The sequence below is a fragment of the Escherichia sp. E2748 genome (assembly GCF_005781125.1).
Lineage (GTDB): Bacteria > Pseudomonadota > Gammaproteobacteria > Enterobacterales > Enterobacteriaceae > Escherichia.
Genome location: NZ_VATP01000015.1, coordinates 1 through 57,671 on the forward strand (window position 1 = coordinate 1; position 57,671 = coordinate 57,671).

The 57,671-nt window shown below is 52.4% G+C and carries 55 protein-coding genes and 1 pseudogene; 25 read left to right on the forward strand and 31 right to left on the reverse strand.

Annotation, left to right across the window (positions count from 1 at the left end; translation table 11 throughout):
* Positions 1-178: 178 nt before the first annotated feature.
* The 4 genes from hemG to pepQ are packed head-to-tail and all read right to left on the reverse strand — an operon-like array spanning position 179 to position 4,171.
* Positions 179-724 carry a menaquinone-dependent protoporphyrinogen IX dehydrogenase gene (hemG, locus tag FEK42_RS13215; RefSeq protein WP_130209490.1) on the reverse strand — a complete coding sequence of 182 codons (546 nt, stop codon included), beginning with the start codon at positions 722-724 and terminating at the stop codon, positions 179-181.
* An 11-nt stretch (positions 725-735) separates the two neighbouring features.
* Positions 736-2,187: a Trk system potassium transporter TrkH gene (gene trkH / locus FEK42_RS13220; RefSeq protein WP_000545680.1), complete on the reverse strand. Its 1,452-nt coding sequence runs from the start codon at positions 2,185-2,187 to the stop codon at positions 736-738.
* A gap of 38 nt (positions 2,188-2,225) precedes the next feature.
* Positions 2,226-2,840, reverse strand: coding sequence for an IMPACT family protein (locus FEK42_RS13225; protein ID WP_135493196.1), 615 nt, complete (start codon positions 2,838-2,840; stop codon positions 2,226-2,228).
* Positions 2,840-4,171 (reverse strand): Xaa-Pro dipeptidase, encoded by a 1,332-nt coding sequence (gene pepQ / locus FEK42_RS13230; RefSeq protein WP_130261222.1) that lies wholly within the window; start codon positions 4,169-4,171, stop codon positions 2,840-2,842. Before pepQ ends, FEK42_RS13225 begins: the two co-directional genes overlap by 1 nt.
* 189 nt (positions 4,172-4,360) lie before the next feature.
* On the opposite strand from pepQ, the gene fadB reads away from it, so the two are divergent.
* Both fadB and fadA read left to right on the forward strand, forming a co-directional pair.
* Positions 4,361-6,550 carry a fatty acid oxidation complex subunit alpha FadB gene (fadB, locus tag FEK42_RS13235; RefSeq protein ID WP_135493195.1) on the forward strand — a complete coding sequence of 730 codons (2,190 nt, stop codon included), beginning with the start codon at positions 4,361-4,363 and terminating at the stop codon, positions 6,548-6,550.
* A 9-nt stretch (positions 6,551-6,559) separates the two neighbouring features.
* A complete protein-coding gene (fadA, locus tag FEK42_RS13240) occupies positions 6,560-7,723 on the forward strand; it encodes an acetyl-CoA C-acyltransferase FadA (protein ID WP_135493194.1) in 1,164 nt (387 codons plus the stop codon).
* A 275-nt stretch (positions 7,724-7,998) separates the two neighbouring features.
* On the opposite strand, the gene fre is transcribed toward fadA, so the two are convergent.
* Both fre and ubiD read right to left on the reverse strand, forming a co-directional pair.
* Complete coding sequence (gene fre, locus FEK42_RS13245) at positions 7,999-8,700, reverse strand: NAD(P)H-flavin reductase (RefSeq protein ID WP_130209480.1); 702 nt, start codon at positions 8,698-8,700, stop codon at positions 7,999-8,001.
* 45 nt (positions 8,701-8,745) lie between these two features.
* Positions 8,746-10,239 carry a 4-hydroxy-3-polyprenylbenzoate decarboxylase gene (gene ubiD, locus FEK42_RS13250; protein WP_138211856.1) on the reverse strand — a complete coding sequence of 498 codons (1,494 nt, stop codon included), beginning with the start codon at positions 10,237-10,239 and terminating at the stop codon, positions 8,746-8,748.
* 166 nt (positions 10,240-10,405) lie between these two features.
* Here ubiD and rfaH point away from each other — a divergent pair, with 166 nt between their 5' ends.
* Complete coding sequence (gene rfaH / locus FEK42_RS13255) at positions 10,406-10,894, forward strand: transcription/translation regulatory transformer protein RfaH (RefSeq protein WP_135493193.1); 489 nt, start codon at positions 10,406-10,408, stop codon at positions 10,892-10,894.
* On the opposite strand, the gene tatD is transcribed toward rfaH, so the two are convergent.
* From tatD to rmuC, 8 genes are all read right to left on the reverse strand, one after another.
* Complete coding sequence (gene tatD, locus FEK42_RS13260; protein WP_135493192.1) at positions 10,891-11,673, reverse strand: 3'-5' ssDNA/RNA exonuclease TatD; 783 nt, start codon at positions 11,671-11,673, stop codon at positions 10,891-10,893. The genes rfaH and tatD overlap by 4 nt on opposite strands.
* A gap of 41 nt (positions 11,674-11,714) precedes the next feature.
* The gene (gene tatC, locus FEK42_RS13265) at positions 11,715-12,491 is read right to left on the reverse strand and encodes a Sec-independent protein translocase subunit TatC (RefSeq protein WP_000109937.1); all 777 of its coding nucleotides are present in this window, start codon (positions 12,489-12,491) and stop codon (positions 11,715-11,717) included.
* A 2-nt stretch (positions 12,492-12,493) separates the two neighbouring features.
* Positions 12,494-13,009, reverse strand: a complete 516-nt coding sequence (gene tatB / locus FEK42_RS13270) for a Sec-independent protein translocase protein TatB (protein WP_130209474.1) — start codon at positions 13,007-13,009, stop codon at positions 12,494-12,496.
* Between the two features lie 3 nt (positions 13,010-13,012).
* The gene (gene tatA, locus FEK42_RS13275) at positions 13,013-13,282 is read right to left on the reverse strand and encodes a Sec-independent protein translocase subunit TatA (protein ID WP_130209472.1); all 270 of its coding nucleotides are present in this window, start codon (positions 13,280-13,282) and stop codon (positions 13,013-13,015) included.
* Between the two features lie 78 nt (positions 13,283-13,360).
* Positions 13,361-15,001, reverse strand: a complete 1,641-nt coding sequence (ubiB, locus tag FEK42_RS13280) for a ubiquinone biosynthesis regulatory protein kinase UbiB (RefSeq protein WP_130209470.1) — start codon at positions 14,999-15,001, stop codon at positions 13,361-13,363.
* Positions 15,001-15,606 (reverse strand): ubiquinone biosynthesis protein UbiJ, encoded by a 606-nt coding sequence (ubiJ, locus tag FEK42_RS13285; protein WP_130261219.1) that lies wholly within the window; start codon positions 15,604-15,606, stop codon positions 15,001-15,003. Before ubiJ ends, ubiB begins: the two co-directional genes overlap by 1 nt.
* A 13-nt stretch (positions 15,607-15,619) precedes the next feature.
* The gene (gene ubiE / locus FEK42_RS13290; RefSeq protein WP_135493191.1) at positions 15,620-16,375 is read right to left on the reverse strand and encodes a bifunctional demethylmenaquinone methyltransferase/2-methoxy-6-polyprenyl-1,4-benzoquinol methylase UbiE; all 756 of its coding nucleotides are present in this window, start codon (positions 16,373-16,375) and stop codon (positions 15,620-15,622) included.
* Positions 16,376-16,469: 94 nt separating this feature from the next.
* A complete protein-coding gene (gene rmuC / locus FEK42_RS13295; protein WP_130219483.1) occupies positions 16,470-17,897 on the reverse strand; it encodes a DNA recombination protein RmuC in 1,428 nt (475 codons plus the stop codon).
* A 215-nt stretch (positions 17,898-18,112) separates the two neighbouring features.
* Between rmuC and FEK42_RS13300 the strand changes: the two genes are divergently transcribed.
* From FEK42_RS13300 to FEK42_RS13325, 6 genes are read left to right on the forward strand one after another with little or no spacing between them, the layout of a single operon-like run.
* Positions 18,113-18,880 carry an IclR family transcriptional regulator gene (locus tag FEK42_RS13300; protein ID WP_131162263.1) on the forward strand — a complete coding sequence of 256 codons (768 nt, stop codon included), beginning with the start codon at positions 18,113-18,115 and terminating at the stop codon, positions 18,878-18,880.
* Between the two features lie 23 nt (positions 18,881-18,903).
* Entirely contained in the window at positions 18,904-19,908 is a 1,005-nt protein-coding gene (locus FEK42_RS13305; protein ID WP_135493190.1) for a 2-dehydro-3-deoxygalactonokinase, read from the forward strand.
* A complete protein-coding gene (locus FEK42_RS13310) occupies positions 19,898-20,527 on the forward strand; it encodes a 2-dehydro-3-deoxy-6-phosphogalactonate aldolase (RefSeq protein WP_135493189.1) in 630 nt (209 codons plus the stop codon). Before FEK42_RS13305 ends, FEK42_RS13310 begins: the two co-directional genes overlap by 11 nt.
* A gap of 24 nt (positions 20,528-20,551) precedes the next feature.
* Positions 20,552-21,526, forward strand: coding sequence for a tripartite tricarboxylate transporter substrate binding protein (locus tag FEK42_RS13315; RefSeq protein WP_135493188.1), 975 nt, complete (start codon positions 20,552-20,554; stop codon positions 21,524-21,526).
* Positions 21,527-21,542: 16 nt separating this feature from the next.
* Complete coding sequence (locus tag FEK42_RS13320; protein ID WP_130209456.1) at positions 21,543-22,049, forward strand: tripartite tricarboxylate transporter TctB family protein; 507 nt, start codon at positions 21,543-21,545, stop codon at positions 22,047-22,049.
* A gap of 12 nt (positions 22,050-22,061) precedes the next feature.
* A complete protein-coding gene (locus FEK42_RS13325) occupies positions 22,062-23,552 on the forward strand; it encodes a tripartite tricarboxylate transporter permease (RefSeq protein WP_130223361.1) in 1,491 nt (496 codons plus the stop codon).
* 212 nt (positions 23,553-23,764) lie between these two features.
* Here the strand turns inward: FEK42_RS13325 and udp are convergent, their stop codons facing one another.
* Positions 23,765-24,529 carry a uridine phosphorylase gene (udp, locus tag FEK42_RS13330; RefSeq protein WP_130209452.1) on the reverse strand — a complete coding sequence of 255 codons (765 nt, stop codon included), beginning with the start codon at positions 24,527-24,529 and terminating at the stop codon, positions 23,765-23,767.
* A gap of 261 nt (positions 24,530-24,790) precedes the next feature.
* On the opposite strand from udp, the gene FEK42_RS13335 reads away from it, so the two are divergent.
* Positions 24,791-25,606, forward strand: coding sequence for a dienelactone hydrolase family protein (locus FEK42_RS13335; RefSeq protein WP_130209450.1), 816 nt, complete (start codon positions 24,791-24,793; stop codon positions 25,604-25,606).
* A gap of 38 nt (positions 25,607-25,644) precedes the next feature.
* Here the strand turns inward: FEK42_RS13335 and metE are convergent, their stop codons facing one another.
* Positions 25,645-27,906 (reverse strand): 5-methyltetrahydropteroyltriglutamate--homocysteine S-methyltransferase, encoded by a 2,262-nt coding sequence (metE, locus tag FEK42_RS13340; RefSeq protein WP_138211857.1) that lies wholly within the window; start codon positions 27,904-27,906, stop codon positions 25,645-25,647.
* A gap of 117 nt (positions 27,907-28,023) precedes the next feature.
* Between metE and metR the strand changes: the two genes are divergently transcribed.
* Positions 28,024-28,977 carry an HTH-type transcriptional regulator MetR gene (gene metR, locus FEK42_RS13345; RefSeq protein ID WP_000573618.1) on the forward strand — a complete coding sequence of 318 codons (954 nt, stop codon included), beginning with the start codon at positions 28,024-28,026 and terminating at the stop codon, positions 28,975-28,977.
* Here metR and bioP read toward each other — a convergent pair.
* From bioP to pldB, 3 genes are all read right to left on the reverse strand, one after another.
* Positions 28,865-29,764: a biotin transporter gene (gene bioP / locus FEK42_RS13350; RefSeq protein ID WP_001196237.1), complete on the reverse strand. Its 900-nt coding sequence runs from the start codon at positions 29,762-29,764 to the stop codon at positions 28,865-28,867. The genes metR and bioP overlap by 113 nt on opposite strands.
* A 75-nt stretch (positions 29,765-29,839) precedes the next feature.
* On the reverse strand, positions 29,840-30,640 hold the full coding sequence (gene yigL / locus FEK42_RS13355) for a sugar/pyridoxal phosphate phosphatase YigL (protein WP_130209446.1): 801 nt from the start codon (positions 30,638-30,640) through the stop codon (positions 29,840-29,842).
* A gap of 7 nt (positions 30,641-30,647) precedes the next feature.
* The gene (gene pldB, locus FEK42_RS13360) at positions 30,648-31,670 is read right to left on the reverse strand and encodes a lysophospholipase L2 (protein WP_130209444.1); all 1,023 of its coding nucleotides are present in this window, start codon (positions 31,668-31,670) and stop codon (positions 30,648-30,650) included.
* 110 nt (positions 31,671-31,780) lie between these two features.
* Between pldB and rhtB the strand changes: the two genes are divergently transcribed.
* Positions 31,781-32,401, forward strand: a complete 621-nt coding sequence (gene rhtB, locus FEK42_RS13365; protein WP_130209442.1) for a homoserine/homoserine lactone efflux protein — start codon at positions 31,781-31,783, stop codon at positions 32,399-32,401.
* 61 nt (positions 32,402-32,462) lie between these two features.
* On the opposite strand, the gene rhtC is transcribed toward rhtB, so the two are convergent.
* From rhtC to pldA, 3 genes are all read right to left on the reverse strand, one after another.
* Positions 32,463-33,083 (reverse strand): threonine export protein RhtC, encoded by a 621-nt coding sequence (gene rhtC, locus FEK42_RS13370; protein WP_000928845.1) that lies wholly within the window; start codon positions 33,081-33,083, stop codon positions 32,463-32,465.
* A 63-nt stretch (positions 33,084-33,146) separates the two neighbouring features.
* Positions 33,147-34,976, reverse strand: a complete 1,830-nt coding sequence (gene recQ / locus FEK42_RS13375) for an ATP-dependent DNA helicase RecQ (protein WP_130209494.1) — start codon at positions 34,974-34,976, stop codon at positions 33,147-33,149.
* A gap of 131 nt (positions 34,977-35,107) precedes the next feature.
* Complete coding sequence (gene pldA / locus FEK42_RS13380) at positions 35,108-35,977, reverse strand: phospholipase A (protein WP_130223375.1); 870 nt, start codon at positions 35,975-35,977, stop codon at positions 35,108-35,110.
* A 165-nt stretch (positions 35,978-36,142) separates the two neighbouring features.
* Between pldA and yigI the strand changes: the two genes are divergently transcribed.
* The 4 genes from yigI (at position 36,143) to FEK42_RS13400 (ending at position 38,586) form a co-directional block, all read left to right on the forward strand.
* Positions 36,143-36,610: an acyl-CoA thioesterase YigI gene (gene yigI / locus FEK42_RS13385; protein WP_001277142.1), complete on the forward strand. Its 468-nt coding sequence runs from the start codon at positions 36,143-36,145 to the stop codon at positions 36,608-36,610.
* Between the two features lie 217 nt (positions 36,611-36,827).
* Positions 36,828-37,718: an EamA family transporter RarD gene (gene rarD / locus FEK42_RS13390; RefSeq protein ID WP_000339104.1), complete on the forward strand. Its 891-nt coding sequence runs from the start codon at positions 36,828-36,830 to the stop codon at positions 37,716-37,718.
* Positions 37,719-37,812: 94 nt separating this feature from the next.
* On the forward strand, positions 37,813-38,193 hold the full coding sequence (gene yigG, locus FEK42_RS13395) for a protein YigG (protein ID WP_276606394.1): 381 nt from the start codon (positions 37,813-37,815) through the stop codon (positions 38,191-38,193).
* 12 nt (positions 38,194-38,205) lie between these two features.
* Positions 38,206-38,586, forward strand: coding sequence for a DUF2628 domain-containing protein (locus FEK42_RS13400; RefSeq protein ID WP_000032581.1), 381 nt, complete (start codon positions 38,206-38,208; stop codon positions 38,584-38,586).
* 40 nt (positions 38,587-38,626) lie between these two features.
* Here FEK42_RS13400 and corA read toward each other — a convergent pair whose 3' ends face one another.
* A complete protein-coding gene (corA, locus tag FEK42_RS13405; protein ID WP_130209436.1) occupies positions 38,627-39,577 on the reverse strand; it encodes a magnesium/cobalt transporter CorA in 951 nt (316 codons plus the stop codon).
* Positions 39,578-39,727: 150 nt separating this feature from the next.
* A complete protein-coding gene (gene ysgD, locus FEK42_RS23035; RefSeq protein ID WP_212723238.1) occupies positions 39,728-39,784 on the reverse strand; it encodes a YsgD/CorL family protein in 57 nt (18 codons plus the stop codon).
* Between the two features lie 161 nt (positions 39,785-39,945).
* Between ysgD and FEK42_RS13410 the strand changes: the two genes are divergently transcribed.
* Both FEK42_RS13410 and FEK42_RS13415 read left to right on the forward strand, forming a co-directional pair.
* Positions 39,946-40,710 (forward strand): phosphodiester glycosidase family protein, encoded by a 765-nt coding sequence (locus tag FEK42_RS13410; RefSeq protein WP_130209434.1) that lies wholly within the window; start codon positions 39,946-39,948, stop codon positions 40,708-40,710.
* 82 nt (positions 40,711-40,792) lie between these two features.
* Positions 40,793-41,695: an S-adenosyl-l-methionine hydroxide adenosyltransferase family protein gene (locus FEK42_RS13415; RefSeq protein ID WP_135493186.1), complete on the forward strand. Its 903-nt coding sequence runs from the start codon at positions 40,793-40,795 to the stop codon at positions 41,693-41,695.
* 106 nt (positions 41,696-41,801) lie between these two features.
* Here FEK42_RS13415 and uvrD read toward each other — a convergent pair whose 3' ends face one another.
* The 6 genes from uvrD to FEK42_RS13445 form a co-directional block, all read right to left on the reverse strand.
* A complete protein-coding gene (gene uvrD / locus FEK42_RS13420; RefSeq protein WP_000383407.1) occupies positions 41,802-43,964 on the reverse strand; it encodes a DNA helicase II in 2,163 nt (720 codons plus the stop codon).
* An 83-nt stretch (positions 43,965-44,047) separates the two neighbouring features.
* Positions 44,048-44,764, reverse strand: a complete 717-nt coding sequence (gene yigB, locus FEK42_RS13425; RefSeq protein ID WP_130209430.1) for a 5-amino-6-(5-phospho-D-ribitylamino)uracil phosphatase YigB — start codon at positions 44,762-44,764, stop codon at positions 44,048-44,050.
* Complete coding sequence (gene xerC / locus FEK42_RS13430) at positions 44,764-45,660, reverse strand: tyrosine recombinase XerC (protein WP_130209428.1); 897 nt, start codon at positions 45,658-45,660, stop codon at positions 44,764-44,766. Before xerC ends, yigB begins: the two co-directional genes overlap by 1 nt.
* Positions 45,657-46,364, reverse strand: coding sequence for a DUF484 domain-containing protein (locus tag FEK42_RS13435; RefSeq protein ID WP_033870662.1), 708 nt, complete (start codon positions 46,362-46,364; stop codon positions 45,657-45,659). The genes xerC and FEK42_RS13435 overlap by 4 nt, the downstream gene beginning before the upstream one ends.
* A complete protein-coding gene (dapF, locus tag FEK42_RS13440) occupies positions 46,361-47,185 on the reverse strand; it encodes a diaminopimelate epimerase (protein ID WP_001160654.1) in 825 nt (274 codons plus the stop codon). Before dapF ends, FEK42_RS13435 begins: the two co-directional genes overlap by 4 nt.
* Positions 47,186-47,221: 36 nt before the next feature.
* Entirely contained in the window at positions 47,222-47,425 is a 204-nt protein-coding gene (locus tag FEK42_RS13445) for a lipoprotein (protein ID WP_021581201.1), read from the reverse strand.
* 158 nt (positions 47,426-47,583) lie between these two features.
* On the opposite strand from FEK42_RS13445, the pseudogene FEK42_RS13450 reads away from it, so the two are divergent.
* Both FEK42_RS13450 and cyaY read left to right on the forward strand, forming a co-directional pair.
* A pseudogene (locus FEK42_RS13450) lies at positions 47,584-47,762 on the forward strand (DKNYY family protein); the annotation flags it as partial.
* A 125-nt stretch (positions 47,763-47,887) separates the two neighbouring features.
* Complete coding sequence (gene cyaY / locus FEK42_RS13455; RefSeq protein WP_135493185.1) at positions 47,888-48,208, forward strand: iron donor protein CyaY; 321 nt, start codon at positions 47,888-47,890, stop codon at positions 48,206-48,208.
* Positions 48,209-48,247: 39 nt separating this feature from the next.
* Here the strand turns inward: cyaY and cyaA are convergent, their stop codons facing one another.
* A complete protein-coding gene (gene cyaA / locus FEK42_RS13460; RefSeq protein ID WP_131162276.1) occupies positions 48,248-50,794 on the reverse strand; it encodes a class I adenylate cyclase in 2,547 nt (848 codons plus the stop codon).
* 373 nt (positions 50,795-51,167) lie between these two features.
* On the opposite strand from cyaA, the gene hemC reads away from it, so the two are divergent.
* The 5 genes from hemC (at position 51,168) to aslA (ending at position 57,586) form a co-directional block, all read left to right on the forward strand.
* Positions 51,168-52,109, forward strand: a complete 942-nt coding sequence (gene hemC / locus FEK42_RS13465) for a hydroxymethylbilane synthase (RefSeq protein WP_130237980.1) — start codon at positions 51,168-51,170, stop codon at positions 52,107-52,109.
* Positions 52,106-52,846 carry a uroporphyrinogen-III synthase gene (hemD, locus tag FEK42_RS13470; protein WP_130261206.1) on the forward strand — a complete coding sequence of 247 codons (741 nt, stop codon included), beginning with the start codon at positions 52,106-52,108 and terminating at the stop codon, positions 52,844-52,846. The genes hemC and hemD overlap by 4 nt, the downstream gene beginning before the upstream one ends.
* A gap of 21 nt (positions 52,847-52,867) precedes the next feature.
* On the forward strand, positions 52,868-54,049 hold the full coding sequence (gene hemX, locus FEK42_RS13475; protein ID WP_135493184.1) for a uroporphyrinogen-III C-methyltransferase: 1,182 nt from the start codon (positions 52,868-52,870) through the stop codon (positions 54,047-54,049).
* A gap of 2 nt (positions 54,050-54,051) precedes the next feature.
* Positions 54,052-55,248, forward strand: coding sequence for a protoheme IX biogenesis protein HemY (gene hemY / locus FEK42_RS13480; protein ID WP_130261205.1), 1,197 nt, complete (start codon positions 54,052-54,054; stop codon positions 55,246-55,248).
* Between the two features lie 682 nt (positions 55,249-55,930).
* Positions 55,931-57,586, forward strand: a complete 1,656-nt coding sequence (gene aslA, locus FEK42_RS13485; RefSeq protein WP_135493183.1) for an arylsulfatase AslA — start codon at positions 55,931-55,933, stop codon at positions 57,584-57,586.
* Positions 57,587-57,671: the final 85 nt, after the last annotated feature.

Sequence of the window (57,671 nt, forward strand, 5' to 3'; positions counted from 1 at the left end):
ACAGAGTCAAGCATTTTTTTTGCTTTTCTCTGCCGGAATTCTCAGGAGAATCCCGCTGACCCGGCGGCGTGTTTGCCGTTGTTCCGTGTCAGTGGTGGCGCATTATAGGGAGTTATTCTGAGCTGACAAGAGGAAATTTAAAATAATTTTCCGAATGCGCGTTTTTTATTCTTTATGCTTATTTCGACGCCGATCTGTTGGTTAATTGAGCGATTTCTCGGGCAAAATTCGCGACCTGCTCCCAATCGGTATAGACAACCTCTTTGCGCGTATCTGTTTCTCCGCCTGACATCTTCATAATCAGCTTGATCATAAAGCGGTCGTACCAACGATAGCGTGGATAACGCAGCGCCCCGGCAATAACGGCACAGCGATCGGGGCGCCATTGTGAACTCATCAGAAACTTTCGTGCGTAGCTGTTGGTCTGCACAGTCCGCTTCTCCGGCTTGCGTGCCACCAGGTTGACGGAGTAAAAGGCGCTCGGCATTGAGTTCAGTCGGGTGGCATGCTTTTTGACAAATGCCTGGAACGCAGAATGGTAATGACCGTAGCGAATAGAAGCGCCAATCACCACGCGATCGTAGTTTTCCCATTGTGGTTCTTCAATGCGGTGCACATTAGCGACATCCGCCTGGATCCCCAGTTCTTTCAGTTCCGAAGCCAGGTAGGAGGCAATCTCGCGCGTTTGTCCGTCCCTTGTTGAGAAAAGAATTAATGTTTTCACGTATTACTCCATCATTCACGCCAGAAAGTCGGGGTAAAGAGCACCAGCAATGTAAAGACCTCAAGACGACCAAACAGCATGTTGGCAATCAGGATCCATTTAGCCACCGGGTTCATGCTGGTAAAGTTATCAGCAACCACGCCAAGCCCTGGCCCCAGGTTATTCAATGTCGCAACAACCGAGGCAAAGGCAGAAAAGTCATCCACGCCCGTGGCGATTATCGCCAGCATACTGACAATAAACACCAATGCATAGGCGGAGAAAAATCCCCAAACGGCTTCGAGGATACGTTCCGGCAGTGCGCGATTCCCCAGCTTAATGCTATAGACGGCGTTCGGATGCACCAGTCGTTTCAGCTCACGGTTTCCCTGTTTGAACAGCAGCAGGATGCGGATCACTTTCAGGCCACCGCCCGTTGACCCGGCGCAACCGCCGATAAAAGCTGAACATAAAAGCAGTACCGGCAAAAAGAGCGGCCAGCGGGCAATGCTATCAGTCGTAAACCCGGCGGTTGTCGCCATCGACACCACCTGGAAAAATGCCTGGTTAATTGTCATCAGCGCCGAACTGTAGACATTATGAAACCACAGCACGAGGGTACAAATAACCACCAGCGTAAACTGTACGCCGATAAACATGCGAAATTCCGGATCGCGCCAGTAGACCTTCAGACTACGCCCACTTAACAGTGAAAAGTGCAGACCGTAGTTACAGCCGGAGATCAGCAGGAAGATAGCAATGATAGTGTTAATAGTCGGGCTATCGAAATATCCGACGCTGGCATCATGAGTCGAGAAGCCGCCAATAGCGATTGTCGCAAAGCTATGACCGATGGCATCAAAGGCATCCATTCCAGCAAACCACAGCGCCAGTGCACAGGCGACGGTCAGCAAGACATAAATCAACCACAGGGTTTTCGCCGTTTCCGCAATTCGCGGACGCATTTTGTTATCTTTCAGCGGGCCGGGCATTTCCGCGCGATAGAGCTGCATACCACCAACGCCGAGGATAGGCAGTATCGCAACCGCCAACACGATGATCCCCATCCCGCCAAACCATTGCAGCATCTGGCGATAAAAGAGGATTGCGTGAGGGAGCGAATCCAGCCCCACCAGCGTAGTGGCCCCCGTGGTGGTCAGGCCGGAGAAAGATTCAAAAAACGCATCGGTGATCGTGAGGTTCGGGCTTTCCGAGAAGATAAAAGGGAGCGCACCGACGCTACCCAGCACGGTCCAGAACAGCACCACTATCAGAAACCCTTCACGGGATTTCAGTTCGCCCTTCTCTTTACGGTTTGGCCACCACAACATGGAGCCAATAGCGAGGGCGACAAAAAAGGTCTGGGTAAATGCGCGGCCCGCCCCATCCCGGTAGATGAGTGCTACCAGCCCAGGGATAATCATTGTCCCTGAGAATAAGATGACCAGTAGTCCAACGATTCGGGTAATGGCGCGAAAATGCATCTCTGCCGCTTCCTTAGTTCTGCAAAACGAAGTGGGGATTATTCTTCAATCGCTAACAATTGCAATGAACCACGGCTAAAATCCGCCAGCTTTGCGGAAAATTCAGCCAATTTCGCTGCTGGAAGCGCCACCCGCAGCAGAACGAATGCCTGATAATCACTGTTGATAATTTTGCCGTCACACTGCCCCAGCAACGCTTCAATGCCGGTTAACTGACTATATTCACATTGCAAAGTATATTCGGTTAATGGCGTCTTGCGTTGGGTCGTTAGCTGGCGCAGCGCCTGATTCACGCCGCCGCCATACGCTTTCACTAACCCACCGGTGCCAAGCAATATGCCGCCGTAGTAGCGCACCACCACAGCAGTAATTTCCCCGACGCCGCTGCCCATTAGTTGGGCGAGCATCGGTTTACCTGCCGTGCCCGCCGGTTCCCCGTCGTCAGAGAAACCCAGCTGTTGAGAATCATCCGGCGCCCCCGCCACCCACGCCACACAATGGTGGCGGGCATCGGGGTGTTCTGCCCGCACCGATTCAACAAACGCTTTCGCCGCCTCAACGCCATCGGTATGCGCCAACAGCGTTATGAAGCGGCTCTTTTTGATCTCTTCAACGACCGTGACCGGTGCCGCAGGAATTAACCAGCTTTCCATCACGCCAGTTTCAGATCCCGGGTCATGTTTTCCACGTTATTTTCGTGGATCACCACGTTGTCTTCGATACGAATGCCGCCGAACGGTTTCAGTGCTTCAATTTTCTGCCAGTTGAAGTGTTTGCTGAACTGCCCTTCACGCCACGGTGCCAGCAGCGATTCGATGAAGTAGATACCCGGCTCAATGGTTAACACCATGCCCGGCTGGAGAATACGGGTGCAGCGCAGGTACGGATATTTTGCCGGTGCCGCGAGGTGCGTACCGCTATCATCCTGCATAAAACCTGCTACGTCATGCACCTGCAGGCCCAGCGGATGGCCGATACCGTGCGGCATAAACGGTCCGGTGAGATCGTTTTCGACCATCGCTTCTTCACTCATATCGGTGATGATTTGATGTTTACGCAGCAGTTTGGCAATGCGCTGATGGAACTGGATGTGGTAATCCACATAGCTGACGCCTGCTTTCATGGTGGCGATCAGCGCCAGTTGTTCATCATTAACGTCTTTCACCAGCTGTGCGTAGTCGTTGTCGCTTTTTGCCGACCAGGTTCGGGTCAGGTCAGCCGCATAGCCGTTATATTCTGCCCCGGCATCCAGCAGGAAGCTACGCATCTCTTCCGGTGCCTGATGGTCCAGTTTGGTGTAATGCAGCACCGAAGCGTGTTCGTTGAGCGCCACAATGTTGCTGTAAGGTACGTCGGTATCACGATGACCGGTCGCGGTCAGATAGGCAATGTTGATATCGAACTCGCTCATGCCAGAACGGAACGCTTCTTCTGCCGCGCGATGACCGTTGACCGCCATTTTCTGCGCTTCACGCATACAGGCCAGTTCGTACTCGGTTTTGAAGGAGCGGTAGTAATGCAGGTAGTCGATCACCCCTTTCGGGTTGATATTGCTGGCCTCAATGCCCAGTTGCAGCGCACGTTCCGGCACCGGACCGATATAACCAATATTGCCGCGCGCAGCAGGCAGCAGGCTACCAATGCCATCGGCTTTCGGCAGCGCGATCACGTCCACATCTTCAGTCCAGAAGGCGGTCGGCAGCGGTTCGACGTTGTGCCAGTAATCAACCGGCAGATAAAACCACAGTTTCGGCTTGTTCACGCCATCCACCAGCAACCAGCAGTTTGGCACCTGGGTTACCGGCACCCACGCTTTGAATTGCGGGTTCACTTTAAACGGATAGGGATGATCGTCGAGAAAAACATTGAACAGCTCGCCGGAGTGAATAAGTAATGCATCCAGCTTGAAGCGCGCCAGCGCATCGCGAGTCCGTTCCTGTAAGGTAGCTATATGATTTTTATAGAGCGAGGCCAGTGATTCCATTTTTTACCCTTCTGTTTTTTTGACCTTAAGTCTCCGCATCTTAGCACATCGTTCATCCAGAGCGTGATTTCTGCCGAGCGTGATCAGATCGGCATTTCTTTAATCTTTTGTTTGCATATTTTTAACACAAAATACACACTTCGATGCATCTGGTACGACCAGATCACCTTGCGGATTCAGGAGACTGACATGCTTTACAAAGGCGACACCCTGTACCTTGACTGGCTGGAAGATGGCATTGCCGAACTGGTATTTGATGCCCCAGGTTCAGTTAATAAACTCGACACTGCGACCGTCGCCAGCCTCGGCGAGGCCATCGGCGTGCTGGAACAGCAATCAGATCTAAAAGGGCTGCTGCTGCGTTCGAACAAAGCAGCCTTTATCGTCGGTGCTGATATCACCGAATTTTTGTCCCTGTTCCTCGTTCCTGAAGAACAGTTAAGCCAGTGGCTGCATTTTGCCAATAGCGTGTTTAATCGCCTGGAAGATCTGCCGGTGCCGACCATTGCCGCCGTCAACGGCTATGCGCTGGGCGGTGGCTGCGAATGTGTACTGGCGACCGATTATCGTCTGGCGACGCCGGATCTGCGCATCGGTCTGCCGGAAACCAAACTGGGCATCATGCCGGGCTTTGGCGGTTCTGTACGTATGCCACGTATGCTGGGCGCTGACAGTGCGCTGGAAATCATTGCCGCCGGTAAAGATGTCGGCGCGGATCAGGCGCTGAAAATCGGTCTGGTGGATGGCGTAGTCAAAGCAGAAAAACTGATTGAAGGGGCGATGGCGATTTTACGCCAGGCCATTAACGGCGACCTCGACTGGAAAGCGAAACGTCAGCCGAAGCTGGAACCGCTAAAACTGAGCAAGATTGAAGCCACCATGAGCTTCACCATCGCTAAAGGGATGGTCGCGCAAACGGCGGGGAAACATTATCCGGCGCCCATCACCGCAGTAAAAACTATTGAAGCTGCGGCCCGTTTTGGTCGTGAAGAAGCATTAAATCTGGAAAACAAAAGTTTTGTCCCGCTGGCGCATACCAACGAAGCCCGCGCACTGGTCGGCATTTTCCTTAACGATCAATATGTAAAAGGCAAAGCGAAGAAACTCACCAAAGACGTTGAAACACCGAAACAGGCCGCTGTGCTGGGCGCAGGCATTATGGGCGGCGGCATCGCTTACCAGTCTGCGTGGAAAGGCGTGCCGGTTGTCATGAAAGATATTAACGACAAGTCGTTAGCCCTCGGCATGACTGAAGCCGCGAAACTGCTGAACAAGCAGCTTGAGCGCGGCAAGATCGATGGTCTGAAACTGGCTGGCGTGATCTCCACGATCCACCCAACGCTCGACTACGCCGGGTTTGACCGCGTGGATATTGTGGTAGAAGCGGTTGTCGAAAACCCGAAAGTGAAAAAAGCCGTACTGGCAGAAACCGAACAAAAAGTACGCCCGGATACCGTGCTGGCGTCTAACACTTCAACCATTCCTATCAGCGAACTGGCCAAAGCGCTGGAACGCCCGGAAAACTTCTGCGGAATGCACTTCTTTAACCCGGTACACCGGATGCCGTTGGTAGAAATTATTCGCGGCGAGAAAAGCTCCGACGAAACCATCGCGAAAGTCGTCGCATGGGCGAGCAAGATGGGCAAAACGCCGATTGTGGTTAACGACTGCCCCGGCTTCTTTGTTAACCGCGTGTTGTTCCCCTACTTCGCCGGTTTCAGCCAGTTGCTGCGCGACGGCGCGGACTTCCGCAAGATCGACAAAGTGATGGAAAAACAGTTTGGCTGGCCGATGGGTCCGGCATATCTGCTGGATGTTGTGGGGATTGATACCGCCCATCACGCCCAGGTGGTGATGGCTGCAGGTTTCCCGCAGCGGATGCAGAAAGATTATCGCGATGCCATCGACGCGCTGTTTGATGCCAACCGCTTTGGTCAGAAGAACGGCCTCGGTTTCTGGCGTTATAAAGAAGACAGCAAAGGTAAGCCGAAGAAAGAAGAAGACGCCGTCGTTGACGATCTGTTGGCAGAAGTCAGCCAGCCGAAGCGTGATTTTAGCGAGGAAGAGATTATCGCCCGCATGATGATCCCGATGGTCAACGAAGTGGTGCGCTGTCTGGAAGAGGGCATTATCGCCACTCCGGCAGAAGCGGATATGGCGCTGGTCTACGGCCTGGGCTTCCCTCCGTTCCACGGTGGCGCGTTCCGCTGGCTGGACACCCTTGGTAGCGCAAAATACCTCGATATGGCACAGCAATATCAGCACCTCGGCCCGCTGTATGAAGTGCCGGAAGGTCTGCGTAATAAAGCGCGTCATAACGAACCGTACTATCCTCCGGTTGAGCCAGCCCGTCCGGTTGGCGACCTGAAAACGGCTTAAGGAGTCACAATGGAACAGGTTGTCATTGTCGATGCAATTCGCACCCCGATGGGCCGTTCGAAGGGCGGTGCTTTTCGTAACGTGCGTGCGGAAGATCTCTCCGCTCATTTAATGCGTAGCCTGCTGGCGCGTAACCCAGCGCTGGAAGCGGCGGCCCTCGACGATATTTACTGGGGCTGTGTGCAGCAGACGCTGGAGCAGGGTTTTAATATCGCCCGTAACGCGGCGCTGTTGGCTGAAGTACCACACTCTGTCCCGGCGGTTACCGTCAACCGTCTGTGTGGTTCATCCATGCAGGCACTGCATGATGCAGCACGAATGATCATGACTGGCGATGCACAGGCATGTCTGGTTGGCGGCGTGGAGCATATGGGCCATGTGCCGATGAGTCACGGCGTCGATTTTCACCCCGGCCTGAGCCGCAATGTCGCCAAAGCGGCGGGCATGATGGGCTTAACGGCAGAAATGCTGGCGCGTATGCACGGTATCAGCCGTGAAATGCAGGATGCCTTTGCCGCGCGGTCACACGCCCGCGCCTGGGCCGCCACGCAGTCGGGCGCATTTAAAAATGAAATCATCCCGACCGGTGGTCACGATGCCGACGGCGTACTGAAGCAGTTTAATTATGACGAAGTGATTCGCCCGGAAACCACCGTGGAAGCCCTCGCCACGCTGCGTCCGGCGTTTGATCCCGTCAGCGGTACGGTAACGGCGGGTACATCTTCTGCGCTTTCCGATGGTGCAGCTGCCATGTTGGTGATGAGTGAAAGCCGCGCCCGTGAATTAGGTATTAAGCCGCGCGCCCGCGTGCGTTCGATGGCGGTCGTCGGTTGTGACCCGTCGATTATGGGTTACGGCCCGGTTCCGGCCTCAAAACTGGCGCTGAAAAAAGCGGGGCTTTCTGCCAGCGATATCGGTGTGTTTGAGATGAACGAAGCCTTTGCCGCGCAGATCCTGCCGTGCATTAAAGATCTGGGGCTGATGGAGCAGATCGACGAGAAGATCAACCTCAACGGTGGCGCGATCGCGCTGGGTCATCCGCTGGGCTGTTCAGGTGCTCGTATCAGTACCACGCTGCTGAATCTGATGGAGCGCAAAGATGCCCAGTTTGGTCTGGCGACGATGTGTATCGGTCTGGGTCAGGGTATTGCGACGGTGTTTGAGCGGGTTTAACCACTTGCCGGATGCGGCATAAACGCCTTATCCGGCCTACGGTTCAGGACTATTTGTAGGCACGATAAGACGCGCCAGCGTCGCATCGGGCATTGTTTGCCGGATGCGGCATAAACGCCTTATCCGGCCTACGGTTCAGGACTATTTGTAGGCACGATAAGACGCGTCAGCGTCGCATCGGGCATTGTTTTCCGGATGCGACATAGATCCAAATGCCACTGTATAAAGTTTTAGTTGCCGTTCTTCCCGCCTGTCAGGGGCGGGTTTTTTATGGCTTAGATAAACGCAAACGCATCGCCAAACAGACGATCTTCCCGTGCATTACGCTCATTGCAGAACAGGTCACGGGCGATTTTCGCCATCTCAAAGCGGCCAGCGATATAGATATCATGCTCCGCCAGCGTACCGTGATCCTGCAATACCGCCGTTAACACGGTGCCAGTACGTCCACGCCAGCCCGCTTCCGGTTGTTCAACTACCGGCACCACACGCAAACCAGGATGCTTCAGAGAAAGCGCCTCAAGCTCGGACAGATCATAAAGATGTTGCTCTTCACGCCCGCCCCAGTAAATGGTGATATCGCGATTGGGGTTACGTGCCAGCGCTGTCAGCAAAATCGAGCGCGCATAAGAGAACCCCGTGCCGCCCGCAATCAGAATCATCGGACGTTCTTCATCATCGCGCAGCCACGCTTCACCGTGGGGAATATCCACCACGATTTGATGATCTTTAAGGATGCGATCCATAACGGCTTTGGCGTAGAGATTGATCTCCGAAGCGCCAATGTGCAGCTCAATGAAACCTTGTTCATTCGGCGTCGAAGCCATTGAAAACGGGCGTTTGTCACGCTCGTCCATCACCACCATCAAATACTGACCAGCACGAAAAGAAAAGGCCGCGTCTGGCACAATGCGGACACGATATACGGTATCCGTGATAGCTTCTACCGAGGTCACTTTACAGCTTAAGGTTGTCATGCGCTTTCTCTGTCGGATCGATAAATAGGGCAAAACAAACGCGCATCAGGCGCTTTTACCGTTGTTAAAAATAGCCAGTTCATCCCAGATGGCATCAATACGTGCGACAACGTCCGGATCTTTTTTGATGGGACGTCCCCATTCACGCTGGGTTTCCCCTGGCCATTTATTCGTGGCATCCAGCCCCATTTTTGAACCCAGCCCGGAGACGGGCGAGGCAAAATCCAGATAATCAATGGGCGTATTTTCTACCAACACCGTATCCCGCGCAGGGTCCATACGGGTGGTAATTGCCCAAATCACATCGTTCCAGTCGCGTGCGTTAACATCATCATCGCAGACGATCACGAACTTAGTGTACATAAACTGGCGTAAGAATGACCAGACCCCCATCATGACGCGCTTCGCATGTCCGGCGTACTGTTTTGTGATTGTCACTACCGCCAGACGATAAGAACAGCCTTCCGGCGGCAGGTAAAAATCGACAATTTCCGGGAACTGTTTTTGCAGAATCGGCACGAACACTTCGTTCAACGCCACGCCCAGTACCGCGGGTTCATCTGGCGGACGCCCGGTATAGGTGGAATGGTAAATCGCATCTTCACGCTGGGTAATATGCGTCACGGTAAATACCGGGAAACTATCGACTTCGTTATAGTAACCGGTGTGGTCGCCATACGGCCCTTCCGGCGCCGTTTCGCCTTGTTCGATATACCCTTCCAGCACAATCTCCGCACTGGCGGGCACTTCAAGGTCATTGGAGATACACTTCACCACTTCGGTCTTGGTGCCGCGCAGCAATCCGGCAAAGGCGTATTCCGACAATGTATCCGGGACTGGCGTCACTGCACCGAGAATCGTAGCGGGATCGGCACCCAGCGCCACAGAAACCGGGAAACGTTCGCCCGGATGCGCCGCGCACCACTCCTGATAATCCAGTGCGCCGCCACGATGCGACAGCCAGCGCATAATCAGTTTGTTTTTACCAATCAGCTGCTGGCGATAAATACCCAGATTCTGCCGCTCTTTATGCGGGCCGCGCGTTACGGTCAGCCCCCAGGTAATTAGCGGCGCGACGTCTTCCGGCCAGCAGGTCATAATGGGAATGCGGTTAAGATCGACGTCATCACCAGAGACGATTTTTTGTTGGCAAGGCGCACCACGCAATCGCTTTGTCGGCATGTTTAACACCTGCTTAAACTGCGGCAGTTTATCAAACAGGTCGCGGAAACCTTTTGGCGGCTCCGGCTCTTTCAGAAACGCCAATAATTTACCGACTTCACGCAGCGCCGAAACATCTTCCTGGCCCATGCCCATCGCCACGCGCTTTGGCGTACCAAACAGGTTGCACAGCACCGGCATCGAATAACCTTTGGGGTTTTCAAACAACAACGCAGGTCCACCGGCACGCAGAGTGCGGTCAGCAATTTCAGTGATTTCCAGATGCGGATCCACCGGGAGCGTGATACGTTTTAGCTCACCCTGCTGTTCAAGCAGCGTCAGGAAGTCGCGTAAATCGTTATATTTCATGGCGTCCATTGTAGCCTCTTAATCTTCGCCCATTATACGGCGTTCATCTTCGCGATGCTGTAAATTTGTTAAATTAGCGTGAACTCTGACGGCATAACGCAAACCGGGGAATATAATTAACTTAGCGTAAAGCTTTTGCTATCCTTGCGCCCCGATTAAACGGATAAGAGTCATTATGCAATCCTGGTATTTACTGTACTGCAAGCGCGGGCAACTTCAACGTGCCCAGGAACACCTCGAAAGACAGGCGGTGAATTGCCTGGCGCCGATGATCACCCTGGAAAAAATCGTGCGAGGCAAACGTACCGCAGTCAGTGAACCATTGTTCCCCAACTACCTGTTTGTGGAATTTGATCCGGAAGTGATTCATACCACAACCATCAGTGCTACCCGCGGCGTCAGCCACTTTGTGCGCTTTGGCGCATCGCCAGCGACAGTCCCATCTGCGGTTATTCATCAACTGTCGGTGTATAAACCGGAAGACATTGTTGATCCTGCGACGCCCTATCCTGGTGATAAGGTGATTATCACCGAAGGCGCTTTCGAAGGTTTTCAGGCTATTTTCACCGAACCCGACGGCGAGGCTCGCTCTATGCTATTGCTTAATCTTATCAATAAAGAGATTAAGCACAGTGTGAAGAACACCGAGTTCCGCAAACTCTAGAACGCAATCCCAAATAACTTTTTGACATTGGCATCCGTGGTGGCAGCCAGCCATGCGGCATCTTCCCCACGCCAGTGTGCAATACGTTGCAAAATATGGGGCAGATAGGCTGGCTCATTACGCCGTGACGATGGCTTCGGCGTGAGATCGCGCGGAAGCAAATACGGTGCGTCTGTCTCAACCAGCAATTGCTCCGCCGGAATAAATGGCAACAGTTCTCGCAGCTCCAGTCCGCGTCGTTCATCGCAAACCCAACCGGTCATGCCGATATAAATCCCTCGCGCCACGCACGCCTGCATCTCTTCGCGTGTGCCGGTAAAACAGTGCAACACCACACCAGGTAGCTTATCCAGCCACGGTTCCAGCAACGTCATAAACCGCTCGTGGGCATCACGACAGTGCATAAATACCGGCATGTTTAACTCTGCGGCAATGCGTAGCTGGGCAACAAAAGCGCGTTCCTGCTCTTCTGGTGTGGAAAAGTTGCGGTTAAAGTCGAGGCCACACTCACCAATCGCCACCACTTCTGGCTGCGAGGCCAGCGCCACAATCATTTCTTCTGTTGCGTCTTGCCACTGGCTACTGTCATGAGGATGCACGCCCGCCGTTGACCAACAGGACGAATACTGACGCGCCAGCTTTTGCGCCTGCTGGCTTTCGCGCAGGTTAGTGCCGGTGATGAGTAGCCCATTAACTCCCGCAGCAAAAGCGCGCGCTACGACATCATCACGGTCTTTCGCAAATTGCGAACTGGTCAGATTAACGCCGATATCAAACATCCTGCACTCCATATGACAACCGCCCTGACGGGCGGTTGAGTTTATTCTTCAGTTTTTTCGCTTTCTGCTTCAGCGTCGTTTTCTTCTTCCCGGTTTCGGCCTTTACCAACGTAAAAGCGCGAGAAGAAGACGCCAATTTCAAACAGGCAGTACATCGGGATCGCCAGCAGCGTTTGCGAGAAGACATCCGGCGGCGTCAGCAGCATCCCGACGACGAATGCGCCAACCAGCACATACGGACGTTTTTTGCGTAAGTCTTCTGGCGAGGTAATCCCCATCCAGCACAGCAGCACAATCGCCACAGGCACTTCAAAGGAGATACCAAACGCCATAAACAGCGCCATCACGAAGCTCAAATAGCTGGCAATGTCGGTGGATACCTGCACCCCTTCAGGCGCGGTATTGGCAAGGAAACCAAACGCCAGCGGGAAGACCACGAAATAAGCGAACGCCATGCCGATATAAAACAGCAGAGAGCTGGAAACCAGCAGCGGCACCACCAGGCGACGTTCGTGCTTATAGAGTGCAGGAGCGATAAATGCCCACACCTGATAGAGAATCACCGGCGCTGACAGAATCAGCGACACCATAAAGGTCAGCTTGATTGGCGTAAAGAACGGCGAGGCCACATCGGTGGCGATCATCGTTGAACCTTGCGGCAACTGCTTGATCAATGGCGCGGATACCAGGTGATAAATGTCATTGGCGAAATAGACCAGACACAGAAATATCACGATCACCGCGATAATGCAGTTCAGCAGACGCTTACGCAGCTCAATCAGATGCGTGATAAGCGGTTGAGTATCTTCTACAGACATGTTTACGGTTTATCACTCGACGAAGGGGAATGTGCAGCGGTTTTCGGTTCAGCGTCCGCAGCAGGTTTTACCACCGGCTCTGGCGTGGTTTCTGGCTTCTGTTCCGGCGAACTGGCCTGCGTTTGTGCAGCGGCAGGCGTGACGCCTTCATGCGCAGCCTCATTGTCTTTCACCACCGGGTTATGAATGGTGTGCGCTTCATCGCTCGCCTTTTCAGGGTCATTCGCAACGTAGGAACGCTTCATCGACTCCGCAGCCTGGCGCAGCTCGTCCATTGACGCTTTCAGTTCAGGCGTCAGGTTGGTGAGACTCGCCTTTTCAACCTTTTTCAGGCTGTCCTGAAACTCCTGGAGTTTTAACTCCTGGGTCAGTTCGTTCTGCACCGTTGTTGCCAGTGAACGCAACGCACGAATCCAGCCCGCTACCGTTTTTACCGCCACAGGCAGTCGTTGCGGCCCCAGAACTACGAGGCCGATGATGAACACCAATAGCAGTTCGCTAAAACCGATATCAAACACGGATTACACCTGCTCTTTATCGTGGCGCTTTGCGTCTTCTGTTTTAGCCTGTTCCTGATTCGCATCCGCCTGCTTATCGGCGATTGTTTTCGCAGTAAAATCAGCATCCTGACTGGTTTTATCCTGCTTTGGTTCATCATCGCTCATTGCTTTTTTAAAGCCTTTGATCGACGCACCAAGATCGGAACCGATGGAGCCGAGCTTTTTGGTGCCAAAAAGCAGTACAACGATGACGGCAATAATCAATAACTGCCAAATACTGATACCACCCATACATGTTCCTCTGTGGTAGATGATGATTAAACAAGGCCGCATTATACGTTACACGGCCCGCCTTGAGCGATGAAAAAATCAGCGTGTTTTGCACCAACCGACAAACCAGGCGATCAGACCGGCCGCCATTAACCAGCCGGGCATCAGCCCCCATTCCGGTCGGCTGACCAACAAGAATGTGCCGCTTAATACTAACGTCGCACCAATCCCCAATAAGTAACGAGATTGTCCCTGACGCACATGATTCGACTGTAACTCGCGCGCAATCTTATCAACACTATGCTGTAAATACTTGCCCTGGCGCAAACTGTCATAAACCAATTCAGGCAGTTCTGGCATTTTTTCGATCCAGAACGGCGCTTTTTCCTTAAATGCTCTCACCAGCGCGGGAATACCGACCTGATCTTTAATCCACGATTCAAGGAAAGGTTTTGCAGTTTTCCATAAATCGAGCTGCGGATAAAGCTGCCGTCCTACTCCTTCGATATAGAGCAAGGTTTTCTGGAGTAACACCAGTTGCGGCTGCACTTCCATATTGAAGCGACGCGCCGTATTAAACAGATTTAACAGCACATGTCCAAACGAAATTTCCGCCAGCGGTTTCTCAAAGATAGGTTCGCAAACGGTACGAATGGCAAATTCGAACTCTTCAACGTTGGTATCTGGCGGTACCCAGCCTGAATCGACATGCAGCTCTGCCACTTTGCGATAGTCGCGGTTAAAGAAGGCGATAAAGTTTTCCGCCAGATAGCGTTTATCTTCCTTGTTTAGCGAGCCGACTATCCCGCAATCAATACCGATATATTTCGGGTTTTCCGGGTGCTCATAGCTTACGAAGATGTTGCCTGGATGCATATCGGCATGAAAAAAGCTGTCACGGAAAACCTGGGTGAAGAACACCTGCACACCGCGTTCTGCCAGCAATTTCATGTTAGTGCCGTTTTTCTCCAGCGCCGCGACATCAGAAACGGGAATGCCGTAAATGCGCTCCATCACCATCATCCCTTCGCTGCAATAGTCAGGGTAAACTTCCGGGATGTAGAGCATCGGGCTGTCTTCAAAATTGCGTCGTAACTGAATGGCGTTGGCAGATTCCCGCAGCAAATTCAATTCATCAATCAAGGTCTTTTCGTACTCGCGCACCACTTCAGTTGGGCGCAGACGGCGACCATCCGGCAGCAAACGCGGCACCCAGCGAGCCAAGCGGTAGATAAGTTTCAGATCCGCTTTAATCACCGGCAAAATGTCCGGACGGATGACTTTAATTACCACATCTTTGCCATTCGATTTCAATCGCGCGGTATGAACCTGGGCGATAGAGGCCGACGCCAGCGGCTCGATTTCAAAATCGTCAAACCACGCTTCCACCGGCAGACCGCCCATTGCAGCTTCAATCTGTTGCTTCGCCAGTCTGCCATCAAACGGTGCGACTTTGTCCTGCAATAACGCCAGCTGATCGGCAATATGCGGCGGGAAAAGGTCACGACGGGTAGACAACATCTGCCCGAACTTGATCCATACCGGCCCCAGCTCTTGCAGCGCCAGTCGTAGTCGCTCACCTAATGGTTTGTCTTTGTGCCGATTCGGCATCCAGAATAATGAGTATCGCCATAACCGCAGCGGCAAGGTGATACGCATTTTAGGGATCAGTTCATCAAGTCCGTAGCTTAAAAAAGTGCGAATGATGAAATACAGGCGCCGTACTTCACCTGGCGTCATTAAACTGCCTCCAGTTTTTCCAGCCGTTTGATTAACGCATCAACGGCACGTTCAACAGCGGCTGTCTCTTCCGCAAACCAGGCCACTTCAAGCGGACCAGGCGCCATACGCCACTCTTCGGTGATAGCTTCTGCCACATAACGTTGCTGGCGTTTAATACCGTGATGCAGGAACTTTGCGCCACCGCGCAGGGCTTTGCTGATGCCTTCGGCGGCAATATCACCGGTATAAGGGGCCAGCAGTTCCGCAGGGTCGAACTCTGCCAGATCTGCCAACGCCACGAAATTCTGTACCACCTGAATATCGCCCTGCACTTCCAGCTCACCGCTACGAATTAGTGCGGCAAGCTGCTGGCGGTCACGAAGTTTCGGCAACACGCTGGCGTAGGCGATAACGGTGCAATCAGCATCGCCAGACCATTCGCCCAGCACATCGACCTGGCGTTCACTAAACACCAGAATTAGCGACGTCGAAAAGCCTTTTACCTCCACGCGCAATACTTTACCCAGCAGACGCGAGCGGGCTGTTTTCAGCGCGGGTGAGCGATACAGGAAAGTGTTGAGCAGACTTTCAATTCCTGCCGTCACTAAAGGTTTAAAAGGCATAGTCGTACTCCTGTCAGAACTTATAACCACGATGCAGCGCCACAACGCCAGCCGTCAGGTTGTAATAATCGACACTTTCGAATCCGGCATCCTGCATCATGGCTTTCAGCGTATCCTGATCGGGATGCATACGGATGGATTCGGCCAGATAGCGGTAGCTGTCGGCATCGTTCGCCACCAGCGAGCCAATACGTGGCAGCACATGGAAGGAGTAAGCGTCATAGGCTTTGCTTAACGGTTCGATAATCGGCTTCGAGAACTCAAGCACCAGCAGGCGGCCGCCCGGTTTCAGCACGCGATACATCGAACGCAGTGCTTTATCTTTGTCGGTAACGTTACGCAGACCAAACGAAATGGTGATGCAATCAAAGGTGTTATCCGGGAACGGCAGCGCCTCTGCGTTCGCCTGAACATACTCAACGTTGCCAATCACACCGATATTGCGCAGTTTCTCACGGCCCATCTTGAGCATGGATTCATTGATATCGGCGAGAACCACTTTGCCCGGTTCACCGACCAGGCGGGAGAATTTCGCCGTCAGATCGCCGGTACCGCCAGCCAGATCCAGTACGGTCTGCCCACGACGCACACCGCTGCAATCGATCGTGAATCGCTTCCACAAACGATGAATACCAAATGACATCAAATCATTCATGACATCATATTTCGATGCCACGGAATGGAAAACGTGGGCGACCATATCCGCTTTTTGTTCCTTCGCGACGGTCTGAAAACCAAAGTGCGTCGTTTCTTGTGACTTATCCACCATCTCAATGCCTGCTCATCAAAAAATTGTTCCAGAAGTGTAACAGATTGGGCGTCGATGCCCTAGATTTCTACCCGGCTTAACTACCCCTAATGGGCTAGCGCGACTGCTGATTATATTCATCATCGCGTTGATAAGCTTCATCATTCGGCTGCCCCGGAACCGACCGCAGTCGATACTCTTCATCCTGGCTCACCGCCTGTTCAGCCAAGTCCGGATTAATCTCGCGTTTAATTTCTACCCCTAAACCGCGAAACGCTTCTGCCTGCGCCAGCACATTTCCGCGACCTGAAGAGAGTTTTTTCATCGCCTGCCGATAATTATCCTGCGCTTTGTCCAGACTTTGACCAATCGCGGACATATCATCAATAAACAGACGCATCTTGTCGTACAGCTTGCTGGCACGATCGGCGATTTGCTGGGCGTTACGGCTTTGATGCTCATAACGCCACAGGTTGGCGATAGTACGCAACGCCACCAGCAGCGTGGTGGGACTAACCAGCATGATGTTGTTCTTTAACGCTTCGGTGATCAGCTCTGGCTGGCGATCAAGCGCCAGTAAAAACGCTGGTTCAACGGGAATAAACATCAGCACGTAATCCAGCGTTCGTAGCCCCGGCAGCTGTTGATAATCTTTGCGCCCAAGTAAGCGGATGTGATTACGTACCGAAGCAATATGCTCCTGCAATGCGCTTTCGCGTGTGTAGTCGTCTTCCGCGTTGAAGTAGCGTTCATAGGCGACCAACGTCATTTTGGCATCGATCACCACATCTTTCCCCTGCGGCAGCCGCACGATGACATCCGGCTGCATCCGCGAGCGAGCATCATTTTCGATGCTTACCTGGGTTTCGTATTCATACCCTTCACGCAGTCCGGAAGCCTCCAGCACCCGCGTCAGTACCACTTCGCCCCAGTTCCCCTGGGTTTTGTTATCGCCTTTCAGCGCGCGCGTCAGGTTGATCGCTTCCTGGGCCATTTGCGCGTTGAGTTGCTGTAGATTACGAATTTCGTGGGTCAGGGTATGGCGTTCTTGTGCTTCTTTACCAAAGCTGTCCTGTACCTGTCGGCGAAAACCATCCAGTTGTTCACGCAGCGGCGATAACAAGTTGTTCAGACTCTGACGATTTTGTTCATCTACCCGGCGATTACTGTGCTCAAAAATACGGTTGGCGAGATTTTCAAATTGCTCGCTCAAACGCTGCTCGCTGTTGATCATCTGGCGGATTTTATCGTCAGCATGTTGCTGTGCAGCTTCCATCCGCGTGGTCACTTCACGCAGATCTGCCTCCAGCGAGGTGTTAATACTTTGCAGACTACGCACTTCGTTATTGAGCAATTCACACTCTGCACGCCAGTGCTCACTTTGGGTAATTTGTTGTTTTGCCGCACTTAACTCCGCGACCATCTCTTCACGTTCAGCTAATTGCTCGGCTTTTTGCTGCGCATGTTGATAACTGGCAAACAGCCAACCGATGGCCACACTGACCAGCGCAATAATGGCATAAACAATGATTGAGAAATCCACAAAGCCTCCTGACGCAACAACTTACCCGCACAAAATAGAATTGTGCTGTACAAACGTCCAGTTTGAAAGAAGTTTCCTGCGAGGCGCTACGCAAAACGATCGTTTATTTTGCTTATTTTATCCCACAATATGAGACTAAGTTTATATTGTGGGACACATCACCTTTTCCCCACTTTATTCTGTGAAACACTCGGCAATATCATCAGGAGACATCTATGGCAGAAACCTCTTCAACCACCGCTGGCGCACAAACGTTATTACGCGGACTGGCGGTTATTAATGCTGTTTATAACGGTTGCCATGACCTGAAAAGCATCGGCGAGTTCACCGGCACGACGCGGAGTACAACCCATCGTTTAGTCTCTGTTTTGGTGGAGCAACGCTATCTGCGCCATGTCCCAACTCAGGGCTACCAACTGGGCGCCAAACTGATCGAACTCGGCGCCAGAGCGCTGGAAAGCACTTCATTGTATGAAGTTGCACAGCCCGTTTTGCAACGTCTGGCCCGTTACACTCTGGACACCGTGCATCTGGGGATCGTTGAAGGCGACGAAGTGCTGTATCTGGAGAAGATCAACAGTCAGCGCGGGCTGGAAATGCGCTCACGCCCAGGCCATCGCATGCCACTGGCAATCACCGGCATCGGCAAGGCGTTGATCCTCAACCGAACAGAAGAAGAGTGGCGCACACTATTTTTAACTTGTGGTGATGAAACAAAACTGGGCGCATTTATACAAAACATGCGCCGTTATGCCGCCAGTGGTTTTGCTTTTGATCTGGAAGAGAACGAGCCCACTATCCGTTGCGTTGCAGCGCCGATTTACAACGCCCGGAATGAAATTGTGGCGGCCATTTCTGTCGCCAGTACCACCACGTATATGTCGCTGGCGCGCCTGGAAGAACTGGCACCTTACGTCAAATCCTGTGCAGAAGAGATCTCCGCTGAACTGGGCTGGGGTAAGCACGTCCGCAAAGATAATTAAACCATGATTAAAGGAAACGGCTAATGTCGGGAAATACCTCATTTATTGCCCTGGACTGGGGAACGTCATCGCTTCGGGCATGGCGTTTTGGTGACTCACCAGATCCACATGAAAAACGTGAATTCCCCTGGGGGATCATGAAATTACCCTCCCAGGCAGCAACACGTGAGGACGCTTTCCACGATACATTTTTGCGTGTCTGTGGCGACTGGCTGGCACAATCCCCCTGCCCGGTTCTGGCTTGTGGCATGATCGGCAGTGCGCAAGGGTGGCAACCAGCAGCTTATTTACCTTGCCCGGTCACTCTCGATGGCCTGGCGAAGCAACTGACGCCGGTTATCCACCAGCAGCAGACAATGCTGCACATCATTCCCGGCGTGATTAAAGAAGGTGAAATGCCCGAAGTGATGCGTGGCGAAGAGACACAAATCTTCGGTGCCATCACAATGGAACCTGCTCTGCAAGACGCAATCCGTAAGGGGGTGCCGGTGCTGATTGGCTTACCTGGCACTCATGCGAAATGGGCGGTGGTTGAAAATAACACCATTACCGATTTCCGAACCTTTATGACGGGCGAATTATTTGATGTTTTATCCCGCCATTCGATTCTTGGCGCCACCATGCATTCGGGAGATGAGCCGCACTGGGATGCCTTTGCCCAAGGACTGACAGCGGCACTGGAGCATCATCAGACCGGATTATTATCGACGCTGTTTTCGACCCGTTCGCGCTTGCTGACCGATAATCTTACGCCGTCCTCACAGGGAGATTATCTTTCTGGATTACTGATAGGCCATGAATTATGTGGTCTGGCATCCAGCTTGCTGCGTGATTTACCCGCCACAACGCCGATCGCCTTAATCGGTAGCGCCACCCTGAACAGCCGCTATTCACGGGCGTTCAGCCACGTTTTTCCCGACAGACAGCTTCACGCCATTCCTAATGCCACTGAACAGGGATTATGGCGAATCGCCCACGCTGCCGGGTTACTCTCCACCAACGCCAGGGAATGTACTCATGCCATTTAATACGCTTTTGCAAAAAACCGGGTTAGTCGCCATTTTACGCGGCGTGAAACCGGATGAGATTGTCGCCATCGGTGAAAAGCTGTACGCCGCCGGATTCCGCCTGATTGAGATCCCCATGAACTCGCCGGAGCCGTTGCAAAGTATCAGTATACTGCGCGACGCCCTGCCTAAGGACTGCCTGGTCGGAGCCGGAACTGTGCTTTCAGTAGAGCAGGTGGTCGCGGTTAAAGAGGCTGGAGGCCAGATTATCGTGATGCCGCATTGCGATACTGCGGTGATCCGTCGCGCCCGTGCGCTGGGTATGTATTGCGCGCCTGGCGTCGCTACGCCCACTGAAGCCTTTGCTGCCATTGAACACGGCGCCAATGCCATCAAGCTGTTCCCGGCCGAACAAATTACGCCAGAAGTCACCAAAGCCTGGCGTGCGGTTATTCCGCAATCCGTTCCGATGTTACCGGTTGGCGGTATCACACCGGAAACCATGGCGCGTTATCTGAGTCACGGCGCAAACGGCTTCGGCCTCGGTTCTGCGCTATATCGCCCCGGCATGACGCCAGAGCAGGTCTATGAAAATGCAGTGCTGTTTATGAACGCATGGAACAATTTAAATAATAACTAACTGATAAATAAGGATATAAAACCAATGATAAAACATCTTACCTTACCGAAAAAAATGGCTGCGATGGTACTTCTTGCAGGCGCTGCCCTCAGCACTGCACCCGTACAGGCGGCTTCCTACCCAACCAAACAGATCGAGTTAGTCGTACCCTACGCTGCCGGAGGCGGTACGGATCTGGTTGCCCGAGCCTTTGCTGATGCCGCCAAAAACCATTTACCCGTCAGCATCGGGGTTATCAATAAACCTGGCGGTGGCGGCGCTATTGGCCTGAGCGAAATCGCCGCTGCCCGCCCTAACGGTTACAAAATCGGTTTAGGCACGGTTGAACTGACCACCCTTCCCGGCCTCGGAATGGTGCGTTTTAAAACCAGCGACTTCAAACCCATCGCCCGTCTGAATGCGGATCCGGCGGCTATCACCGTCCGTGCCGATGCGCCGTGGAATAGCTATGACGAATTTATGACTTACGCCAAAGCGAATCCCGGAAAAGTACGCATTGGTAACTCAGGCACCGGGGCTATCTGGCATCTGGCGGCGGCTGCTCTGGAAGACAAAACGGGCGCGAAGTTTTCTCATGTCCCTTATGACGGCGCAGCCCCTGCCATTACAGGTCTGTTAGGCGGGCACATTGAAGCGGTTTCTGTAAGCCCAGGTGAAGTTATCAACCATGTGAAAGGTGGCAAGCTGAAGACACTGGTGGTGATGGCGGATGAGCGTGTGAAAGCCATGCCTGACGTACCGACGTTAAAAGAGAAAAGCGTTGATCTCTCCATCGGCACCTGGCGCGGTCTGATTGTGTCGCAAAAAACGCCGCAGGATGTGGTGGATGTTCTGGCGAAGGCAGCAAAAGAGACGGCTGAAGAGCCTGTATTTCAGGATGCTCTGCAAAAGTTGAATCTCAACTATGCATGGCTTGATGGCGCCAGCTTCCAGACCCAAATCAGCGAGCAGGAACAGTATTTTGACGAGCTGCTAACTCGCCTGGGCCTGAAAAAATAATCCCGAGGTACGGTCGATGAACACAAAACAGTCTGTTGCTCAACTCGCCGTACCGCACCGCAAGCGCCTTTCATCCACCGTGGTGGTGGCGCTGTTACTTTGCGTAGTTGCTGGCACAGTGATGATTAATGCCGCTGATTTTCCAGCAACTGCCATTGAAACGGATCCCGGTGCAAGTGCCTTCCCTACCTTCTATGCCTGCGCCCTGATTGTGCTCGCTGTCTTGCTGGTGATACGCGATCTTTTGCTGGCAAAACCAGAATCTTGCGCCAACGCACAGGAAAAACCGGCATTCAGGAAAACGGCAACGGGAATTGCGGCAACCGCGTTTTATATTGTGGCGATGAGCTACTGCGGTTATCTCATTACTACTCCTGTTTTCCTCATCGTCATTATGACGTTGATGGGCTACAGGCGATGGGTACTCACACCGGGTATTGCGCTCTTGTTAACGGCAATCCTCTGGTTGCTGTTCGTCGAAGCGTTACAGGTGCCATTGCCTGTCGGCACATTTTTCGAATAACAGGGGCCGGCAATGTTTGAAAGTGAACTTTTAACTCAGGGTTTTTCGACATTACTCAGTAATCCTCAGGCGCTGCTGTTTGCCACGTTTGGGGTGATGCTGGGTATTGTGATTGGCGCCCTGCCCGGTTTAACAGCGACCATGGGGGTGGCGATTTTACTGCCTTTCACCTACGGCATGGAGCCTGTTTCTGGCTTGTTGATGATTTGCGGCGTCTTTTTTGGCGGCGTCTATGGCGGTTCTATCACCGCAATTTTGCTCAAAATTCCAGGCACACCCGCAGCCGCAGCCACCGCAATTGACGGTTATGAGCTGACGAAGCAGGGAAAAGCCGGGCTGGCGTTGAGTGCCGCCACGTTCTCTTCCTTTAGCGGCGGAACAATCAGCATTATTGTGCTGATGTTTCTCTCTCCGGTACTTGCCAGTTGGGCGTTGAAGTTTAGTGCTTCAGAGTCCTTCGCCCTGGCAACCTTCGGGCTGAGTATTATTGCCAGTATTTCCGGCGAGTCGTTGATTAAAGGACTGATTGCCGGAGTTGGCGGATTGCTGATCGCAACGATAGGCCTGGATCCAATGGGCGGTTTTCCACGGTTTACAGGTGGATTTGTGGAGCTGATGAATGTGCCATTTATCCCGGTGATGATTGGTTTATTTGCTGCTTCAGAGGCATTCCGCTCTATGGAGCAAAACCAGCAAATTCGTCAGGGCGCGAAGGTGGCTATCGGCAGTCTGTTACTGCCCTGGCAAACGCTACGTCGCATCGCATTAACCATTTTGCGCTCATCAGGATTAGGGGTTTTTATCGGCATGATCCCCGGTGCGGGAGCGGATATTGCAGCTTTTGTTGCCTATAACGAAACTCGTCGTTTCAGTAAGACGCCTGAAAACTTTGGTAAGGGTGAGATTAAGGCGGTGGCCTCCTGTGAGGCAGGCGCGAATGGCTGCACCGGTGGCGCCTTGTTACCTATGCTGACGCTAGGGATCCCTGGCGATGCGGTAACCGCCATCATGCTGGGCGCGTTAACGTTACAAGGGATGCAGCCAGGTCCACTGATGTTTACCGACCACGGCGATATGGTTTATACGCTGTTTGTCGGCATGATCTTCTGTTACTTCATGCTGCTAGTGCTTGGGCTGCTCTCTTTGAAAGTCATCGGCAACGTGGTGAAAATCCCCGGCAATATTCTCACGCCGATGATCCTCGCGCTTTGTGTTGTTGGGACTTATGCGCTGAACAATAGCCTGTTTGATGTCGGCATTATGCTGATTGCGGGCGTAGTGGGCTATTTCATGCAGAAAGGGGGATATCCGGCGTCGCCAGTGGTCCTGGCATTGATTATGGGGCCAATGGCAGAAAGTAATTTTCGCCGGGCGCTGTCGCTTTCGGGTGGGTCACTCGACTTTCTGTATACCCGACCGATCACCCTGGCATTGCTGACTCTGGCAGCCTTTACGCTGCTGACGCCAATAATCCGCAAAATTATGCGCTTACGGCGTCAGTAACAGATATCGCTCTCCGAAGTCGGGGAGTATGAGACTGATGACAAACGCTAAATTGCCTGATGCGCTGCGCTTATCAGGCCTACCACAGAAATGCAATGTATTGAATTTGCATGCTTTTGTAGGCCAGGATAAGGCGTTCACGCCGCATCCGGCATGAACAAAGCACACGTTAACAACAATCGGAATGCTCCCCTAAGCCAGGGAGCATTTTTTTATTTCAGCAGACGACGCGCCGCTTCCACTACGATTTTCACCGCATGGCTTTCGGTTTGTTTCATCGTCTCGGCGTTCGGGATCTCTTGCTGGGTGCGGTTAACGATAACGCCCGCCACCATACCCGCGCGCAGGCCCTGACTTGCACACATAGTCAGCAGGGTTGCAGATTCCATTTCATAGTTCATTACGCCCATCGCCTGCCACTCTTCCATCGAGCCTTTAAAGTGGCGCACAACACGACCAGAGTAAGTATCGTAACGCTCCTGGCCCGGGTAGAAGGTGTCAGAAGAAGCAGTCACACCAATGTGGGTGGTCGCGCCAATGGATTTCGCGGCTTCTACCAGTGCAGTCGTACATTCGAAATCAGCGACAGCCGGGAACTCCAGCGGAGCGAAGTGCAGGCTCGCGCCATCCAGACGAACAGACGCCGTGGTAACCAGGACATCACCAACATTAATATGCGGCTGAATAGCCCCCGTCGTACCGATACGCAGGAAAGTGCGAATGCCCAGCTGTGCCAGCTCTTCAACAGCAATAGAAGTAGACGGACCGCCGATACCGGTAGAGCAGACAATAACAGGTTTACCATCCAGCTCTGCGCGCCAGGTGGTGAATTCGCGGTGAGATGCCAGCTTAACCGGCTTATCCATCAGCGCGGCGATCTTTTCCACACGATCCGGGTCGCCAGGGACGATGGCAAGCGTAGCCCCTTGTAAATCGTTTTTAGTGAGGCCGAGATGAAAAACATCAGACTTGGACATATACAACTCCTCTGTGAATCGGTTTAGTCAGAAGAAGCAAAAAGACACTTTACCGAAGGATTTAACATTTTTTCGTGACACCCATCACCATGACGCAAATGTGTTGCATGCATTTACCTGATAAAAGTGATTTAAATCACATAAATAACTCTTTACCGTGTGTTGTTGCATAAAAGATGAGCCGATTCAGGCAATGTGATTTGTTGCATGCTGACTATAGTTAACATTGCGCAAAATTTTTATAAGGGTACGGAGAATACCATGGCAACAACACAACAATCTGGATTTGCACCTGCTGCATCGCCCCTCGCCTCGACCATCGTTCAGACCCCGGAAGATGCGATTGTGGCAGGGTTCACCTCTATCCCTTCACAAGGGGATAACATGCCTGCTTACCATGCTCGCCCAAAGCAGAGCGATGGCCCACTGCCAGTGGTCATTGTAGTGCAAGAAATTTTTGGCGTGCATGAACATATCCGCGATATTTGTCGCCGTCTGGCGCTGGAGGGGTATCTGGCTATCGCACCAGAACTCTATTTCCGCGAAGGCGATCCGAATGATTTCGCCGATATCCCAACGCTGCTAAGTGGTCTGGTGGCAAAAGTACCTGACTCACAGGTATTGGCCGATCTCGATCATGTTGCCAGTTGGGCGTCACGCAACGGCGGCGATGTCCATCGTTTAATGATCACCGGATTTTGCTGGGGCGGACGCATCACCTGGCTGTATGCCGCGCATAATCCACAGTTAAAAGCCGCAGTGGCGTGGTACGGCAAACTGACGGGCGATAAGTCACTGAATTCACCGAAACAACCTGTTGATATCGCAACCGATCTTAACGCTCCTGTTCTCGGCTTATATGGCGGCCAGGATAACAGCATTCCGCAGGAGAGCGTGGAAACGATGCGCCAGGCGCTGCGGGCAGCAAACGCGAAAGCAGAGATTATCGTTTACCCGGATGCAGGACATGCATTCAACGCCGATTATCGTCCGAGCTATCATGCCGAGTCAGCGAAAGACGGCTGGCAGCGAATGCTGGAATGGTTCAGGCAGTATGGTGGCAAGAAGTCGCTGTAATGAGAAAAGACCGGGTGGTATTACCACCCGGTTTGGATTTACCCCCGACGCAAATTCTGCGCCGCCTGCACCATGTTTGCCAGCGCGGCGCGGGTTTCTGGCCAGCCACGCGTTTTCAGGCCGCAGTCCGGGTTGACCCACAGACGCTCTGCCGGAATGCGTTTTGCCGCTTTCTTCAGCAAGGCTTCAATCCATTCCACACTCGGTACGTTTGGCGAGTGAATGTCATAGACGCCTGGGCCAATTTCATTCGGATAATCAAACTCTTCAAACGACTCCAGCAACTCCATGTCGGAACGCGAAGTTTCAATGGTAATGACGTCTGCATCCAGCGCCGCAATCGAATCCATGATGTCGTTGAACTCGCAATAACACATGTGAGTGTGGATTTGCGTTTCATCTTTCGCTACGGCGGCGTTGATACGGAAAGCCTCCACGCCCCACTGGAGATAAGCATCCCAGTCGCTGCGACGCAGCGGTAAACCTTCGCGCAGTGCCGGTTCGTCAATCTGGATGATACCAATCCCTGCCGCTTCCAGGTCCGCCACTTCATCACGCAGCGCCAGCGCAATTTGTTTGGCGATGGTTTCACGGCTGACATCTTCACGCGGGAACGACCAGCAGAGAATCGTCACCGGGCCCGTCAGCATCCCTTTCACCGGTTTATCAGTCAGCGATTGCGCGAACGATGCCCACTCCACGGTAATCGGTGCCGGGCGGCTAACGTCACCAATAACAATCGGTGGCTTCACGCAGCGGGAACCGTAGCTCTGTACCCAACCGTTTTGCGTAAAGACAAAACCGTCGAGATGCTCACCAAAGTATTCCACCATGTCGTTACGCTCGGCCTCGCCATGTACCAACACATCCAGTCCCAAACGTTCCTGCTCAACAATGGCCTGCTTGATATGTTCCGCAATGCCCGTGCGGTAGTTATTGGCGTCAAGATTGCCCTTTTTGAAATCCAGACGCAGGGTACGAATTTCCGTGGTTTGCGGGAAGGAACCAATCGTGGTGGTCGGCCACGCGGGCAGTTTAAAACGCGCACGCTGGGCTTCGGCACGCACTTCATAGACATTAGCACGCTGACTGTCCTGGGCGGTGATCGCCGCCAGACGTTTTTCTACCGCCGGATTATGTACACGGGTAGATTGGCGGCGCGCCTGAATCGGGGCGCTCCACTCTGCCAGAGCTGCCGTGTCACTACTGTTCAGCGCATCGCGCAGCAGCGCCAGTTCATGGCATTTTTGCAGGGCGAAGGCAAACCAGCTTTTCACTTCTGCATCAAGACGCGTTTCCACGCTCAGGTCGATGGGGCTGTGCAGCAGTGAGCAGGAAGAAGCTACCCACAAATCACGTTTGCCGACGATATCCTTAACTTGTGCATATTTCTCGGTAAGATCGGCGCGCCAGACGTTACGACCATTGATAAGACCAGCAGACAGCAGCCAGTCAGAAGGCAAACGCTTGTGCAGTTCAACAACGTCATCTTTGCCATGCACGAGGTCAACATGCAGCCCCTGAACAGGCAGCGCAGTAATCGTGTCGAGGTTTGGTGTGACGCCTTCAAAATAGGTAGTCAGCAGCAGTTTCACCTGGCCCTGGAGCGCGTCGTAAGCGGGTTTGTATGCATCCAGCCACGCCTGCGGCAGTTCCAGTACCAGAGCTGGTTCGTCGATCTGTACCCACTCAATGCCGCGTTTTGCCAGTTCTGCCAGCACTTGCTGATAAACCGGCAGAATGTCGTTCAGCAGGCTCAGGCGGTCAAACTGTTCACCTTTCACTTTCCCCAGCCACAGGTAGGTAATCGGCCCCAGCAGCACAGGTTTCACCTTGTGGCCCAGCGCCAGCGCCTCGTCCACTTCCTCCAGCAGCTGCGTCCAGGTCAGTTTGAACTGTTGGCCTTTTACGAACTCCGGCACCATGTAGTGATAGTTGGTGTTAAACCATTTGGTCATTTCCGCTGCCGCCGCAGGTTCGCCAGTCGGCGCACGTCCACGACCAATACGGAACAGGGTGTCGATATCTACCGAACCATCTTTGTTCTGGTGACGCGCCGGAACGTTACCCAGCAGCAGGCTGGTGGTCAGAACATGATCGTACCAGGCAAAATCGCCCACCGGCAGCAGGTCGATACCCGCTTGCTTTTGTTGATCCCAGTGACGAGCACGCAATTCACGCCCTACTGCCAGCAGTTCTTCACGCGTGGAGTTCCCCGCCCAATAACTTTCTTGCGCTTTTTTCAGCTCGCGACGCAGGCCAACGCGAGGAAAACCGAGGGTGTGATTAAGAATTGTCATTATATGCCCCTTGTGGAATTTTTAGTATTTAGACGTCCAGATGTTTACACATCCATATTTGCCAGTTACTGTATATTCCTCAAGCGCAAATTATTCATGCCGAAGTGAAGGACTTTCATGATCGAAGTAAAACACCTGAAAACGCTACAAGCGTTGCGGAACTGCGGCTCGCTCGCAGCCGCTGCGGCGACGTTGCATCAGACGCAATCCGCCCTGTCTCACCAGTTTAGCGATCTGGAACAACGTCTTGGCTTCCGGCTATTCGTGCGTAAAAGCCAGCCGCTTCGCTTTACACCGCAGGGAGAAATCCTGCTACAACTGGCAAACCAGGTACTGCCGCAAATCAGCCAGGCACTGCAAGCCTGTAATGAACCGCAGCAGACACGCCTGCGCATCGCCATCGAGTGCCACAGCTGTATTCAGTGGCTGACGCCTGCGTTAGAAAATTTCCATAAGAACTGGCCGCAGGTGGAGATGGATTTTAAATCAGGAGTAACGTTTGACCCGCAGCCCGCGTTGCAACAGGGCGAGCTGGATCTGGTGATGACGTCCGATATTCTGCCGCGCAGTGGCCTGCATTATTCGCCGATGTTCGATTATGAAGTACGCCTGGTGTTAGCACCTGACCATCCACTGGCGGCAAAAACGCGTATTACACCGGAAGATCTCGCCAGCGAAACGCTGTTGATTTATCCGGTGCAGCGTAGCCGACTGGATGTCTGGCGGCATTTTCTTCAGCCAGCAGGCGTCAGCCCGTCACTGAAAAGCGTCGATAACACCTTATTGTTGATTCAGATGGTTGCCGCACGGATGGGTATTGCCGCACTACCGCATTGGGTAGTGGAGAGTTTTGAACGCCAGGGTCTGGTGGTCACCAAAACCCTGGGCGAAGGCTTGTGGAGCCGACTGTACGCCGCCGTGCGCGATGGCGAGCAGCGTCAGCCGATTACAGAAGCGTTTATTCGTTCAGCGCGCAATCACGCCTGCGATCATCTGCCGTTTGTGAAGAGCGCGGAGCGACCCACTTACGATGCACCCACAGTGAGGCCAGGATCACCAGCGCGCCTGTAATAAACGTTGGCCAGTGCGGCTGTTGGTGCCAGATAGCCAGGTTTACCAGCAGCCCTGCCGGAACGTGCATATTATTCATAATGCCCAGCGTTCCGGCGTCCACCTGCGTCGCGCCGTAGTTCCACATAAAGTAGCCAATCCCGGAAGCCACCACGCCAAGAAACACCAGAATGCCCCATTGCAACGTGGTTTGCGGCATTTTCTGCGCATTTCCCAGCAAGAACCATGCAATCACTGCCACCAGGAACGCGCCAAGATAGAACCACGCAAAGGCGTTATGCTGCGGCATCGGGCGAGTTTCCATCAGGCGTTTATAGCCCACCATACCAATGGCAAAAGTGATATTGGAGAGTTGTACCAGCAGCAGGCCCGTCCAGAAATGGTCGGTGACCTGATCGTAGCGAATAATTCCGGCGCCAATCACCGCCAGCAAGGCGCTAAAGGCATAGCCCCAGCGCAGGCGGCGCTTGCTCATGATGTCATAAATCAGCGTGATGTAGAGCGGCGTCAGCACGGTGAACAGCAACAGTTCGGAGACCGTCAGGTAGAGGTAAGCACGGAAACTCAGCATATACATCACGCCAAGCTGCATCGCGCCCACCAGCATATACAGGCCGACCGTTTTCAGGCTATTGCCACGGGTACGCAGAAACGGCAGAAAAACGAGTGCCGCCAGGCCAACGCGCACCAGCACCGCAAAATAGCTATCGACGTGGCCCGCAAGGTACTCGCCATAAAAGCTAAAGGAGAAGGCCCACAGAATCGTGGTGATGATAAGTAGCGCCACAATGGAAAACTCTTTGATTAACGAGTATCCATTGTAGCGAAGTATCAGGTTGACAACTGACCAAATAAAGAACGATTACGATAAATAGAGCTTACGCAGATAATGCGGCACTGCGTCTTCGGCGTTAGTACCAATCACTTCCAGCTCTGGATGCAGATCTTTCAGCCGTTGATGTGCGCTGCCCATAATGCAGCCTTTACCCGCCATCGACAGCATTTCGGCATCGTTCATTCCATCGCCAAAGGCAATACAATCTTGCAGGCTGTAGCCCAGTTTCTTCGCTACCGCTTCCAGGGCATGGCCTTTTGAAACGCCGCCAGCCATGACTTCCAGGCAGGTTAAGGTAGAGAAACTGACATTGACGCGATCGCCCCAGCGAGCGTTAATCGCTTGCTCCAGTGGCAGAAGTTTTTCATGGGAATCACTGGTGAAGAACACTTTGCTGACACCTTCTGGTTCCAGCAACCCCGGCTCATACAGCGCATATTTGAATACCGCTTCTTTAAAAAAGCGCATCTCTTCCGGGCGGTGGCGATTCATAAACCATTCGTCGTCGCGATAAACGTTAGTAATGATGTCCGGATTGTCGTTGACTACGCCAAACAGGTCACTGGCAATGTCGCGATCCAGGTTATGAGCAAAAACCAGATTGCCATCCAGATCGTGAACGCGCGCGCCATTGGAGGTAATCATGTAAGACTTAATCTCCAGATTATCGCGAATTTGCCCCACATCAACGTGGTGGCGACCAGTCGCAAACACAAAGTTGATGCCGCGCGCGGTGAGCAGCTTCAGAGTTTCTTTGGCGTAAGGGGATAACGTATGGTCGGGAGAAAGTAACGTGCCATCTAAATCAGACGCAACAACCTGGTACATAAGAAATTTAAACCTCTGTAGAGCGGTTTCCGCTGGGTGAGTTATGCCTGTTGAAAAAATCAACGATGGCGTGGAGCGCGACTGAGCGCATTGCGTCCTTTTCAAAAAGGATCTCGTGGTACGCACCTTTAATTACCAACGGTCGACCTCCTTCTACAGGGTGGCCCGCAGCGGCGCGAAGTTCACAAAAACGGTCGTGCATGCGGTTATCCACCACGCGCTCTTCTTCAGCCTGCAAGAGAAGCGTTGGCGTGGCGTCATCACCTGCTCCGGCTAACACCTGTTCTCCGGCCAGAATACTTTCGCGTACCCAATGGTATGTCGGCCCGCCGACACGAATCGTTGGGTCATCAGCATAGAAGCGTAGATTGCGCCGATATCGCTGCCTGCTGTGGGTAAGCACGTTGATGGTAAACGGCAAGGCGCGCCAGCGCCCGGTGCCTATCGCATAGCCATCGCGAAAACGTGGGTGCGCTTCGGCCCAGTTTAGGATCTGCCGCGCCATAAATGACGGCATGCGAATCACAATACCAAACATTGGCGCGGTCAGTGCAATGGCATCGCACACGCCAGGATGGCGTTGCAGGAACAGAGTGGAGATTGCGCCGCCCATCGAGTGGGCCAGTATATAGCGTTTACGCCACGGACCTGGCTGGACCTCTTGTTGCCAGAACGCCGCCAAATCATCAACATAATCATCAAAGCGATTAACATGGCCGAGATGTGGATCGGCTAACAGACGACCAGAACGCCCTTGCCCGCGATGGTCGATGATTAATACGTCAAACCCCAGTTGAAACAGGTCATAAGCCAGTTCCGCATATTTTACGTAGCTCTCAATGCGCCCTGGACAGATGACGACCACCCGGTCATGGTGCTGCGCGCGAAAACGGACAAAGCGCACCGGAATGTCATCCACACCAGTAAACTCTGCTTCATCACGCTGACGCCAGAAATCAGTCAGCGGTCCCATGGTAAAAGCAGCAAACGCTTTTTCTCTTGTTTCCCAGTCTTTTTGCTGCTGAAACATCGGGTAATCAGCCTCTTAAACCACGTAAAATCGTTTTTTTAAGCGTGCCTGACACAACGCTGCGACAGTAGCGTATTGTGGCACAAAAATAGACACACCGGGAGTTCATCATGACTTTAGAATGGTGGTTTGCCTACCTGCTGACATCGATCATTTTAAGCTTGTCGCCAGGCTCTGGCGCAATCAATACCATGACCACTTCCCTTAACCACGGTTATCGTGGTGCAGTGGCGTCTATTGCTGGTTTGCAAACCGGGCTGGCGATTCATATCGTGCTGGTTGGCGTGGGATTGGGGACGCTATTTTCCCGCTCATTGATTGCGTTTGAAGTGTTGAAGTGGGCGGGAGCGGCTTACCTGATTTGGCTGGGGATCCAGCAGTGGCGCGCCGCTGGTGCAATTGACCTTAAATCGCTGACCCCGACCCAATCACGGCGTCATCTGTACCAACGGGCCGTGTTTGTGAATCTCACCAATCCCAAAAGTATTGTGTTTCTGGCAGCGCTATTTCCGCAATTCATCATGCCGCAGCAGCCGCAAGTTATGCAGTATATCGTGCTCGGCGTCACCACCATTGTGGTCGATATTATTGTGATGATCGGTTACGCCACCCTCGCCCAACGGATCGCGTTATGGATAAAAGGGCCGAAACAAATGAAGGCATTGAATAAGATTTTCGGCTCGCTGTTTATGCTGGTGGGAGCGCTGTTGGCATCGGCGAGACACGCTTGAAAAATAATGTCGGATGCGGCGTAAACGCCTTATCCGACTTACTCTGATGACGCGTCTGGCATCAACGCGAAATAATCAAATGAATGCCAAATCCGGCAAATAATGCCCCGGCAAAACCATCAATCCACTTCGCCAGACGTTGATAACCACGGCGCATTTGCGGCAGGGCAAACAGGCTGGCAACGACGGTAAACCATGCCAGCGTTTCGACAATAATCAGCGCGAAAATGCCCCAGCGTTCGGTGGTGCCGACGTTATCGCCGACAAACAGCGAGAACACCGAGCCAAAGTAGATAATCGCTTTCGGATTGGCGAGATTGGTCAGTAAACCTTTCAGGAAACTGCGCCCACTTTTCGCCAGTTCTACCTGTGGCGCAGGTGCAGAAACAACCTCTTTTTTCAGTGCACTACGCAGCATCTGATAACCCATCCAGCAGAGATACAGGCCACCACCTACCATAATCAGCGTATGCAGCCAGGCCATTTTTTCGATAATCAGATGCAGGCCAAGCAGCGCAATCCCAGCCCAAACCATTACGCCGCAGGTAATGCCCAGCACACCCATCATCGCTTCTTTACGGGAACGACTAACGGCGGTCTGAGAGACAAAAAAGAAATCGGGACCGGGGCTCATAAGCGCCACGATGTGCACCATGGCAACGGTGAGGAATAACATCAACATACAATTGACTCGCGGGGAAAACGTTTACGGAATCTTCATCCTGGCACTTTTTTATGCCGCTGACTACTCTTCGTCGTCGCCGTCAACATGCGCGCGGATAAGCGTCATAAACGGTTTACCAAAGCGTTCCAGCTTGCGCATCCCAACGCCGTTAACGCTGAGCATTTCGCTGGCGGTGATCGGCATCTGTTCCGCCATCTCAATTAAGGTTGCGTCGTTAAACACCACGTACGGCGGGACATTGCTTTCATCGGCAATCGATTTACGCAGTTTGCGTAATTTAGCGAACAGTTTACGGTCATAGTTGCCGCCGAACGATTTCTGCATCGCTTTCGGTTTGAGCGCCACAATACGCGGCACGGCAAGTTGCAAAGAGGATTCGCCACGCAGTACCGGGCGAGCGGCTTCTGTCAGCTGTAACGCGGAGTGCTGGGCAATATTTTGCGTCACCAGGCCGAGGTGAATCAGCTGGCGGATCACGCTCACCCAGTGCTCATGACTTTTATCACGGCCCATACCATAGACTTTCAGTTTGTCATGACCATAGTCGCGGATACGCTGGTTATTAGCACCACGAATCACTTCCACCACATAACCCATCCCAAACCGCTGATTTACGCGACCGATAGTGGAAAGGGCAATCTGCGCATCGGTCGAACCATCGTACTGTTTCGGCGGATCGAGGCAGATATCGCAGTTACCACATGGTTCCTGACGACCTTCGCCAAAATAGTTCAGCAACACCAGACGGCGGCAGGTTTGCGCTTCGGCAAATGCGCCCATCGCATTGAGTTTGTGGCGCTCGATATCCTGCAATTGCCCTTGCGGCTTCTCTTCCAGACAACGGCGCAGCCACGCCATATCAGCCGGATCGTAAAACAGCATCGCTTCCGCGGGCAGGCCATCACGCCCGGCGCGACCGGTTTCCTGATAATAGGATTCGATATTGCGCGGAATATCAAAATGCACCACGAAGCGGACGTTCGGCTTGTTGATGCCCATGCCGAACGCCACCGTCGCCACCACAATTTGCAGGTCATCGCGCTGGAATTTCTCCTGCACATCGGCGCGAACATCGTTTTCCAGGCCGGCATGATACGCCGCCGCGCTAATTCCTTTACTTTGCAGACGCGCGGCTGTGTCTTCTACTTTCGCCCGACTGTTGCAGTAGATAATGCCCGACTTTCCCCGCTGTTCCTGCACGTAACGCATCAACTGATCGAGCGGTTTGAACTTCTCCATCAGCATGTAGCGAATATTCGGACGGTCAAAACTACTGATTTGAATTAGCGGATCGTTCAGCCCCAGCAGGCGCACGATATCCTGCCGCGTGGTGTCGTCGGCGGTGGCGGTTAGCGCCATAAACGGCAGCGTCGGAAAACGCTGACGCAGCTGACCGAGCGCGGCATATTCCGGGCGGAAATCGTGGCCCCACTGGGAGATACAGTGCGCTTCATCAACGGCTAATAACACCGGATTCCAGTGCGCCAGATGCTCAAGGAAGTTATCCAGCATCAGGCGTTCCGGCGCGATATAGAGCAGACGAATTTGCCCGGTACGGCAGCCTGTCATCACTTCAAGTTGCTGCTCTCGGGTTTGCGTCGAGTTAAGGCACGCCGCCGCCACGCCGTTGGCTTGCAGTTGATCCACCTGATCTTTCATCAACGAAATCAGCGGTGAAACAACCACGGTAAGGCCGTTTAGCAATAAGGCAGGAATTTGATAGCAAAGGGATTTTCCGCCACCAGTGGGCATGACGACCAGGCAATCGCGACCGGAAAGTACGGTGTCGATAATCTCTTCCTGACCAGGGCGAAACTGTTGGTAGCCAAAGGTTTCTTGTAAAACCTGCTTAGCTCCGGACTCCAGATTCAACACTTCCGCCTGCGCCACATTCACCCCGATTGCCTGAAATAAAAACAGGCGCTATTTTCAGCGCCTGCGCGAGAAACTGCAATGCTTTTAGTCTCTGAGAGGGTAATCCTGGATGCTGGATTCCAGATTTGCCTTTCAATCAACTCACATCAGAACAGGTCGTTTAACATAACTCCCACACCGACGCGGGTCTGGTTAAAGTTATAGTCGATGAGCGATTCGCCATAGCCGCTGTAGACTTGGGTATAAAGACGCACATGTTTGGTGATCGGGTAGCTTAAGCCTAACTCCGCACCACCATAACCGGTGTTCCAGTTGTACTGCCCTTTCGCGCTCAGCACAGCATCACCGAGGTGATAACCAATTTTAAGCTGGTAGTAACCCATATATTTGGTGATGTCCGGGTTATCGTCCGTATTACCGACGACATACCACGGCTTCACTTCTACCAGCCAGTTACCGTTCTCTGCCATCAGGCGGGTGTAGATACGGTTCCAACTACGGGAAGTTGGGTCAGAACGTCCGTTAGAGTCGTGATTATAACCCATCTCTACATCGCGCAGCGTCCAGCCTGCAAAGCTGTAATCGGTGGCGAACCCGAGGAACAATTGCGGTTCATAGTTGGTTTCACGAAACGGTGATGACTCATCGCTATTAGAAAGCTGCCACCAGGATTTCTGGGTGTAGGAAGCGCCCAGTACAGAGTTTGGCCCCAAAATCCCCCGCCACAGCGGAAACGCCAGGCTCAACTGGAACTTTACTTCATCCTTACGCGCGTTTTCTGCCCAGTCGTAACTGGCAATAGCTTCTTTATTCAGATCGCTGGTTTGGGTGTAGATGATGTAGTTGGTGTCGTAAGGATAAAGGGTGAAAGGATTGTCATGCTCCTGCAACATATTGGCGATAATGCTGCCACGTACTGCTGGCGCGTCATGCACATCTTTCACCGTTGCCTCTTGCGCATTTGCCACTATCGGCAGCATACACATCGGCAACAAGCAGCCCAGTAGAGTCCGCATCGATCGTGTTCTCCGTAACGAATTATTGATTAGATGAATATTTTTTCTGCGGGCTATTTTACATACTTAACTCAATTGCCGTTAGTTATCCCTTCCTAAAGTAGAAACCAACAACAAAGACGCATAAAATCAACATTTCATTAACCAATGAAGTGTAAGGATGATATGTCTGCCGTACTGACCGCCGAACAAGCCCTGAAATTAGTGGGTGAAATGTTTGTTTATCACATGCCATTTAACCGCGCATTGGGGATGGAGCTGGAGCGTTACGAAAAAGAATTTGCACAGCTAGCCTTTAAAAATCAGCCGATGATGGTTGGTAACTGGGCGCAAAGCATTTTGCACGGTGGGGTCATTGCGTCGGCGCTGGACGTCGCCGCGGGTCTGGTGTGTGTAGGTAGCACCTTAACCCGCCACGAAACCATCAGTGAGGATGAACTGCGCCAGCGGCTATCGCGGATGGGGACAATTGATCTTCGCGTCGATTATCTACGTCCAGGCAGAGGCGAGCGTTTTACAGCTACCAGTAGCCTGCTGCGTGCGGGTAATAAAGTCGCCGTCGCCCGCGTTGAACTGCACAATGAAGAACAGCTTTATATTGCCAGTGCTACCGCCACCTATATGGTAGGTTGAATACATAAAAGCAGGTAAACTGCTGAGACTTATGACAAACGCAAAATTGCCTGATGCGCTACGCTTATCAGGCCTACCAGAGAAATGCAATATATTGAATTTGCATGGTTTTGTAGGCTGAATAAGGCGTTAACGCTGCATCCGGCATGAACAAAGCACACTTTGTCAGCAAACTGAGCAGGTCAACTGCTATCAACAACAAAAAATGAGTTTTCCAATGGATGCAAAACAAACGCGGCAGGGCGTATTACTCGCTCTTGCCGCTTATTTTATTTGGGGTATCGCCCCAGCGTACTTCAAGCTGATTTACTACGTGCCCGCCGATGAGATCCTGACGCATCGCGTGATCTGGTCGTTTTTCTTTATGGTGGTGCTGATGAGCATCTGCCGCCAGTGGTCCTATTTAAAGACGCTGATTCAGACGCCACAGAAAATTTTTATGCTGGCAGTCTCTGCCGTGCTGATTGGCGGCAACTGGCTACTGTTTATCTGGGCGGTGAATAACCACCATATGCTGGAAGCCAGTCTTGGGTACTTTATTAATCCGCTGGTGAATATAGTGCTGGGGATGATTTTCCTCGGTGAGCGATTCCGCCGGATGCAATGGCTGGCGGTGATTCTGGCGATATGTGGCGTGTTGGTCCAGCTGTGGACTTTTGGTTCGCTGCCAATCATCGCGCTGGGGCTGGCGTTTAGTTTTGCCTTCTACGGCCTGGTACGCAAGAAAATTGCCGTTGAAGCGCAAACCGGCATGTTAATCGAAACCATGTGGCTGCTGCCCGTGGCGGCGATTTACCTGTTTGCTATTGCCGACAGCTCAACCAGCCATATGGGGCAAAATCCTATGTCGCTGAATTTACTGCTGATCGCCGCCGGTATTGTCACTACCGTACCGCTGTTGTGTTTTACCGCCGCTGCGACACGCCTGCGTCTCTCAACGTTAGGCTTTTTCCAGTACATTGGCCCGACGCTGATGTTCCTGCTGGCTGTGACGTTTTATGGTGAAAAACCGGGTGCCGATAAGATGGTGACTTTCGCCTTTATTTGGGTGGCGCTGGCAATTTTTGTGATGGATGCGATTTATACGCAGCGTAGAACGTCCAAATAAAAAATAAATATATTCTGAAAAAATATGCCTGCTCTTGCATGAGAGTGGGCATATTGCCATGCTGACAGGAGACTCACACAAGGATGTAAAATTTATGTTACGTATGTTTATCCCAACATCGAACGGTAAGATTTCCAGACGCCGATATATATTTTCCTTTATTTTAATAAATTTCATTTTTGCCTTTCTTATTGTTTTTTTTAACGATGGGGAAGCTGGTTTTCTTGTTATAGTCTCTACCATCGCACTCCATTATCTCGTCATCAATATGAATTGCCAACGACTCCGTGATAGTGGTTTCATATATATAAAAACTTATGTTTTTGGTACATTAGCAGTATATATCATCTCTATCATCACAATGATAGCCGAAGATTTTGCCTGTTCAGGCAATGGTTCGATGATTTTTTTAATTTTCTACTTTTCCACTTTCAGTATGCTAATGCTTGCACCTACTGATTCATCAAAACAATAGTACGGAGTATTTATGAGTAAGGAATATATGAACGATGGTTCATTAAGTGAAAAATGGAAATATCGATTTAATTTTTATGATCAACATGGTTTTCCTGGATTCTGGGGGGCAACACCAGAATATAAAGCAGCATTTAAAGCATTAAAAGTAAGACAACGCTTAACTATTCAAATGAATTTCATTGCTTTCTTCTGTTCCTGGATATATTTATTTGTCCTGGGATTATGGAAAAAAGCAATTATAGTTCTATTACTTGGTATTCTATCTCTATTTGTTGGTGCACTAATTGGCGTTAACATTCTGGGAATTGCCGTAGCAGCCTATGTTGCTGTTAACACGAACAAATGGTTCTATGAGAAAGAAGTAAAAGGGTTAAATACCTGGAGCCTTTGAATAACAGGTGGCTTAGCCAGGCTAAGCCACCGCCTTCTTTTTACAGCCAGTTCTTGCGCTTAAAGTACAGATACGGTGCCAGGCCTGCGAGGATCATAAAGATAATCGCTGCCGGGTAGCCGAAGCTCCACTTCAACTCTGGCATAAACTCAAAGTTCATCCCGTAGCTGGAAGCAACCAGCGTTGGCGGCAGGAACACGACGGATACCACCGAGAAGATCTTGATGATGCGGTTCTGCTCGATGTTGATAAAGCCCATCGCCGCCTGCATCAGGAAGTTCACCTTCTGGAACAAGGATTCGTTATGCGGCAGCAGGGATTCGATATCTCGCAGGATTTCACGCGCCTGCTCCAGTTGCCCACCCGGTAAGCGTGCTTTACGTACCAGGAAGTTGAGCGCGCGCTGGGTATCCATCAGACACAGGCGAACTTTCCAGCCGATATCTTCCAGTTCTGCCAATGTGGAGAGTGCCTCGTCGTACTCATCGCCCTGACGCCCTTCCATAATCACCCGGCTCAGTTGCTCCAGATCGCTGTAGATGTTTTCAATTTCATCCGCTAACTGTTCGATTTTGGTTTCGAACAGATCCAGCAGCAGCTCGTAAGCGTTACCGTCTACCATCGACTGGCTGCGGGCGCGCATACGATACAGACGAAATGCAGGCAGCTCGCGTTCACGCAGTGTAAACAGACGACCATCGCGGATGGTAAATGCTACAGTAGAGTTACCGGCGTGATCTTCCGCATCTTCAAAGAAGAAGAAGGAGTGAATATGCAGGCCGTCATCGTCTTCAAAGAAACGCGCCGATGCTTCGATGTCTTCCAGTTCCGGGCGAGTTGCCAGGCTCTGGCCAAGTTCAGATTGTACGCGCAGTCGCTCGTCGTCATCCGGTTCGACAAGATCAATCCATACTGCATTTACAAGGGGTTGTGACTCTTCGACTTCCAGCCGGGTCAGTCGGTTATTTTCCAGTTGAAATGCGCTCAGCATGACCGGGACTCCCAATGCTTAAAATATCGGACAGTTCGGTGGGCACACAGAAACAAATTGGGTTTCAGACCATTAAACAGCCTGACTCAGCGCGACGGGAAAATTGAGGTCGCTGACAACCGCTAAGGCTATCAGCAAAAGGGGATAGCCTTAGGAGTTGATCCTGGATGACAGGATAATGAGCCAGTATCTACTGGGTGTGTCCAAGGCGAATGTCCTCTTAGAGTGATCGTGCGCGCATGTTACGCCAGCAAAATTTTGCCGTCAACACGCAACAGAACACCACAGAACAATAGTTGAACTTCGCGCTTTTTGGTACTCGTCAAGGTCATTAACAGGATAAAAAAATCCCACATCCAGGACCTATAATGGCGCATCGGCTACTCATTGGTAAAGGAATGATCACCTTGAATCTCAAACGGATTTTTCTCGCTCTCACCTTGCTCCCCTTGTTTGCTGTTGCTGCTGATGACTGCGCACTCTCTGACCCAACGCTGACTGTGCAGGCGTATACCGTTAATCCTCAAACCGAACGGGTGAAAATGTACTGGCAAAAAGCCAATGGCGAAGCGTGGGGAACGTTACATGCGCTGCTGGCTGATGTTAATAATCAGGATCAGGTTCAGATGGTGATGAACGGCGGCATCTATGATGAAAGCTATGCGCCGCTCGGTTTGTACATCGAAAACGGTCAGCAGAAAGTGGCGTTAAATCTCGCCTCGGGGGAAGGTAATTTCTTTATCCGTCCTGGCGGCGTTTTTTATGTTGCGGGAAATAAAGTCGGCATCGTTCGTTTGGATGCCTTTAAAGCCAGTAAAGAGATTCAGTTTGCGGTGCAGTCAGGGCCAATGCTGATGGAAAATGGCGTAATTAATCCGCGTATTCATCCCAACGTCGCCTCACGCAAAATCCGTAACGGTGTGGGGATTAATAAACAAGGGAACGCTGTGTTTTTGTTGAGCCAGCAGGCGACAAATTTTTATGATTTTGCCTGTTATGCCAAAGCGAAACTGGACGTCGAGCAGCTGCTTTATCTTGATGGCACGATTTCACATATGTATGTGAAAGGCGGGGCAATCCCGTGGCAACGCTATCCTTTTGTTACCATGATTTCCGTCGAGCGGAAAAGTTAAGCATTGTACACTCGAGGAGGCCAGACAAACTGGGGCTGGCTACACAGCAGGAAAATCATCAGATAAATGAAGGGAAACAAAAATGAAAAAAACGCTCGCAACGTTATTTTTATTAACGTGTCTGGGATCATCGTCCGCTTATGCGGATAACGCTTTGATTTTACAAACGGATTTTAGCCTGAAAGATGGGGCCGTCTCGGCGATGAAAGGCGTCGCTTTCGGCGTTGACCATAATCTTAAAATCTTTGATTTAACCCACGAAATTCCACCGTATAACATCTGGGAAGGTGCTTATCGCCTGTATCAGACTGCCAGTTACTGGCCGCAAGGTTCGGTGTTTGTCAGTGTGGTCGATCCGGGCGTAGGCACTGACCGTAAATCGGTGGTGCTGAAAACCAAAAACGGTCAGTACTTCGTTTCACCAGACAACGGTACGCTCACTTTGGTGGCGGAATCGCTGGGTATTGAGAGCGTCCGGCAAATAGATGAAAAAACCAACCGCCTGAAAGGTTCTGAAAAGTCATATACCTTCCACGGTCGCGATGTATATGCCTACACCGGTGCGCGTCTGGCTTCCGGAGCGATCACGTTCGAGCAGGTGGGGCCGGAGCTTCCTGCAAAAGTTGTCGAACTGCCTTATCAGAAAGCGAAAGCGACAAAAGGTGAAGTGAAGGGCAATATCCCGATTCTTGATATTCAGTACGGTAACGTCTGGAGCAATATCAGCGACGAGTTGTTGAATCAGGCGGGGATCAAACTCAACGATACGTTATGTGTGACCATTTCCGAAGGTTCCGAGAAAAAATACGAAGGGAAAATGCCGTATGTCGCCAGCTTCGGCGATGTGCCGGAAGGCCAGCCGATGGTCTATCTGAACAGCTTATTGAATGTTTCCGTGGCGCTGAATATGGATAATTTCGCGCAGAAACATCAGGTTGCGTCTGGTGCTGACTGGAATATTAATGTGAAGAAGTGCGCTAAGTAAGGTGCTGATGCCGGATGCGGCGTAAACGCCTTATCCGGCCTACCGGGTGCCATTTCTGTAGGCCGAATAAGGTGCGCAGCACCTCATCCCGCAACGGAATCATAAATTACACCGTCTCCAGCCGGGCGTAAGCTGCCACCAGCCATTTAATTCCCTGGCCCTGGAATGCCACCTGCAAACGGCTATGCTCGCCGCTGCCTTCCATATTGACGATAGTGCCTTCACCAAACTTGGCGTGGCGCACGCGCTGGCCGAGTTTGTAGCCGCTGTCATTCTCGACCATTGGCGTCCCCATCCGCTGATGGCTGACCGGGCGGCTTACCGTGGCGCGCAGGCGCACCTCTTCCACACACTCTTCCGGCAGCTCGCCAATAAAGCGCGACGGGCGATGGTAAACCTCTTTGCCATACAGACGGCGAGTTTCCGCGTAGGTCAGCGTCAGTTTCTGCATCGCGCGGGTTACGCCAACGTAGGCCAGACGGCGTTCTTCTTCCAGACGCCCGCCTTCATCCAGCGACATTTGGCTTGGGAACATGCCCTCTTCCATACCAACGATAAACACCTGCGGAAACTCCAGACCTTTCGCCGAGTGTAGCGTCATCAACTGCACCGCATCCTGCCAGGTATCCGCCTGCCCTTCACCTGCTTCCAGTGCCGCATGGGAGAGGAACGCCTGCAGAGGCATTAAATCTTCGTCTTCTTCGTTGTAGCTGAACTGGCGCGTTGCCGTCACCAGTTCCTCTAAGTTTTCGATACGCGTCTGGCCTTTTTCGCCCTTCTCCTGCTCGTACATGGTGCGCAGGCCGGAGTCTTTAATTACCCGGTCAGTCTGTACATGTAGAGGCATATCGGCAGTTTCCTGCGCTAAGGCGTCGATTAATTCCATAAACCGTTGCAAGGCGCTGGCTGCACGTCCGGCGAGGGCTTTTTCCTGCAACAGTTCACGGCACGCCTGCCAGAGTGTTAACTGGCGATCGCGCGATGTCTGACGTACCACGTCCAGCGTCCGGTCACCAATACCCCGTGTTGGTGTATTCACCACACGCTCAAAGGCCGCGTCGTCGTTGCGGTTGGCAATCAGGCGCAGATACGAGAGCGCATCTTTGATTTCCTGACGTTCGAAGAAGCGCATCCCGCCGTAAATACGGTACGGCATACTCGCCTGCAATAACGCCTCTTCCAGCACACGCGACTGGGCGTTGCTGCGGTAGAGAATGGCGCACTCGGCAAGTGCCCCGCCGTTGTCCTGCCAGGTTTTGATGCGGTTAACCACAAAACGCGCTTCATCGAGTTCGTTAAAGGCACAATAGAGGGAAATCGGCTCGCCGTCCGCGCCATCGGTCCACAGTTTTTTACCCAGACGCCCGTTGTTGTTTTCAATCAGGGCGTTAGCGGCGCTCAGAATATTGCTGGTAGAGCGGTAGTTCTGCTCCAGACGGATAGTTTCAGCACCGGGGAAATCATTGAGGAAACGCTGAATGTTCTCGACCTGCGCCCCGCGCCAGCCGTAGATTGACTGGTCGTCATCACCGACGATCATCACCTTGCCAGTGTCGCCCGCCAGCAGGCGGATCCACGCGTACTGAATGTTGTTGGTATCCTGGAATTCGTCCACCAGGATGTTGGTAAAACGTTCGCGGTAGTGTTGCAGGATATGCGGCTTGTTAAGCCACAGTTCGTGGGCGCGCAGCAGCAGCTCGGCGAAGTCCACCAGGCCCGCGCGGTCACACGCTTCCTGATACGCCTGATACACCTTCTGCCAGGTCTGCTCCACCGGGTTACCATAGCTCTGAATGTGATGCGGGCGCAGCCCTTCATCTTTCTGGCTGTTGATGTACCACATTGCCTGGCGCGGTGGCCACTGCTTCTCGTCGAGGTTCATCGCCTTGATCAGACGCTTAAGCAGGCGCAGCTGGTCTTCACTATCGAGGATCTGGAAATCCTGCGGCAGGTTGGCGTCCATGTGGTGCGCACGCAGCAGGCGGTGCGCCAGCCCGTGGAAGGTGCCGACCCACATGCCGCCCTGGCTGGTGCCCATCAGTTGCCCGATACGATGACGCATCTCCGCCGCCGCTTTGTTGGTAAACGTCACCGCCATAATCGAGTATGGCGAGCAGTTTTCCACGCTCATCAGCCAGGCGATACGATGCACCAGTACGCGCGTCTTACCACTGCCCGCGCCCGCCAGCACCAGAAGGTTGCTGCGTGGCGCGGCCACCGCTTCGCGCTGTTTGTCATTAAGGCTATCGAGCAGGTAAGAAACGTCCATTGGCACCGCCGCGTAAAAATAGGTTGGGCGGAGAAGCGCAACGCCCTCCGCCAAAAAGCTGGGTATATATACAGATTTGCTGATTATATCAGCGAGGTCAGAGATGCCAACCGGGAAATTTCCAGATGCGGGAGTAAACGGCTGTCCCAGGTTTGCATCAGATCGCCATTTTCCGGTCTGATCCAACAGGCCTGCATTCCGCTGCGAATTGCCCCGCCCACGTCAGTGGTGAGATCGTCCCCGACATGTAAGATCTCGCCGATCGGCACGTTGAGTTTTTCCGCCGCCAGGAAGTACATATCGCTGAACGGTTTTGAGCGCCCGTGTGGGCCAGCACGCAGCACAAACTCAAAGTAGTCGCCCAGGCCAAACAGCTCCGGCTGGGCGTTACCGTTGGTGATCGCCACCAGCGGCCATTTCTTCGCCAGCTGTTTTAAGGTGTCGTGGGTTTGCTGCGGAACATCGATCCGGCTACGCCATTTGGCAAAGTTGATCATTGCCGCGTGTGCGCCGGCACTGGCTTCTTCCGCACTCAGCCCAGCGTCGAGCATCGCTTGTTCAATCGAACGAAAACGCCAGCGCGTTACGTCGTGATAAATCTCGGGTTCCGCTTCCCGTACCGTCTGACGCAGACGTTGCAGATCTTCATTCTGGAAGCTGCGCAGCGCCGGATGATAATTTTGCACAAAGATAAGAGCTTCTTGCTCGGTACGTTGGATCACCGGACGGTTATCATAAAGGGTATCATCCAGGTCAAAAGTGAGCGCCGAGATGCGCCCCAAAGGCCGGTAAAAACGCATTATTTCCCCCGTTTGGCGCGTGGATGCGCCGCATCGTACACCGAGGCAAGGTGTTGAAAATCAAGATGAGTATAGATTTGCGTGGTGGAGAGGTTGGCATGACCCAGCAGCTCCTGCACACCACGAAGATCGCCGCTCGACTCCAGCATATGCGTGGCGAACGAGTGACGTAATTTATGCGGGTGAACGTGATTATTCAGCCCTTGTTTTATGCCCCATTCGGCAAAGCGTTTCTGCACATTACGCGCGGAGATACGCTTGCCCAGTTTCGACAGAAAAAGCGCGTCGTCTTCGCTACCAAACAGGTCGCGCAAATCAAGCCAGTGCTCAATCCACGCCACGGCGTTGCGACCAATCGGCAGGCGGCGCTCTTTGCTGCCTTTCCCCATTACCCACACTTCACCAGACTCCAGGTCGAGGTGTTTGATATCCAGCCCCACCAGTTCGGAAAGACGCAGGCCCGCGCCGTACATCACTTCCAGCATTGCCCGGTCGCGCACGGCGAGGGGATCGTTGATATCGATATCCAGCAGCCGATTCATATCGTCGACGTCGATATTCTTCGGCAGATGACGTGGCGCTTTCGGTGCTGAAACACCTTTCGCCGGGTTGGCTTTGAGCTCGTTCTGGCTGACCAGCCAGTCAAAAAAGCTACGTAGCGCAGAGAGGCGTAATGCGAGGCTTGCCGCGCCCAGCCCTTTACGGCGACTGCGTACAGCAAAATTGCGCACCATCGTCACATCACATTGCTGCCAGCTTTGCAGGCCGTTTTCGCTGGCAAAATTGATGATCGCCTCAAGCTGGCGCTGGTAGTTAAGCAGGGTTATCGGACTAAGCTGACGCTCCACGCTCAGATAACGTAGATAGCGTTCTACATCGGTATGTAAATTGGTCATACGCGTTCAATCCAACGCTCCAGAAGCTCCGGCAACATCAGCGCAATTTCATCAAGTAACTGCGTTCCCTGCCCTTGTTGATAGTGATTAGCATCGCGACTGGTGAACAGCACTACGCCTAAATCAGCATCGCTTCCCAGCATCGACATCGCCACCGATCCCACCGCTTTCGCTTCCGGTAGCACCACCAGCAGCTCCGGCCCGTTAAGCGGCCCCAGATAGTGCTGCTCCTGCCCCAGACGCTGAATACGCAGTGGTTCGAAAGCCTGACGGTTTAATGCCAGATGAGTATGGTTCGACGGCGCACCTAAGCGCCAACGATCCGGAAACAGGCGCACACTCGCGCCCGCCAGCCCTAAATCACGCGCCCAGCGGTGAAAACGCATCAGCATATCGTCGAGACTGCTGGCGGCGGTGAGACTACGCTGCAAGTAGAGTAAGCGATAAAACAGGCCTTCGTTGGCGATAGCCTGTTCCATCAACAGCGACATGTTCTCTTCCAGAACATGAATATGGTTACGCGCGCGAGCCAGATGCCACTCGACCAGCGAAACGGTACCACGTACCGGATGCGGCACACGTATCGCTTCTACTGCGTGCGCATTGCGGATAAAAAACTCAGGATTTTTAATCAGATAATCGACAACCGCCCGGTCATCAAGCTCCGTGAGTGTTTCCTGTAGTTCTTCCCCTGGTTGCTTCATAGATGAATAAATCCGTCGTAAACATGTACTGCCGGACCCGTCATATATAACGGATGACCCGGACCTTTCCAGGCGATATCAAGACGACCACCAGGGAGTTCCACACGTACTTCTTCGGCCAGCAAACCTTGCTGAATCCCTACCGCCACCGCCGCACACGCGCCGCTGCCGCAGGCCTGGGTTTCTCCTGCCCCACGCTCATAAACGCGTAAACGAATATGCTCGCGCTTAACCACTTGCATAAAACCGATATTGGCGCGCTCCGGGAAACGTTCGTGGCTTTCCAGAACAGGGCCAAGCGTTTCTACCGCCGCGGTATCGACATCATCGACCTGAATCACGCAGTGCGGATTTCCCATCGACACCACACCGCATAAGATTGTCTGCTCGGCGGCGCGCATAATATAGGTCTTTTCCGCTTTGTTAGCGCGAAACGGCACAGCGGAAGGTTCGAAGTTGGGCTCGCCCATATTTACGCGGACCAGATCATCATCGGTGACGGTCAGAACCATCCGCCCGTTGGCAGTGCTGACGCGGATATCGCGCTTATTGGTCAGCCCTTTCAGACGCACAAAACGGGCAAAGCAGCGCGCGCCGTTGCCGCACTGCGCCACTTCACTGCCATCAGCATTAAAAATGCGATAGTGAAAATCCAGTTCAGGATCGTAAGGCGGCTCAACCACCAGCAACTGGTCAAACCCTACCCCCAGGTGCCGATCCGCCAGGCGACGAATCAGCTCCGGTGAAAAAAAGACATTCTGCGTTACCGCGTCGACGACCATAAAATCGTTGCCAAGGCCATGCATTTTCGAGAACTGCATCATTTACTCCAATCACGCGGGTACAGAAACTGACTTTTAGTAATTCACCTGGGATGGGCCATCGCCTGTGGCGCGGTCGTTTTTATCCGGCAACGTGGATTGCGTTTGCGTCTCTACCGGTTTGGTCGGCGGCGGTGCGTTTTTATCTGCAGGCGGGAAATAGAGCGGACCTTTCAGACCGCAGCCCGTCAGGCTGAAGAGAGTAAGTAATACAGTGAGTGCCTTAAACACGTTTTTCATTATGGATTGCCTGTAAAGTTCATCGCTTTCTGCTTTCTATCATCGCAGGAGAAGGCGTAAAAGCAAGCATTTAGCGACTCTTTATGAAGTCTGAAAAGTGAGGATTTGCTGCGAGTATAACGCTTACACGTGGGGATTTATGTTTTGCTGGTGGTTTCGTGATCGGCACCTCGCGCCAGGATGGCTTTATGCACTATCGCAATGTGGTTTGTTTGTTGTCTTTTTTAGTTCCGTCAGCGTGGGGATGCTCGCTCGGTGAACCTGATCATAATGTTTACCAGAAACAGGGAAAGGCGTGGTGTACCTGCGCCCTAATGAAGAGACAAATCTTTCGCTATACAGAGACATTATTATTCCGGTGACGGATGAATCATGCCGGAACGCAGCAGCAGAGGTGCAACCTTTGAAGCCCTGACCCCATGCCGCTATACTGCCGCCATCACTTAAAAACAGGATACAACAATGAACGACAGTGAATTTCATCGCCTGGCTGACCAACTGTGGCTAACCATTGAAGAGCATCTGGACGACTGGGATGGCGACAGCGATATCGACTGCGAAATCAACGGTGGCGTGCTGACCATTACCTTTGAGAACGGCAGCAAAATCATTATCAACCGCCAGGAACCGCTGCACCAGGTATGGCTGGCAACCAAACAGGGCGGCTACCATTTTGATCTGAAAGGCGACGAGTGGATTTGCGACCGTAGCGGTGAAACCTTATGGGATTTGCTGGAACAGGCGGCAACGCAGCAGGCGGGTGAAACAGTCAGTTTCCGCTAAAATTGCATGCCGGATAAGCCTCGCTTTCCGGCTCGCTCATCACGAAAAATACTGCTGTAATAGCGGCGTATCGTTGTCCTGATTGGCAGGCGGCATGTTGCCAATAGATTTGGTTCGGAACGGAATCACCTGTTCGCGACCATCGACCTTCACAATCTGATAGAACTGCGGCAGGTTGAAGTTAATGAAGCTAGAGCCGTAGGTAAAACGGTCGTGCGATGACGAGTAGAAGCGGCTGACGTCACGCACCAGCTCCTCTTTGCTACCTTCGCAGTGGTGATACACCTCAACTCGGTTGCTTTCGTCGAGAATGTAGATATTAAAGCCATTCTCGTCTTGCGTTTCTTCGAAGAAAAACTGGATGATCCCTTCGCTGGCAAAGCCGTCCACCACCGCCGGTAATTTGACGTGATTGGTTTCAACCTGCACTGACAGGCCGTGCAGTTTGTTATGCGAAATAGCGCCATAAAACTCGATGGCGTTCTCCAGTTTCTGTACCGATACATTCAGGCGTTCGAAGAACAAACCCCAGGTTTGACCAGAAACGCGCAGTGCCTTGAAGCGCCCAGTTTCCTGGCGGGTGCTGGAAAGACGCAGTTCAATACACTCAGAAACCAGTTGCTGCACGCGGGTGCGAATTAAACCGCGCAGATGCTGGCTGTAGCAGAAGACTTCCACGCTATCGGGCGGTGCGGCGTCCTGATGCATTTTGCCGAGAATGGTTTTCAGGGCTTCAATCATCGACTGCTCACCGTTGAAGTGCAGCGTACGCACTTCGTTCCACGAGTTGCGGTACAGCAAGTCAACACTACCCACCAGGCATTTTTGCTCTTCACCAAAGCTGAAAACATCCAGCTTACGAAAATCGAAATGTACTACCTGGTTACGGAATGCCGTCGTCGGGTCATATTCCAGATTAACAATTATTGCCAGATGGCGAATTTCACATGGACTGTAGAGCGCTTTTGGCGTCGGTGCGGGCAGACGCAATGGGAAGTGGTGCGACACATCGGCCACCATCTCTTGCAACTTCGGCAGATCAACAATGCCATTGCCCTTAATGTACAAGCGTGTACGTGAAGTCAACAGGCCGTTAAACCACGCCCAGGCCACTAGCTTATTCAGGTAACGGTTATATTCCAGCGGCTGATGGCTGATGATCGACTCAATATTTGGCGCACGGTTATACAGATACCAACCTGAACGGTTAGCACGGCCCGGCGGTACATAAATAAAGGTCAGATTCGGTTCCGAGAGATCAGGTGAAATCTGCGGGTTTACCAGCGTCACTTTACCCGGTAATGCTTCAAACGCGGCGTACAGTTTACGCGTCAGCACGCCGATATCCTGCGGGCTGGCGGAGACGCTAAGGTTATTGCGGCGCGCAAAGCGGATCAGATTACGGTAGCTCTGCATCATTGCGTCGAGCAGCTCGTTGTGCGCCTCACGTACCTGATCAATCTTCCAGTTAGCGCGGTTATCGAGCATTGCCAGACGAGCATCGTCCCATTCCCACTCTTTCACCAACTGGCTTAACACTTCACGACGCCAGCCTACGCAGGCGCGTTCACGGCTGAGTTTTTCGCACACTTTTAAATAGAAGCAGCGGCGTACTAAATCCAGACGGGTGAAATCTTCAATCGCCGTCAGGTATTCAGTAACACGCTCCAGCATCATGCAGTACGGATCGAGGCCAAACGACACAATCTCGCCGTCGTGCAAACGCTGTTTGATATCTTTCGCCAGCAGGCGTGGATTCGGATATTCCCAGGAATAGGCTTCCAGCAGCAGTGTCTTCAGCACCGCTTTGTACGGGGAATCGATACTTTTGTAGAGTTGCCAAAGGCTGGCACCAAAGTACTCTTCAGCAGAAAGCGAGCTTAAGCCGCCGAGATCCAGCCATTCATTTGGCGTCAGCACGCCCTGCGCGTAGAGCGTCATTACGTAGTCATCGTAATGCTCTTCTTCGTCGCAAGGCACCATATTCCACAGAATACGCTTACCGGCGAGACGCACGGCGGTACGGTAAAATTCATCAAGAAGCAGTATATGCTGGGTGGAGCCGCAATCTTCGCCCCCCAGACTGCCACTCTCGTTGTGACGGAAACGGTTTTCATCAATCAGGAAGAAGCTAACTTCCACCCCGAGCGAGGCGGCCCAGCTTTCCAGCAGGCTACATTTACGTTGTAGTAACTGGCGCTCTTCGCTATCGAGCCAGGATTGATGACAGACCCAGATATCCAGGTCAGAGGAACAACTTTGCCCTACCGACGAAGTACTGCCCATGGTGTATACACCAGTAATCGGAAGCTCGCCTTTCGGCGGGTCCTGTACTGACATTCCACGATACAGTTCAAGTTCGTTCAGGTAGTGGCGTTGGGTTTCATCAGGCGTGTAAAGGCAAATGCCTTTGGGAACGTTACCATCAAGGTAACCCGGCATTAGCGGATGGTGATAGTGCAACAATGTCGGCAGCAGACTGTAAACCTGTTGGAATGCAGGCCCCATGGCAGCAAGCGCGCGATCCACGCGCAATTGATTTATGGCATCCAGTCTCTGTTTCAGAGTCTCAATATAGAGGTACAAGACGTATCGCCTGATTTGCTACCCGTCATGTCTGTGATTCCGGCAACATCAACGGAAACACGCGGCATTCGGGATATTTCGTATGTCAAAGGTAACTGTTACCACTTTCCGCGCCTGGTTTTTTTAGTTTCACGACGAAAAAATGGTCTAAAACGTGATCAATTTAACACCTTGCTGATTGACCGTAAAGAAAGATGCGCTACATACAAGTGTAGCACCGTTTATTCTCTGTAAATTCCTTATTACGACGGCTTGAAGCGCCTGTCAGGATTCAATTTACGTTTTGCATTAACGTCAACGTTTCACCACAACACTGACATCGCTCCAGCAAGGATGTTAGGATGGACCACGGATGATAATGACGGTAACAAGCATGTTAGACAATGTTTTAAGAATTGCCACACGCCAAAGCCCACTTGCACTCTGGCAGGCACACTATGTCAAAGACAAGTTGATGGCGAGCCATCCGGGATTAGTCGTTGAACTAGTACCGATGGTGACGCGCGGCGATGTAATTCTTGATACGCCGCTGGCGAAAGTAGGCGGAAAAGGCTTATTTGTTAAAGAGCTGGAAGTCGCGCTTCTGGAAAACCGCGCCGATATCGCCGTACATTCGATGAAAGATGTGCCGGTTGAATTCCCGCAAGGTCTGGGGCTGGTCACCATTTGCGAACGCGAGGATCCGCGTGATGCCTTTGTGTCCAATAATTATGACAGTCTGGATGCGTTACCGGCTGGCAGTATCGTCGGGACTTCCAGCTTACGTCGCCAGTGCCAACTGGCGGAACGCCGCCCGGACCTGATTATCCGCTCTCTGCGTGGGAACGTTGGAACACGCCTTAGCAAGCTGGATAACGGCGAATACGATGCCATTATTCTTGCCGTGGCTGGATTAAAACGTCTAGGGCTGGAGTCCCGCATTCGCGCTGCGCTGCCCCCTGAAATTTCTCTTCCGGCAGTCGGACAAGGTGCCGTAGGTATTGAATGCCGCCTTGATGATACGCGTACCCGCGAGCTTCTTGCCGCGCTTAATCACCATGAAACCGCGCTACGCGTCACCGCTGAACGTGCGATGAATACCCGTCTGGAAGGGGGTTGTCAGGTGCCGATTGGCAGCTATGCCGAACTTGTCGACGGCAAAATCTGGTTGCGTGCGCTGGTCGGTGCGCCGGACGGTTCGCAGATTATTCGTGGTGAACGCCGCGGTGCGCCGCAGGATGCCGAGCAAATGGGGATTTCACTGGCGGAAGAGCTACTGAATAACGGCGCACGGGAGATTCTCGCTGAAGTCTACAACGGAGACGCGCCAGCATGAGTATCCTGGTCACCCGCCCATCTCCAGCTGGAGAAGAGTTAGTGAGCCGTCTGCGCACACTGGGGCAGGTGGCCTGGCATTTTCCGCTGATAGAGTTTTCCCCGGGTCGGCAATTACCACAACTTGCCGACCAGCTATCAGCACTTGGTAAAGGCGATCTATTGTTTGCCCTTTCGCAACACGCCGTTGCTTTTGCCCAATCACAACTGCATCAGCAAGCTCTTAAATGGCCATTACTTGCTGGTTATTTCGCCATCGGCCGCACCACTGCGCTGGCGCTGCATACCGTGAGCGGACACCAGGTTCGTTATCCGCAGGATCGGGAAATCAGTGAAGTCTTGCTACAATTACCGGAATTACAAAGTATTGCGGGCAAACGTGCGCTGATATTACGTGGCAACGGCGGTCGTGAGCTGATTGGAGAAACTCTGACGGCACGCGGTGCTGAAGTCACTTTTTGTGAATGTTATCAACGGTGCGCTATTCATTATGACGGTGCAGAAGAGGCGATGCGTTGGCAATCCCGCGAGGTGACGACCGTCGTTGTTACCAGCGGTGAAATGTTGCATCAACTCTGGTCATTGATCCCACAATGGTATCGTGAGCACTGGTTACTACGCTGTCGGCTTTTGGTCGTCAGTGAGCGTTTGGCGAAACTCGCTCGGGAACTGGGCTGGAATGACATTAAGGTCGCCGATAACGCTGACAACGATGCGCTTTTACGGGCATTACAATAACTCTCATAACAGGAAGCCATAATGACGGAACAAGAAAAAACCTCCGCCGTGGTTGAAGATACCAGGGAGGCCGTGGACACCACGCCACAACCTGTCGTTGCAGAAAAGAAGAGTAAGAATAGTACCGCTCTGATTCTCAGTGCGGTGGCTATCGCCATTGCTCTGGCAGCAGGCGTCGGTTTGTATGGCTGGGGTAAACAACAGGCCGTCAGTCAGACTGCCACCAGCGATGCTCTGGCGAGCCAACTCACGGCACTGCAAAAAGCCCAGGAAAGCCAAAAAGCGGAGCTGGAAGGCATTATTAAGCAACAGGCTGTACAGTTAGAGCAGGCGAATCGACAGCAAGAAACGCTGGCAAAACAGCTGGATGAAGTCCAACAAAAGGTCGCTACCATCTCTGGTAGCGATGCCAAAACCTGGCTTCTGGCACAGGCGGACTTTCTGGTAAAACTTGCCGGACGTAAACTCTGGAGCGATCAGGACGTCACCACCGCAGCAGCGTTACTGAAAAGCGCTGATGCCAGTCTGGCAGATATGAATGACCCCAGCCTTATTGCTGTTCGTCGGGCAATTACCAATGATATTGCCAGCCTTTCTGCGGTAACGCAGGTGGATTATGACGGCATTATCCTCAAGTTGAATCAGCTCTCTAATCAAGTGGATAACCTGCGTCTGGCCGACAATGATAGCGACGGTTCGCCAATGGATTCCGATGGTGAAGAGCTTTCCAGCTCCATCAGCGAATGGCGCGTCAATCTGCAAAAAAGCTGGCAGAGTTTTATGGACAACTTCATTACGATTCGCCGTCGTGATGATACTGCCGTACCGCTGTTAGCGCCGAATCAGGATATCTATCTGCGCGAAAATATTCGTTCCCGTCTGCTGGTCGCCGCACAAGCAGTGCCGCGTCATCAGGAAGAGACGTACCGCCAGGCGCTGGAGAACGTCTCCACCTGGGTTCGTGCTTATTACGATACTGAAGATGCCACCACCAAAGCGTTTCTCGACGAGGTGGACCAGTTAAGCCAGCAAAATATCTCGATGGATCTCCCGGAAACACTGCAAAGCCAGTCGATGCTGGAAAAACTGATGCAGACTCGCGTGCGTAACCTGCTGGCGCAACCGGCAGCAGGGGCAACGGAAGCTAAACCTGCACCTGCACCGCAAGCTGATACTCCGGCAGCCGCGCCGCAAGGAGAATAACCATGCTAAAAGTGTTATTGCTCTTTGTGTTGCTGATTGCGGGGATCGTGGTCGGCCCGATGATTGCCGGTCATCAGGGTTACGTACTGATCCAGACCGACAACTACAATATCGAAACCAGCGTGACTGGTCTGGCGATCATTTTGATTCTGGCGATGGTCGTGCTGTTTGCCATTGAGTGGCTACTGCGGCGGATCTTCCGCACCGGCGCGCACACCCGGGGTTGGTTTGTCGGACGTAAGCGTCGCCGCGCACGTAAGCAGACTGAACAAGCGCTGCTAAAACTAGCGGAAGGCGATTATCAGCAAGTTGAAAAGCTGATGTCAAAAAATGCCGATCACGCTGAACAGCCGGTGGTGAACTACCTGCTGGCTGCCGAAGCCGCACAGCAACGCGGGGATGAAGCGCGCGCCAATCAGCATCTGGAACGCGCAGCGGAACTTGCGGGCAACGACACTATTCCGGTGGAAATCGCCCGCGTTCGCCTGCAACTGGCGCGTAATGAAAATCATGCGGCACGCCACGGCGTGGATAAGTTACTCGAAGTCACACCACGCCATCCGGAAGTGCTGCGTCTGGCGGAACAAGCGTATATCCGTACCGGCGCGTGGAGTTCACTGCTGGACATCATCCCGTCAATGGCGAAAGCCCACGTTGGTGATGAAGAACATCGCGCAATGCTGGAACAACAGGCATGGATTGGTCTGATGAATCAGGCACGGGCCGATGACGGCAGCGAAGGTTTACGTAACTGGTGGAAAAACCAAAGCCGGAAAACGCGTCATCAGGTGGCTTTGCAGGTGGCAATGGCGGAACATCTTATTGAATGTGACGATCATGATACTGCCCAGCAAATTATCATCGACGGCCTGAAACGCCAGTATGATGATCGCCTACTGCTGCCGATCCCACGTTTGAAAACTAATAACCCAGAACAGCTGGAAAAAGTACTGCGCCAACAGATCAAAAACGTGGGCGATCGCCCGCTGTTGTGGAGCACACTGGGTCAGTCGCTGATGAAACACGGTGAATGGCAGGAAGCATCGCTCGCCTTCCGCGCGGCGCTGAAACAACGCCCGGACGCCTACGATTACGCATGGCTTGCCGACGCGCTGGACAGACTGCACAAACCAGAAGAAGCCGCATCGATGCGCCGCGACGGCTTGATGTTGACGTTGCAGAACAACCCACCGCAATAGTTCTTTCTAACCCGGAGGCAAGCACCTCCGGGGCCTTTCTGATACATAAAAAAACGCCTGCTCTTATTACGGAGCAGGCGTTAAAACAGGTCTGTATGACAACAAGTGGGTGCTTCACTCAACGTTGTGTCCATGGTGTCTGATGAGGCATAAGCGACATCTGTCAGTGGACGATAAGCACCGTAAACGGCTCTGCGTCATTCCTAAGTTTATGAGGCACTAAGGCGAACATAAGAGATGAAATGAGCATCTACCCAATTATTATGCCATACAGGCCCGGGAAATAACATCCTTTAATACTTGTTATGAGAAAATTCTGCAATCCAGGTTTCTTTCATTCGCAATAATTACCTGAGCAAATATTATCCAGCACCTTACTCTCTTTAATTATAAATACTGTGAATTGTTAAAAATATTCAATAACCAATATATATATTAATTACACTCCTAATCAAAAACAGCATCAATAATCAACACTATGCAATAAACCTGCCTTACATATCCCCCGCACCAGGGGTAGGATTGAAAACGCTCTCCTGATCTTTCGATTCATTCTCATGGCAAATAAATAATATATTTTCATCATAATTATTTATATACCCATTTTATCAGGGAGAGGGATCTCAATTATCAATGCTTAATTACGTCATCCATTTAATGACATGAAACCGGAGCATTTTGCATGGAAATTTCGTTTTCACCCAAACTACTGGTGATCGCAATCGCCGCCGCTATTCCTTTGCTGGCCAGTGCTGCAGATACCCCGTCAACCGCTACCACGCGCGAAGGCTATGCCGGGTATGATCACCCTAACCAGTACCTGGTTAAACCGGCGACCACCATTGCCGATAATATGATGCCTGTGATGCAGCATCCGGCACAGGATAAAGAAACCCAGCAGAAGCTGGCGGAATTAGAGAAAAAGACCGGTAAGAAACCGAACGTGGTTGTTTTCTTACTGGATGACGTGGGCTGGATGGATGTCGGCTTTAATGGCGGTGGCGTGGCGGTAGGTAACCCAACGCCAGATATTGACGCCGTTGCCAGCCAGGGATTGATTTTAACCTCTGCATATTCTCAACCAAGTTCTTCCCCTACCCGCGCCACCATTCTCACCGGACAATACTCCATCCACCACGGCATTCTGATGCCGCCGATGTACGGGCAACCGGGCGGTCTGCAAGGGTTAACCACCCTGCCGCAATTGCTGCACGACCAGGGTTACGTCACCCAGGCTATCGGGAAATGGCATATGGGGGAAAACAAAGAGTCGCAGCCGCAGAACGTCGGATTTGATGATTTCCGTGGCTTCAACTCCGTGTCCGATATGTATACCGAATGGCGCGATGTTCACGTCAACCCGGAAGTCGCCCTGAGTCCGGACCGTTCTGAATACATCAAGCAATTACCATTTAGCAAAGATGATATTCATGCTGTACGCGGCGGCGAACAGGAGGCCATTGCTGACATCACGCCGAAATATATGGAAGACCTGGATCAACGCTGGATGGAATATGGCGTTAAGTTCCTCGACAAGATGGCGAAGAGTGATAAACCTTTCTTCCTCTATTACGGCACTCGCGGCTGTCACTTCGATAACTACCCGAACGCCAAATATGCGGGTAGCTCTCCGGCACGCACCTCGTATGGTGACTGCATGGTAGAGATGAACGATGTGTTCGCTAATCTCTACAAAACGCTGGAGAAAAACGGTCAGCTGGATAACACGCTTATTGTCTTCACCTCCGATAACGGTCCGGAAGCCGAAGTGCCTCCGCACGGTCGCACACCGTTCCGTGGAGCGAAAGGATCTACCTGGGAAGGCGGCGTTCGCGTTCCGACTTTCGTGTACTGGAAAGGCATGATCCAACCGCGTAAATCTGACGGTATTGTTGATCTGGCAGATCTCTTCCCAACAGCACTGGATCTGGCGGGGCATCCTGGGGCGAAAGTTGCGAATTTAGTGCCGAAAACCACCTTTATCGATGGTGTAGACCAGACATCTTTCTTCCTGGGAACAAACGGCCAGTCTAACCGTAAGGCCGAGCACTACTTCCTCAACGGCAAACTCTCTGCTGTGCGTATGGATGAGTTCAAGTATCACGTCCTGATTCAGCAGCCTTACGCTTATACCCAGAGCGGGTATCAGGGTGGGTTCACCGGCACGGTAATGCAAACAGCCGGATCGTCGGTGTTTAACCTCTACACCGATCCACAGGAAAGCGATTCTATCGGCGTGCGCCATATCCCGATGGGAGTACCACTGCAAACCGAAATGCACGCGTATATGGAGATCCTGAAGAAATATCCTCCACGCGCGCAGATTAAATCTGACTAATCCGGCGCTATCGCAGTGATCTGCCTTTGCCGGATGCGATGTTGACGCATCTTATCCAGCCTACAGAACGCTGCAATTTATTGAA

Bases quoted from the DNA above. Each gene is read 5' to 3' on its own strand.
- trkH (WP_000545680.1), bottom strand. From the start codon at position 2,187: ATGCATTTTCGCGCCATTACCCGAATCGTTGGACTACTGGTCATCTTA.
- FEK42_RS13225 (WP_135493196.1), bottom strand. From the start codon at position 2,840: ATGGAAAGCTGGTTAATTCCTGCGGCACCGGTCACGGTCGTTGAAGAG.
- pepQ (WP_130261222.1), bottom strand. From the start codon at position 4,171: ATGGAATCACTGGCCTCGCTCTATAAAAATCATATAGCTACCTTACAG.
- fadB (WP_135493195.1), top strand. From the start codon at position 4,361: ATGCTTTACAAAGGCGACACCCTGTACCTTGACTGGCTGGAAGATGGC.
- fadA (WP_135493194.1), top strand. From the start codon at position 6,560: ATGGAACAGGTTGTCATTGTCGATGCAATTCGCACCCCGATGGGCCGT.
- fre (WP_130209480.1), bottom strand. From the start codon at position 8,700: ATGACAACCTTAAGCTGTAAAGTGACCTCGGTAGAAGCTATCACGGAT.
- ubiD (WP_138211856.1), bottom strand. From the start codon at position 10,239: ATGGACGCCATGAAATATAACGATTTACGCGACTTCCTGACGCTGCTT.
- rfaH (WP_135493193.1), top strand. From the start codon at position 10,406: ATGCAATCCTGGTATTTACTGTACTGCAAGCGCGGGCAACTTCAACGT.
- tatD (WP_135493192.1), bottom strand. From the start codon at position 11,673: ATGTTTGATATCGGCGTTAATCTGACCAGTTCGCAATTTGCGAAAGAC.
- tatC (WP_000109937.1), bottom strand. From the start codon at position 12,491: ATGTCTGTAGAAGATACTCAACCGCTTATCACGCATCTGATTGAGCTG.
- tatA (WP_130209472.1), bottom strand. From the start codon at position 13,282: ATGGGTGGTATCAGTATTTGGCAGTTATTGATTATTGCCGTCATCGTT.
- ubiB (WP_130209470.1), bottom strand. From the start codon at position 15,001: ATGACGCCAGGTGAAGTACGGCGCCTGTATTTCATCATTCGCACTTTT.
- ubiJ (WP_130261219.1), bottom strand. From the start codon at position 15,606: ATGCCTTTTAAACCTTTAGTGACGGCAGGAATTGAAAGTCTGCTCAAC.
- ubiE (WP_135493191.1), bottom strand. From the start codon at position 16,375: ATGGTGGATAAGTCACAAGAAACGACGCACTTTGGTTTTCAGACCGTC.
- FEK42_RS13300 (WP_131162263.1), top strand. From the start codon at position 18,113: ATGGCAGAAACCTCTTCAACCACCGCTGGCGCACAAACGTTATTACGC.
- FEK42_RS13305 (WP_135493190.1), top strand. From the start codon at position 18,904: ATGTCGGGAAATACCTCATTTATTGCCCTGGACTGGGGAACGTCATCG.
- FEK42_RS13310 (WP_135493189.1), top strand. From the start codon at position 19,898: ATGCCATTTAATACGCTTTTGCAAAAAACCGGGTTAGTCGCCATTTTA.
- FEK42_RS13315 (WP_135493188.1), top strand. From the start codon at position 20,552: ATGATAAAACATCTTACCTTACCGAAAAAAATGGCTGCGATGGTACTT.
- FEK42_RS13320 (WP_130209456.1), top strand. From the start codon at position 21,543: ATGAACACAAAACAGTCTGTTGCTCAACTCGCCGTACCGCACCGCAAG.
- FEK42_RS13325 (WP_130223361.1), top strand. From the start codon at position 22,062: ATGTTTGAAAGTGAACTTTTAACTCAGGGTTTTTCGACATTACTCAGT.
- udp (WP_130209452.1), bottom strand. From the start codon at position 24,529: ATGTCCAAGTCTGATGTTTTTCATCTCGGCCTCACTAAAAACGATTTA.
- FEK42_RS13335 (WP_130209450.1), top strand. From the start codon at position 24,791: ATGGCAACAACACAACAATCTGGATTTGCACCTGCTGCATCGCCCCTC.
- metE (WP_138211857.1), bottom strand. From the start codon at position 27,906: ATGACAATTCTTAATCACACCCTCGGTTTTCCTCGCGTTGGCCTGCGT.
- metR (WP_000573618.1), top strand. From the start codon at position 28,024: ATGATCGAAGTAAAACACCTGAAAACGCTACAAGCGTTGCGGAACTGC.
- yigL (WP_130209446.1), bottom strand. From the start codon at position 30,640: ATGTACCAGGTTGTTGCGTCTGATTTAGATGGCACGTTACTTTCTCCC.
- pldB (WP_130209444.1), bottom strand. From the start codon at position 31,670: ATGTTTCAGCAGCAAAAAGACTGGGAAACAAGAGAAAAAGCGTTTGCT.
- rhtB (WP_130209442.1), top strand. From the start codon at position 31,781: ATGACTTTAGAATGGTGGTTTGCCTACCTGCTGACATCGATCATTTTA.
- rhtC (WP_000928845.1), bottom strand. From the start codon at position 33,083: ATGTTGATGTTATTCCTCACCGTTGCCATGGTGCACATCGTGGCGCTT.
- pldA (WP_130223375.1), bottom strand. From the start codon at position 35,977: ATGCGGACTCTACTGGGCTGCTTGTTGCCGATGTGTATGCTGCCGATA.
- yigI (WP_001277142.1), top strand. From the start codon at position 36,143: ATGTCTGCCGTACTGACCGCCGAACAAGCCCTGAAATTAGTGGGTGAA.
- rarD (WP_000339104.1), top strand. From the start codon at position 36,828: ATGGATGCAAAACAAACGCGGCAGGGCGTATTACTCGCTCTTGCCGCT.
- yigG (WP_276606394.1), top strand. From the start codon at position 37,813: ATGTTACGTATGTTTATCCCAACATCGAACGGTAAGATTTCCAGACGC.
- FEK42_RS13400 (WP_000032581.1), top strand. From the start codon at position 38,206: ATGAGTAAGGAATATATGAACGATGGTTCATTAAGTGAAAAATGGAAA.
- corA (WP_130209436.1), bottom strand. From the start codon at position 39,577: ATGCTGAGCGCATTTCAACTGGAAAATAACCGACTGACCCGGCTGGAA.
- FEK42_RS13410 (WP_130209434.1), top strand. From the start codon at position 39,946: ATGGCGCATCGGCTACTCATTGGTAAAGGAATGATCACCTTGAATCTC.
- FEK42_RS13415 (WP_135493186.1), top strand. From the start codon at position 40,793: ATGAAAAAAACGCTCGCAACGTTATTTTTATTAACGTGTCTGGGATCA.
- uvrD (WP_000383407.1), bottom strand. From the start codon at position 43,964: ATGGACGTTTCTTACCTGCTCGATAGCCTTAATGACAAACAGCGCGAA.
- yigB (WP_130209430.1), bottom strand. From the start codon at position 44,764: ATGCGTTTTTACCGGCCTTTGGGGCGCATCTCGGCGCTCACTTTTGAC.
- xerC (WP_130209428.1), bottom strand. From the start codon at position 45,660: ATGACCAATTTACATACCGATGTAGAACGCTATCTACGTTATCTGAGC.
- FEK42_RS13435 (WP_033870662.1), bottom strand. From the start codon at position 46,364: ATGAAGCAACCAGGGGAAGAACTACAGGAAACACTCACGGAGCTTGAT.
- dapF (WP_001160654.1), bottom strand. From the start codon at position 47,185: ATGCAGTTCTCGAAAATGCATGGCCTTGGCAACGATTTTATGGTCGTC.
- FEK42_RS13445 (WP_021581201.1), bottom strand. From the start codon at position 47,425: ATGAAAAACGTGTTTAAGGCACTCACTGTATTACTTACTCTCTTCAGC.
- cyaY (WP_135493185.1), top strand. From the start codon at position 47,888: ATGAACGACAGTGAATTTCATCGCCTGGCTGACCAACTGTGGCTAACC.
- hemC (WP_130237980.1), top strand. From the start codon at position 51,168: ATGTTAGACAATGTTTTAAGAATTGCCACACGCCAAAGCCCACTTGCA.
- hemD (WP_130261206.1), top strand. From the start codon at position 52,106: ATGAGTATCCTGGTCACCCGCCCATCTCCAGCTGGAGAAGAGTTAGTG.
- hemX (WP_135493184.1), top strand. From the start codon at position 52,868: ATGACGGAACAAGAAAAAACCTCCGCCGTGGTTGAAGATACCAGGGAG.
- hemY (WP_130261205.1), top strand. From the start codon at position 54,052: ATGCTAAAAGTGTTATTGCTCTTTGTGTTGCTGATTGCGGGGATCGTG.
- aslA (WP_135493183.1), top strand. From the start codon at position 55,931: ATGGAAATTTCGTTTTCACCCAAACTACTGGTGATCGCAATCGCCGCC.